Below are 57,671 nucleotides of genomic sequence, written 5' to 3' on the forward strand. Positions count from 1 at the left end.
TCTGATTCTAAATAGTAACGATTATCATTTTTCACAACATGTAGCTCCCGTGGAAAGGTAGCAGCCCCCGACCATGTTTTTGTTATGCTATTTTGCACCTGACCTGCATATTGGTGTGATTGCATCCAAGCTATAAAAATTCGCCTGCCGCCTGGTTCATTATTAAAAGTATTTCCTGCGTAGCAATCTTTTCCGTGGTCGACCCATAGTGTATCTTTTTGATTGCTGGAAAATTTTTCTCCGTCAAAATCGCCAATAAAATATTGTGTTGCGGTAGCTAACCTGTCGGCACCATTGCTCAGATTCACAACGCTTACCAGCAAAACCCATTTGGTTTCGTTGGTTCCTTTGACTTTAATCGGAAAAAAATCAGGGCACTCCCAGGGTCCAGCGTGATTGCCTTTGCCTGTGCCAAATTCACTCATAAATGTCCAGTTTAAGCAATCTGAAGAAGAATAAAACTTGATAACCTGACCTGCCGCTAGCGCCATGAGCCAGTGTTTCGAGGTCTCATCCCACATCACTTTAGGATCACGAAAATCAGGCAATCCAGGATTTTTTATGATTGGATTTGCTGCATATTTTCTCCATGACCGACCTTTGTCTGTACTGTAAGCCAGCGCCTGTGTTTCCTGGAACTTCTCCGCTTTAGGATTATGGTAAGTAAAAATCGCCAGCATGGGCGGATTCTGCTTAGTGCCAAGACGAGATGTGTTGTTTATATCAACTACGCAACTGCCAGAAAAAATTTGCCCCAAACTATCCGGAGCAAGAGCTATGGGCAAATGCTGCCAATGGAGCAGATTGCTACTTACCGCGTGCCCCCAATGCGATCCTGGCAGACCACTCTTAACAAGATGCTGATAAAAAAGGTGGTATTCGCCCTTATAATAAACTAAACCGTTTGGGTCGCTCATCCAATCCTGGGTTGGAGAAAAGTGAATCAATGGTCTGTAAGGTTCCGGTACAGGATTTGACCCATTGTTACCTTGCGCAAATATTGTTACCGCAGATAACAAAAAAAGGACTATAAGGATTGTTTTACGCAAATTTAGCATTGTCGTTCTTTGAAGATATATATCGTTATTTAACTATGAACTCCTCTGAAAAAGCGGACTCATAATCTGTCATTTCTTTAAGTGGCGTACATGAAAAGACGGGAACTATGCTGAGCTTTCTTCCATCCCCATATGGTTTGATCATCTGGGCATACAAAAGCGATCTCTTCAAACTCTTTTTGCAAATAGACATGTACGGCGACGACGCTTACATATAAAAATTGCCCAGCAAATCCTTGAGGGAAGACCTCTTTATTTTTATCTTAGTCAGCTATTTAAAGATCTACAATTTCATAGTTCAGGTTATTTATTATCCAGAAACACTTTTTTAACCGCGTCAAGATATCCATAACCATGTATGTTGTCAGGTTGAAGATAGCTGGTTTCGGTCCATTCGTTCCAGCTATTTATAGTAATCAGAGGCGCCTGCTTTGGATGTGCATCTATATAATCTTTCGCCATCTGGAGTCCTTTGGCAAAGTTTGCAGGCGTGTTATTACGCATAACCGGGCTTTGTCCCATGCGCGGACTGTTATCCCAACCTATGCTGACATGGGGATAATATTTAAATTCGAATGAGGTATCAATACGCGCCCATTCTTTTTTTACACGATCCAGAATATTTAAGTAATCGTCGTCAGGATTCGTAAAGTGGACAAATTGGTAATGCGTAGCACTTGTAAAGCCCAGCTTTTTCACAAATGCGTTCTCAACATTTTTGGTTTTGCCGCTATCGAAGCCGCTATAATTTGTGTTTATAGCCCACATGGTTAACTGTAATTCCAAACCGGGAAAACCCGCGCGTTTCGTTTCATCCTTAAACCATTGCAGCGCTGCGGCTGTTTGCTCTATTCCACCCAGCCCGGCAATTAATTGCGGTATATCGTAGATCATAAATACCGGCTTGCCGTCTATCTTATAATATTGAGGCAGTTTAAAATATTTTTCAATATTACGTTTACATATCTTTTCAAATTCAGCCCTGCTTACTTTGCCGGTCCAGATAACATTGTCCTCATGGTATTTATTTAAACGGGTGTCCCAGGCGTTCAGCACATCATGATTAGCCCACATCAGATAAAATTTCATTTTATTAACATTGTCAGATTTAAGGAAACCGCTGTCAAGAGTAGTCTCCATAAACGGCCGGCCATCGTACCAATACCAGTCGAAAATAAAAATATTGACGCCATGTTTCGTCGCCTGGTTAATTTCCATATCCATTACTGCCGGATCAGCCTCATTAATCGGGCCCCAAAGCGGTTTACGGTTCCAGTAATGACCAGGGTTACGCTGCTGCATGGTAGTAACTGTTTCCCATTCGCCATTACCTTCCGGCCAGAATGGGCGTAATCGCGGGTCGCCACTGGCGTATGCCGGATAAAGAAACGCAGCAACATCATACTTTTTGGGAGCCACTTGCTTGTTTTGGGCAGCCGAGGATCCAGCAAATAAAAGCAGCATACTGATTCCCAACACCATAATGTTTTTGATGCTGTCATACGGTTTGGGAATTAATAAGATTGGAATTTTACAGTACTTCATGGGGATGATCTTTATATATTATTAAATATTGTGGTTTGTAATGTGGTAAAAGTAAATATATGCCCGGGCGCCATCGGCAGCCCAGGGCATTATTAACCAACCAGCAACTAATTGCAATTTTATGTACTCATTCTTTGGAGATGATAGGATTGCACTACGCTGAGTGTGTATCCTTTAGTAATGGCTAATCTTAATAACCAGGGTTTTCGACCAAATTTTTATTGTTGGATGTTCGTCCTACGGTTAACGGCAGATAATAATTTTCTGCCCTGAATTGCGGGATGTTTGATGTCCCATCCACGTTATTGATAATTTGTATTTGATACTTTCCTGTTGCACCGTCAAGAATATAACGGATGCCAGACCAACGGATCGAAAGGTCATGAACAGCTGTGCGCCATCTCCGAACATCCCAGTATCGCTGCCCTTCAAATGCAAGTTCTACTTTACGTTCATGACGAATTTGATCGCGATTTACACTACCCAGAACGGCTATACCTGCGCGGCTCCTGATTTGATTAATGGAACTGAGAGCATCTGCCGTATTTCCTAATTCGAACGCAGCTTCGGCATTGTTTAACAGGATTTCGGCATACCTGAAAATCAGCCAATCCTGGGCCGAGGTTGCCCAGGCACTGTTGGCACCGGCCATATTGTCGTGGCTTTCATCTAAGTATTTCAAAACACCTAAACCTGTTCCCTGGTAGTCCTGGTCACCGGTAGCAGCAATCCCATTATAGGCTCCGCTGGTTATTATTGATCCATCAGGGCGCCTGATACCAGCATGAAAATCAAGTGTAGTTCCTTTCCATGGCGTATTTTGGGTGAAAAAGGTTGCGAAAAAGCGAGGATCCTTATTTCCCCATAGCTCTTCCGTAGTCATTATTTTATTCTGAACCGTGTTACGGTCCAGTGTTCCTGGAGTTCCATCAACATGTTCGAAAGATTCGGCTAATTCAAGATACGCTTGGTCGTATAAACCGCGTCCCCACGCTTGTGGTCTTGGACAGTTGAAGAAATCGACGCCCCAGCCGTTCCCACCGGTAGCCTGATTAACATTGTCGTGGCGCTTGGCGAAAATTACTTCGCTGTTGTTTTTTACCAAAAAAATATTTCTGAAATTGGTTGACTTATTAGCATCTAGATTATACAAAGCGTACTTCCCGCTTTTTATAATTTCCTGGGATGCATCATATGATTTCTGGTAATAGGTCTTAGCTGCAGATGCAGGTATTCCTACTACGCCATTTAATTGAACTGTACCAAACTGGGCTATGCTTCCTGCGTATAATGCTGCGCGGCTTTTTAAAGCAATTGCAGCGTATTTTGACGGCCTTCCTAGATTATCGGTCGTAACAACATCAGGTAGATCATTCGCACACGCGTCAATTTCGGAAATGATAAAGTCGTAAATTTTTTGTTCAGTCTCTCTTGCCGGGAAAAGTGCAGACTCAGGTTCGCTTATATCCTGAACTTTGGTGATCAATGGAATTCCACCATACCGCTTAACCATTGAAAAATAACAAAACGCCCTTAAAAACTTAGCTTCGGCTAACTTAGCTTTTATCTGATCCGCGGGAAGTGGGGAAGTGGGTAATTTTTCAAGAAATTGGTTGATCTCACGCACTGTGTTATATCCCCACCAATCGAGTAACCCTCCGTTGATGTTTAAATTACCGTATTTATAAGTGAACGCATTACTTGGATTCCAGTCTCTGAATTGAGGAAAACTTTCGTCAGAAACATCATTGATATCAAAAGCGTGCCAGCTACCATCGCCGTCAAAGGATCCACTGGCGTTACAATCATTTCCTAAAACAGGCATGTCATAATAAATTTGAGTAAGGTAGGCGTTTATCAATGCAGGATCTTTGAAGACGTCAGCATCTGAAATTATATTAAGTGGCTTTTTATTTAGGACTTCCTTATTACAGGAAAAGCAAGCTGTTAAGCAGATCAACATGATCAGCGATATAATTTTTTTCATAATGTTTTTAATTATAATGTAATGTTTAATCCTAACGAAATAGTTCTTTGTTGCGGATAGTAATACCCCGCCTGGCCGTCAGGGGCTTCAGGATCAATTTCATACTTTTTAAGTGAACTAAAGGTCAATAAATTGGTGCCTGCGGCATAAACCCTGGCATTTCGGATACCTGCTTTTGCCAACATGTTTTTCGGCAGATTATAGCCTATGGCAAGGCTTTTCAATCGCAAATAGTTCGCCTTTTTAAAGTATAGGTTGTTAAACAAGCCGTTTGTACTGGCACCGGAGATCCGGGGGGCCGCGTCGGCCGAATTATTTTGTTCAGTCCACATATTCTTATAAAAAGCATCGGAATAATTTAAACCGCCGTGATATAGATAAACGGAGGTATAATAATTAAAGGCACCTTGGAAAAGAGATTGCAGATCGAAGTTTTTGAACTTAAGGTTGAAGGTAGCCCCGGTCGCCCATTCCGGTGTGGTACCGGTGCCTATTTGCTTTTGATCTTTGTAATCTAATTTGCCATCACCATTCACGTCAATAAATTCAATGTCACCCGGCCTCAAGGCAGCATTGCCGCCTGGATAAGTGAACTTCAAGTTATCAATTTGTTGCTGGCTGGTAAACAGTCCGGTAGCGACATAGCCAAAAGTCCGGTCAGTCCATTGTCCCGAGAGTTGATATAGTCTTTTTTGATCAGGATCTGTAAAATCCTGTTGCTCGTAGTGTTTCCATTTTGCACGCGTCCAGGAAATATTGGCACTTATCTGATAGCCTAACTCACCTATACTTCCGCTGGTACCCAAACTGAAATCGAATCCACGATTATTTTGACTGTTTAAGTTTTCCGCCGGTAGCCCCGCACCAAAGGTATTAGGAAGCGACAGTACCCTCGTGGCAGGGATTCCGGACAGGGTACGGTAAAATACCTCTGCAGTACCGAACAATTTCCGGTTAAAGAGTGAAAAGTCTGTGGCGACGTTGTAAATATTGATTCGCTCCCAAGTCAGATTTGGGTTAGCCAAACCTGTCGAGGCAATCCCGGGTTGGGTATTGTTACCAATTAACCATTGTCCGCTAAGTTGATACCCCGTTAAATATTGAAAATTACCTACATTGTCGATGCCTGAGCTTCCGTAACTTGCCCGAAGCTTCAACTCGTCTATACTTTTAATGTTTTTAATAAAATTTTCCTGATCCAGCCTCCAGCCTAATGAAACACTTGGAAAATATCCCCAACGCTTATTTGACTGAAACTTCGCAGACGCATCTGCCCTGATGGTCGATTCGAGCAAATATTTGTCCTTATAGGAATAATTAAAACGCCCAACATAGCTTGCACGCCCCATTTCAGATGCCGAACTGTTAGCCACAGCGGTAGTTACAGAACCCGCGTATAATTCTTCTATAGCAGGAGTTAAAAAATTATCCCTTCCGGCAAGTAAATAATTAGTATTGTAATCGATAACCTCATAAAGCGCAAGTGCAGATATATGATGGTCGCTGTGAAATACGTGGTCGTAATTCAATGAGAATTGCCCGGTTACATTTCTGGATTGCGTTTGCTGATAGGTAAGTTTGGCTTGTGACCCAAGTGCGCCGGCTAAAGTGTAGGCGTTGGTTGAATAGTCATAAGTATAAAAACTGTACGGTTTGGAAAAGTTTTTATCCGTAGAGTAAGTTTTGTCATAATTTACGAAAGCTTTGGCATTCAGTCCACTAATACCAGGTATTTTATAAACGGCGATGAAAGTTCCTTTCACGTTCTGAGTGTTAACCCTGTCGTAACCGGCTATATCCTCGTTAGATATGAGCGCAATGCTGCCCACTCCCTGACCGTTGGCATAAGAATACTTGGTTGGATCTGGCAAGGTTTCAGGATAGATGGGAAGTGAGTTCCACAAATCCTGCCATAACGTGTTAACGCCAATACCCTGGCTGCGTGCCGGCTGCGAATTCGATTCGTTAACAGCTGAAAGCAGCAACTGGACGGATAAATTATTATTGATCTTCGCATCTAAATTGGATTGGAGATTGTACCTGTTATAACCGCCACCATTTTTTTTCCACATGGGATCCTGATTCAGATAGCCGAAAAATCCGAAATATTTAATTTGGTCACTTCCGCCTCGAACGGACAAGTTCTGCTGTGTTTGCGGAGCCCAGGTACGAGCGGCAACTTTTTGCCAATCTGTGTTTGGATAAGCAGGATCACCACCTGTTTTGTATTTCTGTATTTGATCTGCCGTATAAGGTGCCGGCTTCCCCTGGCTGGTATAAAAAAGGTTTGTTATTTCTGCATACTGAGCCGAGTTAACCGGCTTTGCCATCAGGGTATTACCCTGTAAGGTGTAGGATGAATTGAATGTGATGTCAGGTTTACCATCTTTTCCATGCTTTGTAGTCACCAATATAACCCCATTACCTGCACGAGCACCATATATAGAGGCCGCGCCGTCCTTAAGAATGCTCAGGGATTCAATTTGATTCGGATCAATATTGTTGAAATTTGATTCAACGCCGTCCACAATCCAGAGGGCTTGTCCAAAACCACGAATGCTGATAGCGGCCTGATCTGCACCTGGCTGCCCGGTTGACTGCAATGATACCAAGCCTGGCAACCTTCCTGCCAGTGTATTAATCGTACTTGCAACAGGGGCCTGGGTTAGCTCCTCTCCTTTAACAGCCGATACGGACCCCGTAAGTGTTGCTTTCTTTTGCGTACCATAGCCTACTACCACAACATCATTAAGCGTTCCAGACTGGATGGACAATGCCACATTTATGGAGGTTTGCCCGGCAACCGCTATTTCCTTACTTGAATAGCCGACGAAGCTAAATACCAACACCGCATCGGTATCTACCCCCGAAATAGTGTATTTCCCATCTGTTCCTGTCACTGTCCCCAAGGTTGTGCCTTTCACCCTAACGCTCACACCTGGTAACGGCAAGCCTTTTTCATCATCAACCCGGCCCGTGACGGTAATAAGAATTGGGGCTTTTGCAGGTTTGTAAGTTTCTTGTGGTTTTGCTGTTATGATTATATTGCCGTTCTTGACAACATAGTTAAAAGGCTGCCCCGCAAAACACTCAATCAGCACTTTATCCAATGATTTGTTTTTGACGTCGATAGTTACCGGGTTGGCCTGGCTTATCAATTGCTCATCATAAAGAAAATGGTAGCCAGTCTGGCGGCCTAAGTTTTCAAGCAATTGCTCGAATGATACGTTCTTAACTTTCAACGTAATATTTTGCCCGTAAGTAGCTGCTGTAGCATGCAATAATGCACACATACAAAAAACAAACGTCAGTTTCATTCTTAGGATTATATTAGGTTTAATGCAGGAAATGGCCCTACAAAAAGAATTTGTAAAATTTTTATACATTTGAATGTTAGGTTTATTGGTAATTGATTGTTCAAAGCCATCGTTCAATTTATCTGACACAGCTCTCATTGCTGTTAAACCAGGAGCGGTGAGACGTTCCTGGTTTTATCAGATATCATGAGGTAAGTTTATTTACATATTACGATTATCCTCCTTCCTTCAATTTTAAATTTTGCGATTCCTGTTAATTCTATATAATTCAATAGTTCAGTTATATTTTCCAGCCGCGACACGGTGCCTCCCAAAAACTTATTATTTACGTTTCCATTATATTCCACATCCACATTATACCATCTTGCTATCTTGTTCATAGCCGCCCTGATATTCTGTTTTCTGAAAGAGAAGTAGCCGTTTTTCCAGGCCACAGCATCCTCGACGTTAACCTCGCGAAGTATAATATTCTCCGAATTGAATTCCGCTATTGCCTGTTGGCCAGGAACCAGTAACGCATGAGCATTTTTAGCAGATAAAGAAACAGAACCCTCCAATAGGGTAGTGGCCACAGCGGGTTCATTTTTATAAGCCATCACGTTAAAATGCGTACCCAGGACTTTAATGTTTGTGTTTTCTGCTGTAACTGTGAAGGGTGAATTTTTATTTTTGAAAATCTCGAAATACGCTTCTCCATGCAACTCAACATGCCTTTCTTTACCTTCAAACCTACTTGGATATCTTAAGGAAGATGCCGCGTTTAGCCATACGTTGCTACCATCGGGCAAGGTAACCATGAATTGACCTCCCGCCGGTGTTGTGATGGTATTATACGTTATAGGTCCGTTGGTATCCCCGGTTCTGTTTTGGTAGACGATCCGGCCTGCTGCATTTTTCGTTATTACCATACTTCCCTGCACTGCCAATTTTCCTTTGGTCGAACTATCTAAATCAATTCTATCGCCGTTACCGAGTGTTAATACAGCAGTATACTTACCGGGAACAATTGTTTGCTTGAAACTGCTTTGTTTGGCAATCTTCTGATCAATGGAAACCGGTTTTTTGAAAATGAAAATTGCCAGCCCAATCGCTATTACTGCAGCCGATGAAGCTATCCACCTCATTCTCGCGAAAAATGCCTTTTTCTCTTTATGATGAATTTCATTTTTCAGGCGCGTTAGTATCCGTTCGCGGGTACGTTCCTGGTCATCGGGATACATTGCCGACTTTGAGCTGATGGATTGGTACAGATCCAGCAGATCCTGCTTTTCACTTTCGACAATCGTATCGGCTAAATACTTATGCAAAAGTCGGTTTATCTCTTTCTTCCTCACTACATAATTGGTTTATACCTACATGTTACCCCGAATTGCAAATAACCCTATATGTCCTGTAAAGTATTTTTAAAGAAATAAATTGGGTTATAAATACGATAAGCCGGAGAAGTAGCATAACCGCTTCAAAGCAATCCCTTTAAAAATCAGCAAATTAGTAGTTAGAGCAGCGAAAATAATATTCACCCTTTCAAAATTTTCGTTATAATCTCGCAGGGAATGATTGCGAGCAAGCCTGTGATCTCCAGATTATGCCGGATAATTTTAAGGGCGCGGGTCAGGTTTGCCTCTACTCCTTTTTCGGATATATTCATTTCAGAAGCTATTTCGGCATTCTTCAGACCAAATTCGCGACTATATATGAAAACAAGCTTACATTTTTGGGGTAAATTCGCGACTATACCATCGATATATTCCTTCAGAAAGAGCGCGTCTAACTTCTTCTCATCCCAACATAGATCATTAAATTCGATGTGCAATTCCGCCAGTCTGTTCCGTCTTTGTTCTTTCCGATAATATTTGAATACGGCAAATTTGATTTTAGTTGCTAAAAAACCCTGAACGTTTAGGATCTGAATATTTATTTTTTTAGTCCATAGTACCATGAATACCTCATGGACAATATCTTCAGCGACTATTTTATCTTTTGTATGGTTCCAGGCAATCAGCAGGAGTTTTTCCCAATACCTGTTGTATAGCGCTGTAAAAGCGGCGTGATCGCCCCGCTGTAATAGCGCAAGCAACTCTTGATCGGAAATTCCGTTCTCAGGTTTCATTACTAGGTTACCTCAAAGCCCCCCTGGATGGAGGATTTCTTTAACAGGATTTTTAATTGGTTATTGCAATGTATAAATCATTTTACGTTCGTTAAAAATTCAATTTTTAATAAACGGGAATTCTTTTCATCAAAGCAGTACTAAGGTAATTTGAATATTTGGCCAAACCATCCTTTACTGTTTGGCCAGGCCGTCAACGACGCCTAGATAACCTGCGCCGGAACCGGAAACTTAAACAAAATAACAATATTATAGCAATTTGGCAATCGAACCCTGTATTGAAATAAGCCTGGAAGAATGCGTAGCAACCCCGTTTTTAGTCTAAAATCCTATTGATTAAACCTCTTAGTCTGGAACATTGCGAAGTGCCAAATTCTTTTTTAAAATGTAATAGTGAGGCTTGATTTGACCGGTCTGGCGTTAAGAATTGTCATTAAATGGGACTTGGTCTTCCATCGAGTTGTAAACTGTAGCCTGTTAATACCAATGTCTATCCCAGGAAAGACCAAATTAGCAGGACCCGACAGACATAGTGATAATAAGCGATAATATGACTCGTCGACAAGGAATTGCTCCAGTTATTTAGATTGTAAACATTAAAATGTTCAACAATCAATATAAACACGGCAATGGAAATATTTACGACTAAGATGAGCCTTGCAGAGTATAAAGGTTATCGCCAAATGTGCACCTCAAATAGAATACTTAGCTTCTCTGTGAAGTTAACAAACTTCGTTCGCTGCCGCTTAGGGGAGCTACGTGTCTTCTCTTCACACAGCTCCGGTTTAAATTACCGCTGAAAATGATAAAGTCCACCTTCTACCGAAACCTTTTTATAGGATTTCCCCTGTGCGTTAGGTATAAATATATCCGCTGTAGTATTTGGGGGAATCGTTACGGTCATATCAAGTTTATTGCCGCTTATCTTCCACTTACTTTCAATACGACCGTACGGACAATCGTAAGCGCCCTCGGCCCAGCTAAGCCCGCCGCCTAAAACCGGCTTTATTATTATTTTCTTATATCCCGGTTCGGCGGCTTGTATGCCGGTTATATTTTGATACATCCAATCGCCAATGGCCCCGTAAGCATAGTGATTGTAAGAGTTCATAGACGATTCCTCGAAGCTCCCATCAGTCCTGATGCCATCCCATCTTTCCCAAATAGTTGTAGCACCCGCCTTTATGGGGTATAACCACGAAGGGTAAGTATCCTGCAATAATAATTTATAAGCTACATCGGCATAACCAAATTTGCTCAAGGCGTCGCAAAGATAGGGGGTGCCCAAAAAACCAGTTGTAAGGTGATAATTGTATTGCGCTATATTCTTAACTAGCCTGTCCGCAGCCTGCTTCCTTAAATTCAACGGTAGCATATCAAATTCAAGTGCCAGCACATAAGCCGTTTGTGTGTCAGAAGAAATCAGCCCATTAGTAGTAACATATTCCTTTACAAATGCCCGCTTTATCCGTTGTAGTAGCTGCGTATAATATTTTACGTCCGCATTTTTGTGAAGGATTTTAGCACTGTTGAGCAATATTTGTGTTGAATGGGCATAAAAACACTGGGCTATTAAATACTTATTGGTAATGGCAGATGTTCCGTCCCGATCGTTATTCACACTATAAAAAAGCCAATCACCGAAGTGGTCGCCCGTAACCCACAAATTTTTCCGGGTTTGTTTCTCGATATACTTGACCCAGGCTTTCATACTGCCATATTGATTTTCCAGTACCTGCTTGTCGCCGTAAGCCGTGTACACTGTCCACGGAACTATAGTAGAGACATCGCCCCAACCAGAACTGCCGCCAACCTCGTTATGATGATCGGTAAACACATCAGGAATAATGTGAGGGATACTGCCGCTGGCATACTGATCTGCAGCTACATCTTTAAGCCATTTGATGAAAAAATTGTGAACATTCATATTGAATGATGCTGTGCGCGAAAAAACCTGAGCGTCGCCCGTCCATCCCAGCCGCTCATCTCGCTGCGGGCAATCGGTCGGGACATCTAAAAAGTTACCCTTTTGCCCCCACTGAATGTTATGTTGTAATTGATTTAATAAGGGATTAGAGCAGGCAAAACTTCCGGTTACCTTCATGTCAGAGTATATGGCAACCCCGGTAAAATCAGCCGGATTTAATTCACCTTTAACGCCCTCAACCTTAGCATACCTGAAACCTTGCCAGGTAAACTTCGGTTCAAAAGTTTGTTTATCCTCATCTTTTAAAATGTAAATATTTTGAGCTTTCGCGGCACGCAGGTTTTCGGTGTAAAAATTACCTGCTTTATCCAGCACCTCGGCATGCGATATTTTTATCGAATCACCGGCATGGCCTTTAACGGTAACCTGTACCCAGCCAACTAAATTCTGTCCAAAGTCAATCACTTTTTCGCCGCGAGGGGTTGTAAATATTCTAACCGGTTTAAATGTTTCATGCTGCCTAACCGGTTCATTAGTGGTTGCAACCAGATTGTATTTATCGAAATCCAACACTTTTACTCGCTGCCAGTTCCTGTCGTCAAAACCTGTAGACGACCAACCTTGCTGCGCAAGCCGGCTATCAATAACAGATCCGTCATAAATTTCTGCAAACCGCAATGCCCCGGTTGATGACTTCCAGCTTTCGTCAGATACGATCATCTGTTGGGAACCATCGGAATAAACTATCTTTATTTGTAGTAAAAGTCCAAGGTTTTTACCGTAAAAGTCGGGTCTCGGGTTGTAAGGCCCCAAAGGGCTGCGGTACCAGCCGCTACCAAGCATTACACCTATTGCGTTCTCTCCGGATTTTAAGAGTTCTTTAACGTTATAGGCCTGGTATTGTAATCTTTTGTTATAACTCGTCCATCCTGGTGTAAGGTAAGCGTCACCCACCTTACGGCCATTTATTTGCGCTTCGTAAAAACCATGAGATGTGATAAAGGCAGTTGCTTCCCGGATCTCTTTATGGAGCAAAAAGTGAGTACGCAATAACGGCGCAGGGCCGTTAACCGCGTCAGGAGTTGATGGCCCTATCCATTTTGCTTGCCAGTCGCCAGGTGATAAAAGCCCCATAGTCCACTTAGCGCGCGCGCTCCAGGATGACTGGTTACCCCCGGTGTCCCAAATTTTAACCCTCCAGGAATATGATTGTCCGGTTTTTAATGCTTTGCCCCTGTAAGGCACATATAATGACTGGCTTGATAATACTTTACCGCTCGACCAGAAATTACCGGACTTGCCACTTTTCGCGTCTATCGTATCAACCTCAAGTTGATAAGCTGCCTGCATATTTACCTTATTGATATCTGACGCAGCCTGCCAGCTGAAACGCGGCGCGGGGGCATCAATGCTGAGCGGATTTATTTGCCCTTCGGTTAAAAGATTGGTAATGCTTAACTGCGCCGCACTAATTTTGCAAACAAATAAAAAGCACGTAGTAATAAGGCGTATTCTCATGTTGATATCTAGGTATTTGATTGAAATGTTAAAGCAAGCATAGATTATTCGTTTCAATTTCGATATGGGTTTCGAACAATCCATGCTTACTAATAGAAAAGTAACATATTTTCGCTGTTCTATTTGAATCTTGTCCCAAACTCCAATCAGCCAGCATTAATAAAAATCATTACTTTCAGTGTTTTAACTTACTGTGGATTTTGGGTTAAACCGTCAAGTGTCACCTCCCGCTGCGGTATCGGTAACAGCAATTTATTGGCTGTAACTTTATAAGAACCCGCGGGTATGGTTGAAAACTCGGCTATTTGCCTGCCCCCGTGGGCATTCATAATGTCAACAGCTTTGCCCGTGCGTAAAAGATCATACCAGCGATGATTTTCGAAGGCAAACTCAACTCTTCGTTCCTGGAAGATAGCGTCCCTGAATTCTGCCTGTGTGTTAACACTAAGCGCAGGATCGGCATTTCCGGCCGTCTTGGCAGGCAGGTGGGCACGTGAACGCACCTGGTTTAACAGGTTGAAGGCCTCTCCTCCGGCAGCAAAGCCCTGTTCATTCAGGCTTTCAGCGATCATCAGAAGTACATCGGGATACCGGAGTATTGGGAAATCATCGTTGGTTTTACCCCTGTCGACAAATCCATGGTTGAACTTTATCACGTAGGGAACGATCTTATGGGATGTCGGATCCGTAAAGTTCAGGGATAAAGAGGCATCTTTGCGTACATCACCAGGCTCATAAGCATTGATCATGTCCTGGGTGGGTATATTGTACCCGTTCCCGCTTCCCAGGTTGGTGCCCGGGTCGCCTGTCACGGTGCTGCCGGAGGTCCAGGGCGCAAACTGATACAAAAAGTTACTGGACAGTCCGTTTTGTGACCCAAGGTATTGGATTTCAAAGATGGATTCTGAATTGTTCTTATTGGACGGGTCAAAAACGTTTTTATAGTCGCCAAGCATGGCATAGCCTAAAGTGGTCACTTTACGGAGCGCGGTTAATGCTTCTGCATAATTTTTCTGGGTAAGATATACCTTGCCTAAAAGTGTCAGCGCGGTGCCCTGTGTTACGCGACCAATATTATTACCGGTATATTTGGCAGGCAATTTCGTAGAAGCATCTGTAAGGTCGTCAATAATTTGTTTATACACTTCAGCTTCAGAAGCCCGGCCCTTCGAACGCGCGTCGGAAGGAGACTGCGTAGCGGTAATACGTAAAGGCACCCCGCCGAATTGCCTCACCAGGTTAAAATAATGAAATGCCCGCAATACTTTGACTTCGCCCGTGTATTGATTTTTGGCAGCATCGGTCATTGTGATATTGCCTACGTGATTCAGCACATCATTACAATGGGCAATAGCCGTATAGCTTTCCTGCCAGAACTGCTGTATAGGCGGAGCGGTAGCACTCGATAAAAATTCATCTACAAATTCGCGTTGCTCCAGCCCGCGGTCGGTTCCATTGTATTGATAGGTGGTATTGTCCGAGCGCATTTCACCAAAAAGCCAGTAACTGGTCAATCCCATTCCAATGAGTGAACTGTAAGCGCCGTTGACGGCTTGTTTGATGTCCGTTTCTGTTTTGAAAAAATTAGTGCCTACTATAGTAGCCTCTGGTGACTGATCCAGAAAGGACTTTTTGCAACCCGCCGTGATACTGATGGCCAGGGTTGATAATAATATATATTTGATTTTCATTATTTGTCTTTTAAGGTTTATAAGCAACTAAAAAGTTAAATTTAGCCCAACGATCAGGGTGCGGGCCAGTGGATAATTGGTAAAATCTTCGCCGGGCGTAAGGGCACTGGCTCCGGCAGTATTGGCCTCTGGATTACCGTTATATTTGGTAAAGGTCACCAGGTTTTGTCCGCTAACATACAACCGGGCCCCTTTAACTACCTTTGAATGTGCCAGTAAAGAAGAATTGAAATTATAACCCAGCGTAACATTCTGCAGTCTCAGGAAACTGGCATCCTCAACCCATGAGGAATTTACGTCACGGTAGATCACCCTTGAACCGTTGGTCGTTGGCGTTACGCCATCTCCGGGATCCTGCGGTGAACGCCACCTGTTCAGGACTTTGCGGTCGACGTTAAACACCCCGTCGATGTTCAGTAAATACTGATTTGCTGTTCTTAATTCATGTCCGCCCTGCGAGCCCACGAAAATCACGTTCATATCAAAACGCTTGTAGCTGAAGCTATTGGTAAACCCATAGGTAAAGCTGGGTTGTGCATGCCCTATAACCGCGAAATCCTTTACCGCTTCTATAATTCCGTTGCCATCCACGTCTTTATATTTAATGGAGCCAACCACCGAGGTGGCGTGTTTCGGAGAATTATCCAGATCATTTTGATCTTTGTATATACCTTCAATCACATAACCGTAAAATTGACCTATTGGTTGACCGACTTCTGTTTTATGCGTGTAGGAGCCTTCGCCGCTCAGCCCGCTGTAAATGGGATCATTGTTAGCGTTTAACGCCAATACTTTGTTGCGGTTAAACGATATGTTGAAATTCGTTCTCCATTTAAATTCGCCTTCCAGGTTACGCGTGGCCAAACCAAATTCGAAACCCCTGTTTCGTATTTTGCCTGAATTTATAGTAGCATTTGAATAACCAGATGATTGAGGAATTTCACTGTTAAAAAGCATTCCGGTAGTTAAACGGTTGTAATAGTCCGCGGTAAGGTATATCCTGTCCTTAAATAAGCCCAGGTCAACACCACCATCGAATTCCTTTGAGTTTTCCCAGGTCAGGTCGGGGTTATTCAATGAAGTGTTAACCCGGCCGTTGGCCAGATTGCCGTTAAAAGAATAATTGGCCGTCCCGATGTTGGACGTATACGTGTAATTGCCAATATTAAAATTACCGGCTTTCCCTAATGAAGCGCGAAATTTCAGGTCACTTAACCACGATACATTTTTAAGGAAATCTTCCTGGGAAGCGCGCCATCCCAAGGCGGCTGACGGGAAGGTACCATAACGTTTGTTCTCGCCAAACCGGGATGAACCGTCTGTTCGTACGGTGGCAGTAAGCAGGTACTTATCTTTATAAGTATAATTTACTCTTGCCAGATACGATATCAGTGACCACTTCTGGACATCCTCGCCATAGCTTCTGATAATTGATGCCGCATTGATTGTTTTAACCAGGTCGTCCGGATAATTATCAGCAAAAAGCGATATGGAATTAGAGCGTTCTTTTTGAGCGGTGTAACCCAATACGGCGCTGATCCGATGATCCCTGCCAATTTGTTTATCGTAATTTACGAGCAACTCAGACAACCAGTTAAAGGTTGTATTTTTATAGGTGTTGGAGTTCGGAACCACCGGTGCAGGGTTGCTTTCTCCGCCTACTGTCGAAGGGTTGAAATTGAATGAGTTTTCGCTGGTGTAGTCAGCGTTATAGCTGTATTTTACTTTTAGTCCGTCGATCACTTCCAGCTCTGCATACGCGCCGCCCAGGCCACGGAAATATTTATCCTTTGTCCCGGCAAATTCCAGTGAATTAAGCGGGTTCGGCGCACCGATACCTCCCGGTGAGTTTATATAAGAAGTTCGGTTCCCATTGGCATCAGTTACCGGCACGATCGGGCTAAGCCACAGCGCCCTCGTTAAAATGTCGCGGCCGCCCGAATCAAAGCCGTTCCGGTCCTGAACGCTGTTTGTAGGTGCCAGGTTCAGTCCTACCTTTAACCTTTTACTTATATTCGTCTCAATATTCGAACGGATGGCATACCGCTGAAAATTAGTGTAGCGTATGACACCTTCCTGGTTGATCCGGTTCACCGAAAAATTATAGTGCGTATTTTCTGTACCGCCACTGACACCCAAATCGATATTATTTTGCAATGCGGTCCTCAATATCTCGTTATACCAGTTTGTACCGGCACCATATTGCGCGGGGTTGCGGAATTCTGCCGGTATATCGGCATCCGTAACCGGCACTCCTCTAAAGGCAAAATCGTCGGTGATAATATCTTTTCGAAATTGTGCATATTCGGTGCCGTTAAGCATTTGCGGCCGTCCCTTTTGCGGAACAGTCTGCGTTCCCACATAGGAATTCAGCGTGATTACCGGGGCACCGGTTTTGCCTTTCTTGGTCGTGATCACCACCACGCCGTTGGAGCCTCTTGATCCATATATCGCCGTCGATGAGGCATCTTTCAGCACCGTTACGGATTCTATGTCGTCGGGATTAATAACATTGAGGGGGTTATAGATAGGACCCGCCGTATTGGATATCGGATACCCGTCCACAACAAATAAGGGATTATCACCCGCGCCAATAGATCCTGATCCCCTGATTTTAATGGTTGACCCGCCGCCCGGCAATCCGGTTGTTGTGCTTATCTGCACCCCCGGAATTTGACCAACCAACTTTTGATCAACTGATAATACCGGCAAATCCTTAATTTGAGCATTCGACAGCGTCGCTACTGCACCTGTAAGGTCCTTTTTTTGTTGCCTGCCATATCCGATAACGACTACCTCATTTAATGAGCCGCTTTTGGGACTCAGTTTTACGTTAACTATAGCGTTGTCCGTCACAGTTATTTCTTTGTTTTCATACCCGATAAAAGAAAAAACCAGTGTGCTGTTTTTGGACGCAGTAAGTGAAAACGTGCCGTCAACGGCGGTGGCCACGCCCTGATTGCCCGCTTTAACACGAACAGAAACACCTGGTAGTGGAGAGCCGTCATCAGCGCTGGTTACCTTCCCACTGATCTTCATATCCTGTGCCAATGCAGCGGTGCTATATAACACAAGCCACAGAAAAAGATGGAACCTTTTAACAAGGAATTTTTTTAGTAAAAACCTTTTACTCATAATGATTTTATTAAAATTGGTTATTAATTGGTTAAACAGACTGCAAGTGACAGCCATGGGTAATTGTCTTCTAATTTCAATAGAATAGAAATAAAACACATCCTGCTTTATGCTGATGATTATCCTGTGCCGTCATGTAAAAATCAATTTAATTGACTCAATATCAGATAATTATAACATGTATTTATTTGATTTTTAGTTCATGATTCAAGCCTTGCAAAGGTTCACGCCCGAAACATTCCACAGGCGAATGAGAAATATAAAGCTCGCTTTGATATGATAATTCTTATCAAAGAGCGCCGGAAGTTTCCGGCTCAATAAGTGCTTTGACTAAGCGGAGTGAATCAATCTTTGGGGGCAGATAAGGTTAAGAAGCTTTTTCTTTATGCTGTAGATTTTCGCTATCCTTCATACAAAACCAATTTATAGTTAGATGGAGTAAATGTAAACGGTTTGAAACTTACGGTAAAAATACAGGTAAGTCAGGTAGTATGTTTAGCCTAACACACAATTCGCAGAAGTTCAAGAAAGAATGAATAGCAGAGCAGGAAAAGAGAATATCTGATCTGGTTTGGCAAATACGGCAAATTTGATTGTTCAGTGAACAATCACTAATTATTCTAAAATGTCCACGAAAAGCGCTGGGGATGTAAAGATTTACAAAGAAGATCTTTTGGTATAGTAAAATGGAATTTCAACATGACGTTTGCTGTTGTCCAGAATTAGATTTGCAGCTACGGTACCCATGTAGGAAAAATCGGTTGAAATGGTGCTTATGCCATTAAGTATTAGTTTTTTTAATGGTGTTTCGTTATATGATATAATACCCACTTGCGCGCCTATCACCAGTTGCTTTGATAATATTCGTTCAATTAGTGCCACCAGATCATCCTCCATTAAATTGATAAACACTTCGCCTTCATTAATCGGCTCAAGTAAAACATCGCTGACAACCTTATACGCAAATGCATATTGCTGGCAGAAACGGATAAATCCAGTCACAATTTCCGCTGGGTAGTAACTGTTTTCCGGAAATATAATTTTAATGGTATGGTATTTACTCAACTGCTCCCTAGCGTCAACTAATGCGCAATAAATATCTTTTTCAAAATTTTCGTAGGCGGCCGCATATTTTCCGTCAATCCCCGCAATTTTTTTATCAAGCAGCACCAGTTTTTCTTTAGGAATGTTGTTGATTTCATCCTTTGCAAACTCCTCTCCCTCAATGAAATGTGGGATAATAACAAAGTGCGAATAAGAATCAAGTTTGTTGTTCAAGAACTTTTTAAAGAGCTTTAGATCACTATTGTAAATATAAAAGTCGACTGTCACATCATCACCCAAGGCCCTGATAAACGAATCATAGATGATTTTCTTATGCGCACTTAATTTATTGAACATCAAAAATATCCGAAGTTCCCGTTGGACTTCTGTATGCGCAATGAAATACCCCTTATTAGGGACAGAATTTAGCAAGCCAATCTTTTTTAAATGCTTATACCCTTTTTCAGCAGTGTCTCTCGATATTTCAAGTTTGTAACTTAATTCATTGATCGACGGCAACATGTCATCCTTTTTTAATTTTCCTTTTTCAATAGCTTTAACAATGGCGCTAGAAAGTTGAAGATACTTAGGAGTTGCAGAATAAATATCGATATGAATAAAATCAAAAAAAGGAATTGGTTTCATGAAAACTTTCTAAGTGACGTTCCTGGTTTACTTTTGTCTCTGTATAACAACTTTTCCAGAGCGCGCTGTAACACTTGAACTTGCGTATATATTGGCAACCTTATTAGGTGTGGAATCAAATAATCAGTACAACGCAGGTAGGCCCAACCTCTCGAATAAGAACGCGCCGCGCTATTTCTTTCTATTAGCATAAAAGGCTGCGAAATGAAAACAATAAAAGCTGACAATGCGATCATAGCGGATTTGGGGGCAGATATCATTGCAAATTTTGTTATAACAGTGGTTTGTCGTCTTAGTGTTAAAATCCTTACAAAAAATTAAAGATTTAATGGACAATAGCTAAGTCAAAAGCAGTGAAGAACGGTAAAATACTATTTTAATCGGTAACAGGCGCCGTTCCCTCTGAAAAAATTGAGACAGGTAATACCTATCGCACAAGCCCCTCAGGACCGCGCAAAAGATTCACATAAGCAAACTGGCCCACATACGAACAGCACTAAAACCCATCTACAAACTTAACGGTGCGTTGCCGTTCACGTGTAACGGACAGCTGGGTAATGTCGGGCCTTGAGTAATGTCCTGACGGATCAAAATTCTGGCGTTCTTCCATCAATCGCGCCTGATCGATGGTTGCGATGATTAGCTTTTCTTCGTTACAAAGCGGGGCGACTACCCACTTCCCGTCAGGGCCTGCAATGCAGGATCCGCCGTTCCCAAGCCAGGGCTCACTATTCCCGCTTATCAATGCGGATGATGGGATGCCAGCACCAATATCCTGCTTTCTTAAAATACCCGAAACAGACACCACAAAAGACCGCGACTCCTGAGCGATGAACCGGGTAATATCTTCCGTATTACGGCTACTACCCGGCCATAAGGCGATATGCAGGTCTTCGCCCTGCGCGTAAAGGGAAGAACGGACAAGCGGCATCCAGTTTTCCCAGCAGTTTAAAGCGCCGACAGTAAATGCACCAAGTTTGCTTACCTGCAAGCCATGTCCATCGCCAATGGCCCAAACCAGTCGTTCTTCATAAGTCGGCATTACCTTGCGATGAATGTACCGGATCGATCCGTCCGAATCAATATTGGCCAGCGAGCAATATAAGCTGTGACCGCCCCGGTCTTCTGCCCGCTCAATAAATCCAAGGATAATCACAATATTTTTTTCTTTTGCCAACTTACAAAAGCTGTCTAAACCGCCCGAAGTCAGGGACACTGCCTGGTGCGAATAGTAAGCGTAAAGCTCCTTTTGAATCGGAGAATTAAACAATGCGCCGTTCGTCAGTTCTACCCAGAATGGGTAACCGGGTAAAAGGGCTTCCCCAAAAACGACCAGACGGCATCCCTGATTTGCAGCATCGGCGATATAGGCTAACATCTTTTTGACCGTCTCTTCCCTGTTAAGCCATACAGGGGCGATCTGGGCGATACCAATTGTTAAAGTAGATTCCATCTAATTGATTTTTATTGACCCGCCTAAGGTAAGAAACAGGCCGCTTATCAAGGAATACGTCGAAAATACCCCAGTGAAATGCCTTTACATTGCCGGACGTTATTCCGCGGTTATTTTATCAAAGTAAGTCGCGGCGGACTAATGCGCAAATAGCAAAAAAATATTGTAAGGAATGCTGTGCCCCGGCGACTAAAGGGCAAACCGATAAAGGTTTGCTATCAATAAATGTGTCCTATGATAAAGATTGCCTCACGAATATTCGTTTTTTTTGCTGCCATTGGCTTATGTTGGCTGGTTTCCTGTAAAACTACTTACAAACCTATCCTAAGTTCACAGGATGGTATAAACTTTAAAGTCTCAACGCTGGCGGACGCGAAGGCAGACGCGAAAAGCCAAAATAAACCGCTTTTCATTTTTGCCCATGCCTCCTGGTGCCCTACCTGTAAAAAAATGGAGCAGGAAGTTTTAGTTCAAAAAATATTGGGTACCACCTATAACCAGACCTTTGTGAATGTTGCCATTGATATTGACAGCCCTGCCGGAAAAGAACTTCAAAAGGCCTATCCGATCAGAGCTACGCCCACCTTATTTTTCTTTAAAGCAGACGGAAGTTTGGCCAAAAAAACAGATGGGTTCGCGGATGTTGAAGATATGCAGTCTGCTGCAAACGAATTAACAAATTAGTAGAATAAGGGTCTGAAACAGGAAGAATCACGTAAGCCCAAAAGGCATCTGTAATGTGCTGGGCAAACCATGTCATTCAAAACCTGGCTGGTTGGTCCGTCACCATTGTCCTGGTATACAAAGCTAAAGTAATGGGGTTCTTTACCAGATCCAGCCGCTTAAATATCTGTACAACATATTTTCGACCCTGGCAAAAGGACAACCGGAGCCGGTCCATTATATCTTCAAAAAAATCATGGTTATTAACCGTGCTATTTTAAAACAAGTGTCATGAAAAATATACTTTTTTATCTATTAGGATTATCCCTCTCATGTGGTTGTTCCGATACAAACACTAGTACCGAGATAAACAGTACCGAGGAGGGGATATTTGCAAAACTTCCTCTGCCGGCAAAGGGAGAAAGAGTAGCCACCTTTGCCGGAGGTTGTTTTTGGAGTCTTTCTGAAGCCCTAAGCGAATTAAAAGGGGTAAATAAGGTCGTAGCAGGATACGCCGGGGGAACTGCAAATAACCCAACTTATGAAGATGTTAGCACGAAACTAACTGGCCATGCCGAGTCTGTACAAGTCTATTACGACCCATCCTTAATAAGCTACCGCGACCTGGTGAAAGCATTTTTCTTTGCACACGACCCTACAACACCCGATCGGCAAGGGCCCGACGAAGGTCCCAACTACAGGTCGATCGCTTTTTATCGCGACATCGAAGAGAAACGAATCCTGGATAGTATGATTAATCAAATCAATAACATTCACCAGTATAGCGATACCGTCGTAACGCAACTGCTACGATTCAAAACGTTTTATCCTGCTGAAAACGATCATCAAGGCTATTATAGGTCCCATCCTGAAAGCACCTATATTCTCGAAGTTTCACAACCTAAGGTATTCAAATTCCGGAAAGCCATGTACAAACAATTAAAGCAGGAATTCCAATCAACCAATGATCGAAAGTTATAACCTTTTAATAATGAAACTGGCGGCTGAAATAAGCAAATTGAATTATCGCTCTGTAATCGAGGCATTCAGTTATCAGGGATGCAGCAGCGTATTTCCCGCTGAATTGCTCTCCTATATGAGCAGACAAGATTTACAATTACGTAGTTAAAGAAGTATGTACAAAGGAATTTATTTTTTTTGTTTCCTGTTTGCTTTTTACACAGCTAAAGCTTCGGACCTGGTCAATACCGACAGCCTGACAAATATATTACAGGTTAGGGACCCTAACCTAAAGATAAGGCTGGTGGTAAAATTCGTTGATGAGAGCTTTAATACCAACGCTGTTCGGGACGCTTCTACTATAAAATCGGATATCAATAGGTTATTTAATAAGTTGGATCCGGCAAATCGGCTTGCGTACAGCGACTTCACTGAAAGTGTATTTCAGCAAAAACTATCACATCAAAGGGAGTCGGAAGATGCTATAGTTAAAGCGATTCAGACCGCAAACAAAAACAATGACTGGCTTTTATCTTACGTATTTCTAAATCACCTGGCCCGCTCACAGACAGACGCCGGTAATGTTATCGGGGCTGTTTCAAGTTTTGGGATGGCTGCAAATATTGCTGTGAAGTTAAATGACCCTAATTTACAGCTTGAAACCGACCTGAACATTTCAAATGCATTTCAAACCTATGGCTTTTACAGCCAATCATTATTTTATCTCACTCAGGCGCAAACAATGATCTCCAGGTTTAAACCTGCCGACCAGCGGATAAAAGACATCATATACTATAGCAACGCTGAGATATTTTTCAATTTAAATAATAAGGACTCACTATCATTTTATATTGAAAAATTAAATAATTCGAGTGCCAAAACAATGAATCTGTTTACTTACAAGAACAGGGCGGGTTACTATTTGTGTATGCTGCAAGGGAATTACCGAAAGGCTATTAATATCATCAACGCTATGAGAACAAAGATGCTCTATTTGTTCGATGACGGGGATCTACGGCATCTCGCCGATGCGCTGTATAAAGACGGACAGCTCGACTCTGCTAAGCTTATAATAAATGAGTTACTAGCCAAGCCAACCGAAAAGGTACATCCGGAAACCAAATATCATCTTTACGAGATGCTTGGAGAAATCGCGGACCAGCAGAATGACTATAAATCAGCGTCTAATTATTTGAAATTATCGATCCGCGAACTTCAAAACAATTTAACAAGACTGACACAGGTTGATAATATTGCTGCTCTTATAAAAGTTGACGAGGTTCAAGAGTACTATACACAAAAGAGCGTGATTTATAAACAGCAACGTATGTGGCTGACCTTTGCGGTCATTGTTACCTTGCTTGTTATCCTCGTCATCGCCATATCCTACCGGTCATTAAAACAAAAGAGGTATTATGAGAATCTTTTGTTTACGGCAAAGAAACAGGAGCTTGCATTTATTAATTCTCATGATGTTCGAAGGCATCTTGCCAACATATTAGGCCTTATCGAATTGATAAAAAACAGTGAGAACAGGGCCGAAGAGTATTTTCAAACCGAAAATTACTTGCTGTCTGCGACTCAAGCCCTGGACGATATGGTAAAGAGACTTTCTGAAAAACTGGAAGGCTAAATGCAATTACTTGAACGATTAGAGCTTAAGCTTCCCAAAAAAGAATGTACTAACAGTTTACCATGAATGAATAAAATAAAAATATTGGCATACCAAAACGCCATATTCAGCAAATTAATCTTGCCGGATATGGTTGTTTTCATTTGCTACCTTAGAAATTACTTATGCTATGAAAAACATCCTGCTGGTTGAAGATGACCCCGAGATCGCGCAATTGCTGCACCTGCATTATAAAGAACCTAATTATCGGTTAACCCATACTTATAGCGGCAAAGAAGGGTTGGAAAAGGCGTTAGCCGGTAATTTTGACCTCATCATTCTTGACCTGACCTTACCGGATATGGACGGTATGGAAGTTTGCAAAGGCATCCGTGACCATAAAGTTTCGGCAGCGATCCTGATGCTGACTTCAAAGTCCGAAGAGATCGATAAAGTGCTTGCGCTCGAGCTGGGTGCAGATGATTATGTCACCAAGCCGTTCGGGATCAGGGAACTGATGGCCCGTTCCAAGGCATTGATCCGGCGTTCTGAGCAACTGCCACAACAAACTACCGAGCAGGCAAAAGAGATCGTCGTCAAAGAACTGGTTATTGACCAAAACCTGCGCAAAGCTTCCCTGAAGGGAGCCCGCCTGGAGCTCACCCCGAAAGAATTTGACCTTTTAGTATTGCTCGCCTCCAATCCCGGCAAAGCCTTTACGCGGCAGGAACTGCTGGAACAGGTTTGGGGCTATACTTTTTCGGGTTATGAACATACCGTCACTGCGCATATCAACCGGTTACGCATAAAGATCGAGGCTGATCTGGATCAACCTGAATATATATTAACCAGCTGGGGCATCGGCTACAGATTTATCGGATGAAAACAAGACCAACAGGTATCTTTTCCCGTATCGGGATCTTTGTGTTTCTGGTCATTACGGCATTGGGCATTTTATTTGTCGTAGTTACCTATAATGCAACCAGCGACTATTTCCAGGCCAGCACCCAACTGCTCAACAAAGATGTCGCGTCGAATATAGCGCGGTTATCGGAACCTTTTTCGAAGGAGGGGATCGACCACAAAAAAGCCGATTCTGTCTTTAACAATACCATGATCATCAGCCCGAATACGGAAGTCTATTTTTTAGATACCCTGGGGAACGTAAAATATTATTACGCGCCGGACTCTCTCATCAAACAAAGGAAAGTGCCCGTCGCTCAAATCGAAACCTATTTAAGTGACCATATCCACCTGATCAAAAATACCGACCCGAGGGATCCTGGAAACCCCAAAATATTCTCAGCAGCCGCAGTAAGGTTCAAAGATCAAAAAATCGGTTATATCTATGTGATTCTGGCAGGCATGGAATACCGGAGCGTTGCCGAATTCGTGTTTAAATCTCAGGTGGGCGGCTGGGCAACCAAAGTATTTTTTATCATAATCCTGACGACCGTCGTTTTCAGCCTGCTCTACACCACACGCCTTCAAAAAAGATTTAACCACGTGATTTATGTTTTGGATCAGTTTAAAGAAGGTAACCTGAATGTCCGGTTCAAGATTGAACAAAAGGATGAATTTTTCCCCATTGCCGATGCATTTAATAAAATGGTGGCGATGCTCGATGAGAATTTCACCCGGTTAAAGCTGCTGGAAAGCGAGCGTAAAAACTTCCTTGCGAATATATCGCATGACCTGCGCACACCTTTGGCGGTAGCGAGGGGCTATACGGAAACGTTACTGATAGAAACTACTGTCAGCCGCAAAGAACAGGAAAGTCACCTGGAAATGATCCTGAATAAGGTCATGCAGGTCGAGAAACTGGTGCTGCAACTTTTTGAGCTTTCTAAAATGGAATCGGTCAACTTTACGCCGAACAAAGAGCCATTTGTGTTTTCAGAGGTCCTGCAGGAGATCATTAAAGGTGCGGACTTCCAGGCCAGGAAAAAAAACATTATCATTAGCTGCATAAACTGCGAGGACAGCAGCCTGATCGAGGCCGATATCAGTATGATGGAACGGGTAGTGCAGAACCTGCTGGAAAACGCTGTGAAATATACAAGCGAAAATGGGAACATCAGGATAGCCCTATCGCGTGAACCCGGTAAACTCATCCTGCTGTTGGAAAACAGCGGGAAATTGATCGCCGGCGAGCTACTGGACTGGATCAACAACAGTTCTGCAGACGCAGCTGTCCGCAGGCCAAAACAAGCAGGGCTCGGACTGGCATTAGTGAAGCGGATCTTGTACTTACACGGGTTTAGCTTCGTTGCAGATGCTACGGATAATAATTATAACCGCTTTATTATCAGCATTAATAGTTATAAAAAACCAATACAAAAGGTACTATAAACGGAGGATATGTTATACTTCTGTGATAACTTATAGGGGGTGAATGAGCGAATTTTGGAGACATAAAGTTTTCAAAAAAGCTCATGAAAGATCACCTAAATAATCATTTAAAACAACTGCCCTATTTATTATTGGTATTGTTTTGTTTGCTGACTGTAAGCGTACAGGCAGCAAGCCCTCAACAAAAAGCAGACAGTATCAGCACGGCTGATGTGCAGTTTAAACCGCTGACAGCCGACACCAGCGCCTTGGCTGCAAAACCAATTGTACAGGCTACTACCCAAAACCATTCAGCGTCAACAGCTGCAGCAGTAAATCCCGCGGTAAAAAAACCGCTAAGCTTATGGACCATCTTCATTGCCGGTTTTATCGGCGGTCTGGCGGCTTTATTGCTGCCTTGTATATTCCCAATGCTCCCGCTTACCGTTGGCTTTTTTACCAAACGGCACAGCAATCCTAAAAAAGGCATATTGGATGCAGCCATTTATGGCTTGTCTATCATCCTGATCTATGTAGGATTGGGTATGCTGATCACCGTGATCTTTGGTGCTGATGCATTAAACGCCCTTTCCACAAATGGCATCTTCAACTTTGTTTTCTTCCTGCTGCTGGTGGTCTTTGCTGCCTCCTTCTTTGGGGCCTTTGAAATATCCCTGCCCAACAAATGGGCCAATAAAGCAGAAGAAAATACAGAAAGAAAGGGATTTGCCGGCATATTTTTCATGGCAGCCGCGCTTGCTTTGGTTTCTTTCAGCTGTACCGGGCCAATCATCGGCACACTCTTGGTACAGGCAGCAACCTCAGGGGCCCGGCTGGGCCCGGCAGTAGGCATGTTGGGATTTTCGATCGCTTTGTCTTTTCCGTTCGTATTGTTTGCACTGTTCCCATCCTGGTTAAACAACCTCCCAAAATCAGGCGGCTGGTTAAACAGCGTCAAAGTGTTCCTTGGTTTCCTGGAACTGGCGCTATCCTTAAAGTTCCTGAGCAATGTGGACCTGACTTATCACTGGCATTTATTTGACCGGGAAGTGTTCCTGGTGCTATGGATCGTGATCGCAGCACTTACCGGTTTCTATTTGCTGGGCAAGCTGAAATTCGGGCATGACTCGGAAGTTGCTTACATTTCTGTGCCACGATTATTCCTGGCTATCATCGTCCTTTCGTTTTCCGTGTATATGGTACCGGGACTTTGGGGTGCGCCTTTAAAATCTATCGCGGCATTCCTGCCACCGCAGGCCAGCCAGGATTTTGACCTGTATACACCGACATTACCGGGCGGTGCCAGCCATACTGCTAATACCATATCATCTAATGAGGCTCCGCATAAATATGCTAACCTTTTTGACAAACCCTTAAACCTGAATCCGTTTTTTGATTACAAAGAAGGCGTTGCTTATGCGCAAAAAGTGCACAAGCCGGTTATCATTGATTTTACAGGACATGCCTGCGTTAACTGCCGTAAAATGGAAGCAACCGTATGGCCTGATAAAAAGGTGTTGCCCTTACTGAAAGACAGCTACGTGCTCATCCAGCTTTATGTTGATGACAAAACAGAACTGCCTGCAAATGAGCAGTATGTCAGCAGTTTCAGCCACCGGAAGATCACCAGTATAGGCGCGTTGAACAGCGATATCCAGGCAACCCGTTTCAACACCAACTCACAGCCCTATTATGTATTGCTGGACCCGGTAACCGAAACAACACTCGTAGCACCCGAGGGCGCAGATTATGATCCGGCAGCTTATTACAACTATCTGCAATCAGGCCTTAATTTATTCAAATAATAAAACTAAAACGATGAAAAACATAATCATGCTATCCGGTATGCTGGCCTTAAGTGCGTCGCTGTTTTCCTGCAAGGATAACGCCGCATTTACCATCTCCGGGACCATCAAAAATCCGGCTAAGCTCAAAACAGTATACCTATTGGGCGCCGATAGTACGGCCCAGTTCAAAACCATTGACTCAGCTGCTTTAAATCATGATGGCGGTTATACGTTCAGGCATGCTTCAGCTTATGTTAATTTATATAAACTAAAAGCTGACACCACCGAGTTTGACCTCGTGGCGCAAAACGGGGATGCTATTGAATTGAACACCGACCTCGCTGACCGGCAGCATCAATATACCGTCGCCGGTTCCGAAACCTCTGAAAAAATTAAAGCGTTCGATAATTTCACCAAGGCTTTCACGGATAGAAATAACAAGGTGATAGCCGAGTTTAATGCCAAATCGCGGCAGTCAGGGCAGCAAACGGATTCTTTACTGAAAATTTATATGCCCTTGTTCCAAAAGAACCTGGCTGTATACAGCGATGTGGTTCTAAAATTCATCGACGATAACAAAAATTCGTTGGCTGCATTCTATGCATCTACAGCACTGGATGCGACGAAGTTCGAGTCTCAGTTGATTGCTTACGCTGATGATATCAGCAGTAACGGAAATGTAAATAAAAATCCTGCCGTCAGGAATTTCATAGTGGCCATGAATAAACTCAAACCCTTGTCCATCGGCCATAAGGCCCCGGATTTTACCATTGATAACATAGCCGGTAAGCCGGTTAAATTATCGGATTATAAAGGGAAATATGTCATGCTTGATTTCTGGGCCTCCTGGTGCGTACCATGCCGGCAGGAAAATCCAAATGTATTAAAACAGTACAATACCTTTCACTCCAAGGGTTTCAATGTACTTGGCGTATCGCTGGATAAAGATAAGGCAGCATGGCAAAAAGCGGTGAATGACGACAAGCTCGCCTGGACACAAACTTCCGACCTGCAAAGCTTCCAGGGTAAAGCAGAACAGCTTTATCACATCGAAGCCATTCCCTCCAACTTTATAATTGACCCTGAGGGGAATATCGCCGCCAAAAATATCAGGGGAGCTGACCTCGAAGCATTCCTGGACAAAACCATCCATTAAATCATAACCATCCAAAATTAAAAAAAGTGAAAAAGATCATTTGCTATATCCTATTAAGCGTGACAAGCGCCTGCGCGGCATTCGCTCAGTCGCCAAAACAAAAAGGCCAACCCGGCAGCAAGGCGGCACATTTAGACACCACCACACTGGCTACAGGTTGCTTCTGGTGCACAGAAGCTAAATTCAAAGAGCTGCGCGGTGTGGTTAAAGTGACCTCAGGTTTCGCGGGGGGCCACACGGTTAATCCTACCTATGAACAGGTCTGTACCGGAACCACTGGTCACGCCGAAGCGTGTAACATTATATTCGACCCCAAACGGATCAGCTTTGATGAGCTGCTGGAAGTATTCTTTACGGATCATGACCCTACACAATTGAACAGGCAGGGTAATGATGTAGGCACCCAATATCGCTCGGCTGTTTTCTATCATAACAATACTCAAAAACAAAAGGCGCAGTACTATATCAAAAAAATTAACGACGAGAAGGCCTATCCAAACCCGGTTGTTACCCAAGTAGTTCCCTTTACTGTTTTTTATAAAGCGGAAGGCTATCACCAGAACTACTTCAGTAAGAACGGCGATGTTCCTTACTGTAAGCTTGTCATCCAGCCGGAACTGGATAAGTTCAGAAAAGCATTTGCCAACAAATTAAAAACATCCAAGAAATAAAACCATGAGATCATTCATCATTTTATCAGCGTTCATGCTGGTAACCATAACCGGCGCATTTGCGCAGCACCTGAAGTCCGCCAGCGGACATGCCAATAATCCCTATTACTCCAACACGGATACGAAAAAGCTTAATGTATCAGATGCGGAATGGAAAAAGATACTGCCACCTGCATTATATGCTACAGCAAGGGAACAGGCTACCGAGCGGCCCTTTACCGGGCAGTACTGGAATAAGGATGCCAAAGGCACCTACTATTGTGCCGTTTGCGGTAATGAACTTTTTAGATCGGACGCCAAATTTTCCAGTACCTGCGGGTGGCCAAGCTTTTTTGCCCCTACCCGGAAAAACAGCGTGATCTACCGGGACGACCAAAGCCACGGTATGGAACGCACGGAAGTGACCTGCGCCCGTTGCGGTTCTCATTTGGGCCATATTTTCGATGATGGGCCTGCGCCAACCTACAAACGCTACTGCATGAACTCCGTTTCCCTGGATTTTCAGCCGGACCGTTTAGCAAGCAAATAATCACCTGTCAAACTGAATTAGCAAATAAAGAAAATGAAAAAGATACTATTGATCATAGCGATGGCCCTGGTAGGGACAAGCGCGTTCAGCCAGATCGAAAAGCCTGTCAAATGGTCTTTCGCCTTCAAAAAAGAAAGCAAGGATGAAGCTATCGTCTTTTTAAAGGCGGACATCCAAAGCAGTTGGCACATTTATTCCCTGGATCAAAAAGAAGGAGGCCCGATTAAAACGACTTTCACTTTTTTGCCGTCCGTAGATTACTCACTGGTTGGCAAAGTGAGCCAGCCGGCTCCACGCACCAAGTTTGAGAGCGCATTCAACATGAATGTATCCTATTTTGAAAACTCGGTGATCTTCCGGCAAAAGGTCCGGCTCAAGTCAGGCAAAGGCACCCTGCATGGAAAGCTGGAATATATGACCTGCAACAATCAAAAGTGCCTGCCACCCGAAGACCTTGATTTCTCGATAACCCTTTAATCTTAATGAAGATGTCATCATTAACAGAACACGTAAAATGCCTGATCATTGGTTCGGGCCCGGCAGGTTATACTGCCGCCATATATGCTGCACGGGCAGATCTAAAGCCCGTATTATACACCGGCGTGGTTGCCGGCGGACAACTGACGCAAACTACCGAAGTTGAAAATTATCCCGGCTACCCCGATGGGATCCAAGGGACCGAAATGATGGAAAACTTTCGCAAACAGGCAGAGCGGTTAGGCACTGACATCCGGTACGGGTATATCACTTCGGTGGATTTTTCCAGTTTACCGCATACCGTGGTGGTCGATGAAAGTAAGGTGATTAGGGCAGATGCGATGATCATTTCCACCGGTGCTTCCGCAAAATGGCTTGGCCTGGAATCGGAACAAAGATATAACGGCTTTGGCGTTTCAGCCTGCGCCGTTTGCGACGGCTTTTTCTTCAAGGGACAGGATGTGGCTATTGTTGGCGCGGGTGACACCGCCGCCGAAGAGGCGACCTACCTGGCAAAGCTCTGCCGTAAGGTCTACATGCTGGTCAGGCGTGACGAATTCCGCGCCTCAAAAGCGATGGTCAGCCGCGTATTAAATACACCGAATATCGAACTGATCTATGATACCGAAACGCAGGAGATCCTGGGCGATGGATTGAATGTTACCGGGGTCAGGGTGCTTAACAATAAAACCCAGGAAGAAAGAGTACTGGACATCACAGGATTCTTCGTGGCCATAGGGCATCATCCCAATACGGATATTTTCAGGGGCTGGATACATATGGATGAAATCGGCTATATCAAAACTACGCCCGGCTCAAGCACCACCAATATAGAAGGTGTGTTTTGCTGCGGCGACGCCCAGGACCACATCTACCGGCAAGCGGTAACTGCAGCCGGTAGTGGCTGCATGGCAGCCATTGATGCAGAACGTTACTTGGCCGCCAAAGAGCATATGGTATCCGCCTGAAAAATACATTTCTAAGCTAATTTAAAAAAACCAAGATGTCACCAACACAATCAACAGCAAATCCCCAAAATTGGGTCGCCATGCACGCCGATTACCTATATGCTTTCGCAATTACGCGTATCGGGGATGAAGAGCAGGCGCGTGATTTAGTGCAGGACACCTTTTTGTCAGCCCTGGAAGGGCTCGATAAATTTGAGCGTAAAAGTGCCGAACGGACCTGGTTAACTGCCATATTGAAAAATAAAATTATGGATGTTTACCGTAAAAAATCAAAACAACCCATAACTAAAAGTCTCGACGCGCAGGAAGGGGAATCACAATTTTTCGAGCCCGGAATGAATAACTGGAAAAAAGAAGAATGGCCTGCAGCATTCGGCATCGAGGAGGCGGACCCGCTCCAGCATAAAGAACTCCAAAAGATTTTACGGGCCTGCATGCAAAAGCTTCCGCCCTTATGGCTGTCCATATTTTCTATGAAACATGTAGATGATGAATCCACGACGACCATTTGTTCGGAACTAAAAGTGTCCGATGCCAACTTCTGGGTGATCATCCATCGCGCTAAAGTCAATTTGAGGGCCTGTCTTCAAAAAAATTGGTATTGATTAAAATCAGATTTGTTGTAAGGATGACAGTGGATTACCGACCAATCAGCAAGAATCATAAACGTAATCTTTTACCATGAAAAAATTAGAGAACAAAGTGGCGGTTATCACTGGCGCAACATCCGGAATGGCACTGGCCACCGCAAAATTATTTGTTGCTGAAGGTGCCTATGTATTTATTACAGGCCGCCGGCAAAAAGAGCTCGACGAAGCTGTGTCCGATATCGGCAGCAACGTGACCGGTGTACTGGCTGACTCGTCCAACCTTGACGACCTGGACCGCTTAATAGCCACCGTAAAATCTGAAAAGGGCCATATCGACGTGGTTTTTTCCAGCGCGGGCGGAGCAGATTTTATGCCACTTGGAGAGGTAAGTGAAGAAAGCTTCGATAAACAGTTTAACCTCAATGCCAAAGGTACTTTCTTTACCGTGCAAAAGGCACTGCCATTGCTCCGCGACCATGCGTCCATTATTATGACCGGCACGATAGCTACCATTAAAGGGATGCCAAACCTCAGTGTCTATGGTGCAAGCAAGGCTGGTCTCCTGGTGTATGCCAAATCCTGGACTAACGAACTAAAATCAAGAGGCATCCGTGTCAATGTGCTAAGCCCTGGCCCGATAGAAACCGCCGTATTTCAGGGAAACGAAGACATGAAAGCTCATATGGCTTCGCAGGTCCCAATGGGCAGGTTAGGCCAGCCGGAAGAGATCGCTACCACGGCATTGTTCCTGGCATCAGCCGACTCCAGCTTCATTACAGGCAGCGAAATATGTGTCGATGGAGGAATGGCTCAGGTATAATCCACCTGATCGCCTAAGCAAAAATAACGGCATGAAAATTTTTTTAAAATAAATTGTAAGGAATTTAGTCAGTATACGACAAACCAGGAAAACATAAATAAATCAAAAAAGAACAATGAAAACTCAGAATTTAAAATCAGTAGTAACCGGCCTTATGGCTACCGCAATGATGGTTTGCTTAACTATCACTACCCAGGCAAGCCCAATTCACGGGTTCCAGACTGATACCACTAAAATGGCCAAGATGGACAAGATGAAAAAGATGAAAAAGGACAAAATGTCCAAAGACAAAATGAGCAAGAATAAAATGTCTGACGACAAGATGAGTCACGATAAAATGTCCAAAGATAAAATGTCTAACGACAAGATGAGTCACGATAAAATGTCTAAAGATAAAATGTCTAACGACAAGATGAGTCACGATAAAATGTCTAAAGATAAAATGGCCAAAAAAGATACCGCAAGTAAAATGTAAGGTGGGTGTTGTTTTAGTTGCAAAAAGGGCATTTATGCCCTTTTTTTTTGCCAAAGCCTGCCTACCTTCACGCAACCAGACAGGCTTTGGATTGAATCATACTCATTAATTATCAACCTTGGCTATTGAAACCAAAGCGCTGCTCAATAAGATTAATGGTCGCAAAGCATCATAAAAGCGAGGCTATAACTTCACAGGTCATTAAACTTGCCTGTTTTATTTCCATCTCCCGGAAATAATCATTCGTCCGCTATGACCTAAAGCTGATAAACCCACCATCTGATATGGTTTTATATTCAAAATCTGCATACTAATTAATGGCAGATTTAGCTTCAACTTTGAACTGTTTTAAAACATATACATAAGGCAATCAAAGCTCACAGGTTAAGAAATATAAAAACAAAAAAATGGACACACCAACATCAACCGGCGCTGACTTTCATCATGCTAAACTTTTTACTCCGGTAAAATTAGGGAAGCTGGAGCTGGGACACCGGATAATTATGGCACCGCTTACCAGGTTACGAACTAATATGCCAGGAAATATCCCCAATGATATAATGGCAACCTATTACAGTCAAAGAGCGACCGAAGGCGGCTTAATCATTTCAGAAGCGACCGTAGTTTCATCAAACGGGCATGGTTATTTAGGCGCGCCGGGAATACATACAGATGAACAAACTGAAGGTTGGAAAAAGATCACCAGCGCTGTTCATGCAAAGGGCGGAAAGATGTTCTCACAGCTTTGGCACGTAGGCCGTCAATCACATGTGGATCTGCAACCAGATGGCGGATCGCCAGTAGGACCTTCAGAAGTTTATCACGAAAATTTTGCTTTGACGCTTGATGGATGGGTACCTGTATCACAAAACCGTGCCTTAACCATACCGGAAATTCATGCAATCATCGAAGACTTTCGCAAAGGAGCAGAAAATGCAATGAAAGCAGGCTTCGATGGCGTTGAACTCCATGCCGCGAACAGCTACCTGGTGGACCAGTTCTTACAGGATATCTCCAACAAACGTACAGATGAATACGGAGGTACTATCGAGAACCGCGCGCGCTTTTTACTGGAAGTTGTGGAGGCTATTGTATCCGTTTGGGGAGGCGACCGTGTAGGCGTTCGCGTATCACCAAGTGGTACATGGGGAGGTATGGGCGATTCTAATCCAGCTGCATTATTTAGCCACGTCGCTGAACAACTGAACAGGTTTGGCCTGGCTTATCTGCATGTGGTTGATCCCCGAATTGTGAATAACGTAGAAAAAGAAGAGGGATACGTAGCACCGGTTGCTGCAGCACAATTAGGCCAGATTTTTAAAGGGCCTGTTTTGGCTGCAGGGGGATTTACCCGCGAAGACGCCGAAAATACGCTTCAAAAGGGGGATGCTGCTGCTATCGTATTCGGGCGTTTCTTTATTGCTAATCCTGATCTGGTGGAGCGGTTTAAATACGGCTATGAGCTGAATGCATATGATCGTGAAACATTCTACGGCGGAGATGAAAAGGGATATACCGATTATCCGTTATACGATAATCATTAACCGGCCTTCCCGCGATTGAATCCGTATGGTCCAACCGCGTGAGATAATTAAACAACTTACTAAAAAGTACTTATATGAAATCATTAAAAATCAGATCCTGGATCCTGGGTGTTTTTATGTTTATGTTCGGCTCCTTAAAATTGGTAATCCCCACTATTGGTGGCTGGTTTCACACGCAGCTGACAACCAGCGGCATTGGAGACTTTGCGTGGCCCTTTGGCGTTGGCACAGAAATTATTACCGGATTGATCCTGCTTGGTGCATTGATCTTTGAAGGTAAAACGTATGCCCGGCGTTTTTTTTCCTTCATCATTTTCGGGTCAGGCCTAGTGGTGGTAACCATGATCGTGGCTGTTTATGTCCATCTTCAACCCAACGTCCCGGCTAACGTTTTACCGCTTGGGATAAAGCCTCCGGTAATCCCTGTGTCGGTGTTGATTTTAGCCGTAGCAAATATCTTTTATACGTTAAAACTTTTCAAAGTAACCTCAAACTGAAGGATAGCCGATGATGATTTCCTTACTGAACCAGGAAACTCAGCAAGAAATCTGGCTTGACATCAACGATGGTCAACAATACACACAAAATAAATAATGATGGCAACTAAAGTAGAAAATCAAGATAACCTAACACGTCATTCGGATAGCAGCAAATCAACTAAACCCACTATTGTGCTTGTGCACGGGGCGGTCGAAGACTCGTCGCTTTGGACTCATGGAGTAATCCAGGGGCTCCAACGCGAAGGGTTCCCGATCAGGGTCTTTTCTAATCCATTACGTGGTTTGGCACACGACGCGGCCTATCTCAAAAGCCTCCTGGACACGATTGCGGGATCCGTAATACTTGTTTCCCACGCTTATGGTGGGGCTGTTATCAGTCAAGGGGGAGACGATCCAAAGGTCAAAGGGCTTATCTACGCAGGCTCACCGATGCCCGGTGCAGGGGAATCTACAAATGATTGTCTCGATCGTTTTCCTGGGGGGGATTTTGCCTCGTCCGTCGATTTGATCCCATATACTTTACCCGATGGAACCGCCGGGTTGAATGTACTTGTCCAGGCGGACAAGTACAGTTACCTCCTCGCCGCCGACGTGCCGGAGAGTCTGCTTGCCCTGATGATCGCCACACAACGCCCAATTGCTCTGGCCGCGCTACAGGAACCACTAACCTCGGCTGCATGGATGAGTAAGCCGAGCTGGCAAATCAGGCCCCTGCTGGATCCCGTAATCCCACAAGAAGAATTTAAGTTCGAAGCCGAAAGGGCTCACTCTACCGTCATTGAACTGAACTCTTCGCACGCCATCCCGATCACTTTCCCTGAAGTTGTGGTTGATGTAGTCAAACAGGCTGCCCAGGCAATAACTATATAACGGTGGTTTGTTTCCCTATCCTTATATCATAAAATCAATGTTTAAAAGTTAAAAATTAATCTATTATTTAAAGTAAAACAATTTAAAAAATGAAAATTACTAATTATGGCCATTCCAGTTTTTCGGTTACTGCTGGCGGCAAAAAAATTCTTTTTGACCCATTCATTTCCGGCAATGACCTGGCCAAAGACATCAATATCGATGAGATTGAGGCGGATTACATCTTTGTTTCACATGGTCATTTTGACCATATACTTGATGTTGTTGCTATCGCTAAACGTACCGGTGCAACAGTGGTTGCAAGCTTTGAGCTTTATAGCTATTTTTCAAAAGAGGGCATTTCAAACGTTTTCCCTTTAGGCACCGGCGGAAAACATGATTTTGACTTTGGAACGGCAAAAGGTGTCGTAGCCCATCACTCCAGCAGCTTTCCGGATGGCAGCTATGCAGGCGCTGCTGAAGGTTTTGTTTTAAAAACCGCCGACGGAAACTTTTACTACAGCGGGGATACCGCCCTTACTTACGATATGAACTTCATCCCCAAATTTGCAGCACTTGATTTTGCGGTTTTTCCTATCGGAGACACAACAACAATGGGCGTAGAAGACGCGATTGAAGCAGCTGGCCTTGTTAAGGTCAAAAAAGTATTTGGCGTGCACTATGATACTTTACCGTTCCTTAAATTGGATAAAAGCCGGGCTCTTTCAAAGTTTAAAGACGCTGGCATTGAGCTATTCTTACCAGAAATTGGCGAAACTTTTGAAATATAGGCTTTCCATAATCCTGCTGCCAAATCGCTTCCTTATTTTCGACTACGGGAAAATACGTTTGCAGAAGATTTAAAAACCGGGTTAAATAATCCATGAACTACAGCATATGAAAGCATTATGGAACGACAAGGTAATTGCAGAAAGCAATGAGACCATTGTTATTGAGAACAACCACTACTTCCCCAGGGAAAGTGTGAAATCAGAATACCTAAAAGGATCTGATAAAAATACGATCTGTCCGTGGAAGGGAGTCGCTTCTTACTATACGCTGGAAGTTGACGGCAAGCAAAATCCGGATGCAGCCTGGTATTATGCTGAGCCCAAACCGGCTGCGGCAAATATTAAAGATCATTTAGCATTTTGGCAAGGCGTAATCATAACCGATTAATTACCAGTTAAATTGAGGTGAGGCGTTGGTCATAATGGCGACGGCAGACTTATTGCGTCTGTCAGAAATTTAGGCGGAGCGGACAAACAGACATCACTATTGGAAAATTATTTGTCGATGTTACCTGCACCAACGATTCCTGTGGTATTTAATATAAAAAGCCCTCACAGGAATGATGTTTTCATTGGCTGGGGGCTTTTAATGGTTAGGAGAGATGCACGCTCAGCTAATCTTCTATTAAAGCACATCCGATTGTTGAACAAAAGCAATAAATCATTTGCAGCAATGCGCTGCAAAGTATCCAAACGATTCTAATTAAGGAACAGGCCTTACCGGCTCAAGACCGGCAATGCCTGTTCTTAATTCTGAAAGGGTTATTTAACGACCGTAGCTTCGAGTTCCACTTTCGTGGTCTCGTAAAGGCTATTCACTCCCATCACAGTGGTTGCGTGCTTTACCCCGTATTTGGCTAACCAGTCATGCAGAATATTAAAATGCAGCCCAAGTTCTTCCATGGAAGTTGTGTAGATACTTAACCTAACTATACCGTTTGGTTCATAACCGGCATCGCTGATAACCTTTTCCAGGTTTTGCAACGCCAGGGTAAGCTGCGACCCCATGTCTTCGTTACTTGATACGCCTTCAGCATTTATTGCAGTCTGGCCAGAAATATACAATGTACTTTCTACGTGTTTTACTTCAACGGCCTGCACATAGCTGTGCTTATCTTGCCATTGCCAGGGATTGATAATTCTTTTTTCCATTTTATTTGTTTTTTGCGTTTGTGCCCATACTGGGGCGGTGATGATTGAATCGACCACTAAAATCTTGACTGTTTAATTATGAGCATCGTTATCTTCTCATTAAACTTACAAGTGCGGTACATCATACTATTTAATTTGTGTGGGCTACCACCCGAATTTCTATTAATTGCTCAGGGTACCATAAACCCGTCACTCCAATTACAGTCGCGGCTGGCCGGTGTTTCCCCATGTACTCTTGCAGCAGCGGTACCAACGGCGCCGATTGCTCTGGCGGGTTTGTTAAATAAACTGTCATATCAGCGATGTTAGACTTTGTGACATTAAATCCAGCGAGTACGCGGTCGATGTTCTTCAGCGTTTGCCGAACCTGAGCGGCAAAATCGCCTACACCCGTAACTGCATCCGTTGTATCATGGGAGTACTGTCCCGAGATATAAATAGTACCATTGACACTATAGGCCTGGCTGATGAGATTATTGGCGTGTTCCGAAGCGGCACCGAGATTGAAAGTCTTGACCTTAGCGGTCTTAATCCCTTTTTCCATATGTTTTGTTTTTTTAATTTGTGCAAATAAAGGTGTACCGGTTAGTATTGTAAGTGCTAAAATTGGTACAACGCTTCTTATACATACCGTTGCAAAAAGTGCTAAAGCTTGTTGAGTTATTGATTTGAAATTTTGAGTTTGCAAAATGAGATGATGTTTAATACTTCAAAAGTAAAGACAACAACTCATAATGGCTGTTGACCTCCCTCACGATTTTCATGTGAGGCAGGTCACACTAATGTTATAAACGGCTTAAAGTTTCGCGTGAAACGCCCAGGTAGGCAGCGATGAGGCTTTTGGGTACGCGTTGGATAAGAGAAGGGTATTGTTTGAGCAATTGTTCGTAACGCTCCCTGACATTAGAGGTAAGTGAAGAGATGATCCGCCTTTGAGCACTGAGGTAACCAAATTTTGCTTTTTCCAGAAAAAATCGTTCCATTTTCTGTAACTCGTCACAAAGCTTTTTGGAATCTTCCAAGGAAAGGCAAAGAACTTCCGTATCTTCCAGACACTCCAGCGACATCGTTGCGTTGGTCTTCATGTTAAAGGCATAGTAATCGCTTTCCCACCAGTCTTCCATCGCAAATGAAATGATATGCTGTTTTTCAGAATCATCTGTAAAGACCAATTTCAAAAGGCCTTTCAATACGAAGTAGTTATACGGCACTGGATCACCCTGCTGGATCAGGAACTGGTGCTTTTTATAGTTCCCGCCTTTAAAATGGGAAATAACGAACGCATACTCTTCATCGGTGAGCGGTACGATCTTTTCAATATGTTCCCTTAATTGTGCAGACATTGAATTGACGGTTATACGACAGTAAAGTTAAGCAATTCAGTACAGGAATACGAGGGTGCGTCAAACCGGCCGATCATGGATAACTCCAATTGTCTTTGAAGCCGGTTTTAATGAGGTGATAGCTTACGCTAATATGTAATTCTAAATTGCGAGATCGCACAGACACTTAGTCGGACAATCTTCCATAACTTAAAATATATTTGAGCGCTAATATGCTATTCCAAACCTGAAAAGATAATTCCACTTACTTATAAAGCGCAAATGAGGTACGACAACATTTGTTACGACATATCATTAAAGTTGATTTTTTGATCTCCAAAGCATCCGCTTTACTTAAATAGCGATCTTTAATTTGTTATTCAAATTATCCTGATGTTCAAGGTCATTCAACATTGATTTGGCCAGGCTGCCCAATATCGCCAATGAAGACTCGATCTTGGCATTAAACAGAGGGCAACTATTAATCCGGATATAATTACTGAAGCGATCTGATGGAGAAAAAATATGCCCGGGACAGAAGCTGATACCTTTTGCGAGTGCAACCTTCTGCATTTCCGTGATATCCAGTTTTTCCGGAAACTCGATCCAGAAGCTAAATCCTCCTGACGGACATGAGAGATTAATAACATCAGGAAAGTATTTCAAAATGGCTTCTTTATATTTATTGTACTGGATTTTGATGGCAGCCCGAAGTTTTTTCAGATGGGAATTATAGCTGCCGCCTTCCAGATATCTCCCAACGGCATCCTGCAAAAGGCTGTTAGTGGATATATTGTTTGAAAACTTATGCATCTCTATTTCAGCCTGATATTTCCCGGCGGCCACCCAGCCGATGCGCAAGCCCGGGGGCAACGTTTTTGAAAAAGATGAACAATAAAGCACGTTATCGTAGGTATCGTAAGCTTTGGCCGGTAATGGCCGGGTGGAACCAAAATAAAGCTCTCCTAATGCATCGTCCTCAATTAAAGGGATATTACGCTGTCCGAGCAGTTTGACCAAACGCATCTTATTTTCTTCCGGCATAGATGCACCAGTGGGGTTATGGCACGACGGCATAAAAATGCAGGCAGCGACCTTATTGTGTAAGAGTGCAACTTCCAGTTCGTCAAGATTCAGACCGGTTACCGGATCGACACTAATGGATAAAGCTTTCAGGCCCCTGCTCTCAAGGCATTGCAGAATAGCATGATAGCTCGGAGATTCGATGGCTACAACATCCCCGCGCCTGGTTACGGTGTCAAGGCAAAGGCTGATTGCTTCCATGCACCCATTGGTAATGAGAATATCCTCGGGAAGTATTCGTTTATTCCATTCAAAAGAATGAAGGGCTACCTGGCTCAGCAACCGCGGGTGGCCCTCCAGAAACGGATACTGGTAGTTATCAACGGCCACCTCTCTAACGGATGCCTGCATCGCTTTATTGATTTTGCCTATCGGCAATAACTCGTTAACGGGAGCCAGAATTGAAAAATTTATAACGCCATATTTCCGTGTATTTTTTATCATGATACGCTCCATGGCATAAATATTAACAAATTCAGGTAAGGGAATGATGTCTTTAGCAGAACCTGCCGTACTGGTACGTTTACCACTTACTATAAACCCTGATCTTGGACGTGGGGTAATCAATCCCCGGTCCTCCATGATCGAATAGGCCTGAAATACCGTTGTTGTACTGACATTAAGCGTGCTGCTGATTTTACGCACAGATGGAATTTTGTCTCCAGGTTTAAGCTGAAGAATTTGTATTGTTTCTTCAATCTTTTGAATGACCTGTTCGTAGCGGTATTGTCGGTTTTCTATCATGATTTATCTAAATCTATAGATACTGCTCTTACACAGTATGTTTTTCATTTAAAAATAGTGTAATTGCAGCATATTACGAATTTTGATTGCTTTGTCGGCATGCTATGAGCCATTCGGAATAAACTACGGTAGCTATAACACTTTACTTGTAACTAACCGTTAGAAATATAGTTACTTTAGGCAGTTACTATATGTTCCTGAGCCGCCAGGTAACGTTCTGCATCAATGGCTGCCATACAGCCGCTACCGGCTGCAGTTATCGCTTGCCGGTAGATGTGGTCCTGGGCATCTCCGCAGCAAAACACGCCTTCAATATTGGTCGTGGTTGAGCCCGGCGTAGTTTTGATATAGCCGATTTCATCCATATGTATCCAGCCTCTGAAAATATCCGTATTGGGATGATGCCCTATGGCCACGAAGAATCCTGTGATGTCCAGTACTCTTTCTTCCTGGGTTTTATTGTTAAGCACCCTGACCCCGGTAACATTCAGTCCATCTCCCATGATCTCCTGTGTTTCCGTATCATAGATCAGTTCGATATTCGGTGTATTTAATACGCGGCTGACCATCGCTTTTGAGGCGCGGAATTCGTCACGCCTGACCAGCATGTAGACCTTGCGGCAGAGTTTTGCCAGGTAGGTCGCCTCTTCAGCGGCAGTATCACCCGCACCTACAATGGCTACATCCTGGCCTTTAAAGAAAAATCCGTCACAGACCGCGCAGGCTGAAACGCCAAAGCCGTTATATTTTTGTTCAGACTCCAGGCCAAGCCATTTTGCCGACGCACCCGTGGATATAATTACCGCATCGGCCGTGATGGTTTTGGTTTCGTCGACCACCACTTTATGCGGGAGGCTCAAAAAGTCAACCGAGGTGACATACCCAAAACGGATATCAGTGCCCAGCCGCTCTGCCTGTTTGCGAAAGTTTTCCATCATTTCGGGACCCTGGATCCCATCGGGGTAGCCGGGATAATTTTCAACTTCGGTAGTTTGGGTCAGTTGTCCGCCGGCAACGACTCCGGTATATAGTACAGGCTTCAAATCTGCGCGAGCTGCATATATTGCGGCAGTATAGCCTGCAGGACCTGAACCGATGATCAGGCATTTTACGTGTTCTGTTAATGGTGACATTTTAATTGATGTTAAAATTTTGTTGAACTGCGTTTTAATAAATTAAGCCCTTTTACAAGTTTGCAAAAGGGCTTAATAGATAGTTTATCTTCTGCTCAATTCCTGTAAAGCATTGAGGATTTCTTCAGCTTCAACCCTGTTACGATAATCTCCGCCTTCTGACTTTGCAAAAATCACCTTCCCGGTTTGGTCGATAATAAATACTCCCGGAACTGGTAATTCTACGTTTTCAGCATCATTAAATTCGCGAAGGTCAATACCTGCATTTAATAACTCATTAGTCGAGGCTGCTGAGTTCTCAAAAATTTGTACATATTGTTTTGCCACATGATTACCGATATCGCTCAAAACTTCAAACTTCAATTCATTCTTTTCTTTAATAGTTAAAGAATTATCAGGCGTTTGTGGAGAAATAGCAATTAAGTTGGCTCCCAAATTCTTAATTTCAGGAAGCACCCTTTGGTAACCATTTAAAACAAGGTTACAAAAGGGACACCAGGAACCACGATAAAATGTAATCACAACTGCTCCTTTATTCAGGTAGTCCTGTAATGAAATTTGCTCGCCTGTGGCATTCGGTAAGCTGAACAGGGGAGCATTGTCGCCTACAGCAAGTTTTAAAGGATTTGTAAAGGCTTCGCCCATTCTTTCTGCATCGGCGTAAAATACATCGAGCGGATCCTGACCGAAAGCCGCAGGGAGCTGCTCCTTCAAAACTTCAAGTTCTTCCTTGTAAACCGGTGTATTTTTAGCTAATTCATTATTTATATTTGACATTTTTAATGTTTTTATATTGTTTATTGTAAGACAATTTCAGATAGCAGCAACTTTAGGAAGATCAACAGGCACGTACTTATACTCTGGAAACAGGTGCCGATAATTTGCCTTGATACGCAGAACGAACAAACAGCTGCTGGAACTTTATTCGTTTCGGTAGTTAACTCATTTCTGCGGGCGGCCCCCTTATTTCGGCAACTTTTTGAGGTAGTTTTTTCATTTTTTTTAGTTAATAGTTAATTTATGATTTGAAGTATGGGTCCAATACTATATTGATCGCTTTAAAAAACTGACCGGTCAGTTTTTTAAAGCGAAAAAAAAATCAGAGCAATTTTAGGGCACTTTTATGTGCTTCAATCGCAGGCCAGGAACTGCCAAAAATTTTGCAGGCCATGGTAGCACCATCAAACAATAAATAGATGCTATCGGCTAAACTTTCAGTGCGCTGTATTTCATCTTCTCCCGGTGAGTCGGATTTTAATATTTCTCTGAATAATGCGCGGGTCTCATTTTTTTGCTGCCGTATAACATCATAGACACCGTTATTTTCTACAGGAATTTCACCGGCAATATTTAAGAACTGACAGCCATTAAACTCTTTAGAATTAGCATATTCAGCTAAATACTCAAAAACGGCAGAAATTTTTTCTTTTGCCCCTGATTTCTTCGATGCCGCGAACCTAAAATTGTATATCGTTTGGTTAAAAGCAGCTTCCAAATATTTTATGAGCAAATCTTCTTTGGACTTGAAGTGCTGGTAAAGACTAGGTTTAGATACTCCTGCCTCATCAATGATTTGATTGATTCCGGTGGCGTTATACCCTTGGTGATAAAACAACTTAAAGGCAGAATCCAATATATTTTTCTTTGTATCCATATTCGCTAATTCTAAGCAAAGGTAGTGTTTAATTTAAAAAAAACTAACCAGTCAGTAATATTTTTTATTTTTATTTATTTAGTCGTTTTGCATACACTCAGGTGCGGAGAATTACTTCAAAATAACTGACACATAACTAATTTATAAAACGGTGAATTGCTTCATCAGCGTTATCCTGAAATGCATTGTTTTTCAAATCGACAAAAAAAGTACCCTGATCAACTACTTCCCCGGTCATCTTTCCTTCTTTACTGGCGTAAAAAATGCCGCTTTTAAAGCGATCATCCGAAATACCATCTACTAAACGTTTTGTGCCATCTTCTATCTTATTCACCATTCCTAACAATGGCAGAACAATAGGCATCATGATATACTTGAGCATAAATTTCATTACCGGCGAGAAATTATCCGGAGCCATAGTACCATCGGTATTTCCGGGACTGACAGCGACAAATTTGAGGGCAGGATATTTTCTTGCCATTGCTAAAGTCCACATCGTTGCTGCATATTTAACGTAGCCATAGGCTTGCACATTATCGAATTTTTTTCCAAAATAGGATCCATCAAGAACGGCAGCAAACTCTTCTACAGAGGAAGTTTTCATTAAAGCAGGTTTCATTCCCATTTGCTTAACTCCTCTTACAGCTTCCGAACTTACATACAGTACCGCTTTTTTTAATTGATCTCGTTTTATTAATTCTTCTACTAAAATTATATGGCCTAAAACATTGGTAGCAGCTATTTCATTCATACCGGAAGGCGTAATGTTCCCTGCAGTTTTCCCAACTATTCCGCCTGCATTTAACAATATTGCATCAATAGGTTCTTTAATTTTTTCTATCGCTTTTTTTACGGAATGTTCATCCGAAACATCCCCAATAATAATTTCAAAGATCTTTCTTCCCGTTTTCTCCTCAAGGTCTTTTTTTGCCGCCTCGGCTTTTGCTTGATTCCTGCAAAAAAGAATGATCTTTTTTGTTCCGTCTTTCAATGCTAACTGTCGGGCGGCCTCTTTGCCGAGTCCACCATTTGCTCCGGTTATCAATATGCTTTCGTTCATTTTTTTATTATTTAATTCCTTAAAGATTTTATTTGTTTTGTGAATTTTTAGCTGTAACTGATTATAAAGTATAATCAGTTACAGCTATATTCAAACTACACCTCAGAGTCGAGACCATCCTCCGTCTTCAGGAAACTCTGCCTCTGTCGTGAAATGTTATGAAATGCCGCGAACTCGGCGGACGAAGTCGGCCAATGCCGGAGCGACGGTTTCTGGATCGTCTTCAGGGATATAATGGGCCCCCTGTACTTGAATTTCTTCCTGATTAGCAAAGGTCCGGCAAAACGCGACCTGGTTCGGATTTTGGTCAATGATCCCCGGTGTCGCGTGGAAGTAGAGCTTTGGCACTTGGGTCGTCGCTAACCACTGCGAGTATGCACTGACAGCTTCGACCACGTCAGCAGGTTCACCCGCGATGGGAAGTTGGCGCGGCCAGGTTAGGGTAGGCCGACGATCTTCGCCCGGGTTAAGGAAAGGACGGCGATATTCCGTCTTCACGGCATCGGACAGTGTCCGACCCATTCCCAAAAGCAACTGCTCGACAAACATATTGTCTTGCAGGACCATCTTGTCGCCAGCAGGTGAACGCAATGCCTGGAACGCGGGACGGACGGCTTCGCCGAAGTCACTCCATTCGAGCGGCATCACTATCGATTCCATGTAGGCAATACCCTGGATGCGATCAGAGTGTTTGCTTGCGTAGTCGAAGGCGAGTGCAGAACCCCAGTCGTGGATAACGAATATGATATTGTCGCCCAGATCCAGCTTATCCCACAACGCATGCATATAGCTGCGCTGTTCAGCATAGCCGTAACTATCCGGTCCGGATTGCGGCAGCTTATCAGAGTCCCCCTGGCCAACCAGATCGCAGGCAATCAGCCTTCCCATACCTTGGACTGCCGGCATGATGTTGCGCCAGAGAAAGGATGAGGTTGGATTGCCGTGCGAGAAGACAATGGCATCCCCTTCGCCCTCGTCGATATAGGCCATGCGTTGACCATTAACGGTCATAAATTTCTTCTCGGCGAAAGGTGCGTCAGTCAGTTTCGTGGTTCCACCTGCGATGCCTGTGACCTTGTTTTTTATATTCTCCATTTTTTTAATAATTTATTATTGTTTTAAGGCAGTACGAATCCTCGTACATTAATTCCACACCTTAAAGTTGAGACCATCCTCCATCTACAGGAAGCTCAACACCGGTCATGAAGGTTGCGTCGAACGCAAGGAAGAGGACGGCCTTGGCGAGTTCCTCGGGCGTGCCGAGGCGCTTCATCGGAATGTCCGCGATCATCTGCGCGATGAGATGGGCTTGCATGTCTTTGTCGGGGATCGACTTGTCGACGATCGGAGTTTCGGTGGGACCTGGCGAAACCGCGTTGACGCGAATCCCGCGGGGAAGCAGCTCAGCTGCAAACATCCTGGCGAAGTTTCGCAGCGCAGCCTTGGCCCCGCCATATGCGGCCAGCATGGGCATACCCTTGACGTTTGCCGTCGAGGTTGTGAGGACGATGGAACCGCCGCTATTGATCAGCGGCGAAAGTTTCTGCACCGCGAAAAACGGTCCCTTAGCGTTCAGGTTGAACATCTCATCGAAGGTCGCCTCGGTCGTTTGTTCGAGGGGTGCGAATAGGCTGAACCCGGCATTGATGAACAGGAAATCCAGGGTGCCAAACTCAGTCTTAGCCCGAGCGGCAAGGGCGTCGAGGTCTGTTAACGAACGTGCGTCGCTCGAAACCACGATCGCGTTCTCGCCAATTTCCTTCTGAGCCAAATCAAGGCCGGCCTGCGACCGCCCAGTCACCAGAACACGCGCACCACCATCGAGGAGCATCTTAGCTGTCGAGAGTCCGATACCACTGGTGCCACCAATGATCACAACCTTTTTGTTTTCAAATTTTCTCATGATGTTAGTTTTGTAACGTATGCTACAAAAGTATTATTTGTAACGAACGCTACAAATAAAGAAACATCATTTTTTTGTCAGGTTTTGAATGGTCAAATCAATGACCGATAGCAATTCCTTTGGATCTTTCGCCAACATACCGGAGACTTTCAACCCGGTCATAACCGTTTGCAAGTAAATGGCCAATTGAGTTGGATCGTTCACGGCAGGGATCTCATTTTGCTGCTGTGCCTTTTGGACAAGTTCTTTTAATATGGTGATCGTCCCCATCCGTGCAGTGGTGGCGACCTCATTCAGCCGGGGGTTATGGTTAGCAAGCTCAGTGATGGAATTAACCACGAAGCAGCCACTTACCGCCATATCTGCCCCACCATCTTCCTGCAGCACGCACTCAAACAGTGCCCTGAGCGCTTTGAGAGCGGACGGTGAATTTTTTATATTTTGGCCGAGTTTAAATTGTTCAGCTTCCATGTAATATTGGAGCGTTTCAAAGAATAATGCCTCTTTACCGCCAAATGAATTATAGATACTCGATGTCCCCAGCCCGGTAGCCTTTTCCAGGTCGCGGGTGGAGGTACCGTTAAACCCTTTTTTCCAGAATAACTCCATTGCATTTTTTAATGCTTTTTCCTTGTCAAATAATTGAACACGTGGCATAGACTTGATTTAATGTAACAATCGCTACAAATATAAAAAACAAAATTTAGATATTGGAGATACGAATGATCCGCGATAGCATCAACAATTGTCCAGGTTTTCACTAATCACACCTGTTGATTACACTTAAAATAAAAACACACGTTATAATTTCAGCCGAATGATTGAATTATAACGTGTGTTTAAGTTAAGCCCGGACTAGTTTAAGCGTTGTTAACTGAAGTTTATTGACATGCCGCCGTCAATGAGATAATCACCTCCGGTGATAAAAGAGGCATCTTCGGACGAGAGAAAAGAAACCAGTTTTCCAACTTCACCAGGTTCCCCGTACCTTTTTAATAGTACTTTTTGGGAAATGGTATCCGCAAACTTGGCTAATACTTCAGCCGGCGCTCCGCTTTTTTCAAATATCGGTGTGCTAAACGGCCCCGGCGAAATGGCGTTCACCCGGATGCCCTTAGGAGCTAATTCAATGGCTGCAACCCTGGCTAATGATTTCAGCGCCGCTTTGCTGGCGCTGTATACCGACCTGTTTGGCGTTCCCTGTGTAGCGCTGAGCGCTAAAATAAAGATCACGGAAGAACCGCTTTCCAATAGGGGTAAAAATTTCTGCAAAGTAAAAAAAGCACCCTTAAAATTGATATCCATTATTTCATCGAATTGCTCTTCACTTACCGATTCGATTAGCGCCATATGCATGACGCCTGCATTAACTACGAGGATATCAACGTGCCCAAATTGATTTTTTACGTTATCAGCCAATTCGCTTAAGTCTGTGAGGCTTGACTGATTTGCAACCATTCCTGTAGCGTTAGGCCCCAACGTTTTTTCAGCCTCCTCAACAGCATTTTGACTTCTGCCGGTGATCACCACCTTAGCCCCCTCGGCAAGTAATTCACCGGCTATTCCATAACCGATACCACTATTTCCCCCTGTAATGACGGCAACTTTATTTTCATGTTTTTTCATGTTTTTTGCTTTATATTAATTTTAATAGCCATTTGTTGCTTAGCGCTCGCCGCTACCGTTCTGGCTATGTCAAGGGCCGGCTGTCCAACCCTGGCACCGAGGCTGTAGGCCGTTTCGTTTACCGCCGAGATAATGCCCTCTTTCAGCGTTGACTCGCCGTCCCCGATACGCGCCGAGTCTGCTGCTACGGTGGCTGCGGCAATACCATCAGCATCAAGAAGGGGGAGGCAGGCAGCGCCCGCGTGATCGGCACCGAAGCCGGCGTCGTTGAAGAAAACAAGGCGTGGCTTGAAGTCCCGCGAAAATGGAGCAGCGCTTCTGCCGCCATGACTACCGCTTGCCACCACGAGGCCTGTATCTTCCGGAGTAGCAAACGAGATGGAGCCTATGCAGAGGATGCCGTCAACAAAGACACGTTCCTCTACCGGTGCCTCCACGTCTGCGTGGGGCCAGGGGGCAGACTTCAATAGCTCCACTGCCTGTGCGACGGTTTGCCCCGTCTCTACGCCACACTCGGCGGCAAGTTTGTTGACGCGACTGATGATTCCCCGGTGGAACATGTCTTCGGCGTCGCCGGCCCGGGCGCTGTCCGTCGCTACGGCCGCCATAGCCATGCCATGCTGGTCCGCCCAGGGCAGGCCGCTAACCCCCGCCTCATCCCGGCCGATGCCACAGTCATGATGTATGGTAGCGCGGACGCCGGCTCTGGCCGCATAGTATGCCGCGAAAGCCGTAGCATTCGAACCGCCAACAACGACCGCTCCGTTAGCTTCCGGAGGAAGCACAACCACGCCGTCCTTCACAATAACAGGAACGTTCAAGCTGCTGGTGCCTCCCGTATTTGCGGCCGCTTTGTTTTCATCTTTTTTCATTTTTTTTGAATAAATACTAGTTAGAATTCTATTACTGTTTATAGTCGCTAACCCCTTACCTGATTGAAAAAATTCTGAATGAAGTAAGGGGCTCCTGATTAAAACCTATGTGCTGAGTTTATCAAGACGCCTTGCGTTCAGCGCCGAGAACGACAAAGAGAATGGTACAATCCTTGTCCGAACGGTTGTGCCAGCTATGGAAGGTTCCGTTGGTTACGATCAGGTCCCCGGCCTTCATTGCCACTTCATGTACCTGGCCATCTTCGCCTGGATATCCGGAGTTTACTTCGCCATCAAGCACGATGGCCAGATCGATGCTGTCGGTGCGGTGCATGCCGTCACCTTCTTTGCCGGGAACCATGTTTGGGGTACCCATGTCGACTGCGGCAGCACGTTCAAGCGCTGCTGGTCCCTCTGCCTTCTCTGGAGCCAGCGTAAAGAGATCCACCCTGACACCGCCCAGCGGGCCAAATATCCCCATCTTTTGGTATTCACCCAGCACTTGCTCCGGGCTTAACGGCAGGTTAGGGATCTGGTCGAATCCCCAAATATTGGTGAGGAAGTCAATTGTCGATGTGTCGAAGGTATCTGTTCTGGTGGCTACGCCATTTTTACCTTCTGCTGTAATGATTCTTTTAATTTTCATGGTTTTTGTTCTTTTTGTTAAAGTTTTTAAAGAAGATTTTATTTATTACCCGTTCCATTCAGCGCCGGAACAAAGCGCCAGGTATCACCATCCGTGGTAATATAGCCTCCGCTTGGTGTAGTGAAGTGTGTTCCTAATACCAGGATATCCTGATCCGTATGGTCATGAATGAAATGCTGACGGGTCTTTTTTGCTAAGGCTTTGTCGAAGTCAAAGTTGCTGCCAATTTCAGGATCGGCTAATTGAATGGGATTTAATATGGCATCACCTGTGATGGTCGCTTTTTTTCCATTGGAAGTAATGGCCACACTCACATGACCTGGTGAATGACCCGGTGTGGCAAAAAGTGAAACTTCATCAGTTAACTGATGATCGGTTTCAATAAATTCATGCAGCCCGGCATTTACGATAGGAGATACGGAATCTTGGATAGCCGCATCCAAGCTGGCCAACTCCGCAATAAAGGATGGCATATCACCGATACTAAAGTCTTTCTTGCTCCAATGCGCCCATTCGGCACGTCCAAATAGATATCGGGCGTTAGGAAATGTTGGTATCCACTTTTCGCCATCCCAGCGGGTATTCCAACCGATGTGATCCATGTGTAAGTGGGTGCACAAAACGAAATCTATCGTGTCCGCTGGAAATCCGGCATCAGACAAGCTTTCCAGGAAAGGAAGGTTCAAATGGTTCCACCCCTCATAGCCTCGGGGCTTGTCGTTACCTACACAAGTATCAACAATGATCCGTTGTCCCTGAGATTCGATAACATAACTATGAACCGAATATCGAATCGTTCCATCGAGGTCCGCATAATGCGGATGGAGCCAGTCAATTGATTTAACCCGTTCTTCCGTCAATCCGTCAAACATAAAGCCCGGCGGAAAACCTCCGCTCTCAAATTCAATGATGCGGGTAATTTGAACATCGCCTATTTTCCAGCGATTAACTTCTTTTGTCATAATTTATTTTTTGTATGATAAACAACCATCTTTATTTCCATATTGGAATATTCCCACAATGGAATTAAATATGTAAAAAAACACGCCTCGTGGGGTGATGTATTTATTTCCATCTGGCAATATTACGAACTTCGTAATAAATAAGCAAAAAAAATCTCCTATTTCTTATTTAAAGAAGATGCCAAAGCGTGCATATGCTTAATAACAAAATCTTGTGTGTGTTCATCAAACTGTGATAAGACCCTTTCAGATATATTTTTTTTCTGGTTAAGCATAGTTTTATAGGCCTTTACCCCAGCGGCGTCTAACAATACATTGATAACACGTCTATCTTCGGTCGAGTGTTCTCTTGACAGAATTTTTTTCTCAACGAGTTTGTCTACAATGTTTGTAAGTGTACTCATCGGCGCATCAATATTTGCAGCGATCTCACTCATTTTTATATTTTGCTTTTGACCTACTAAATACACAACGACCAACTCTTTTTCATTAAGGCCGCCGCAGGCTTTTCCACAGTTTTCTGATTCTCTTTTAATTGCCTGCGTCAAACTGAACAGGGCAACTATAAATTTGTCGTTATTTTCGTCTCTAACGTTCATCAAAAAAATTTAAATTAGATGGTAAGTTTTTTTTGCGAATTTAAGCTATTTTAATAAGTCTTCTTTGCTATAACACCGAATACTTCTTCTTCCCTTAAATTTTTATGAAGGGTCAATCAGAGATACCGGTATTTTCCTATAAGTGTCTTTTTAATCATAAATCATGTAGCGATTGAAACGCTATCTTATTGAAATCATCTCCTTAAATAAATACGTAAGCATCTGCCTTTTCGCCAACTTCCGCTTTCAGTGCACCAGGTAAATACAAAAGCCTTTCCAAGCATTTTAGATGTCCTTTAAAGACACTCATAGCCCTTTATATTATATGCTCCCGGTTCTGTACAGCGAACCAAAAGCATGATAGCCCCGCCCAGCGATACCAAATTTTTTATGAAGTTAGTAAATTGCTTTGATGCATAACCGGATCACTAACGCTCCAGAACCGATGCATAAAAACGGTGACCGGTACTAGGAAACCGATAATCAGCAGCGCACCTATTCTTCCCGGATAGTCGACGATAATGCCTATCGCGCCAACGATGGCAATAATTCCGAGTAAGAGGACGGCAACAGCTGCTGAGATCCTGGCAGAAGAGCTGGTAATTTAGACGTTCTATGATACCTTCAATAGCCATAACAACAAGGTCATCCTCACTGGTGAAGTAGGTATAAACTGTTTTTTTTGAAATTCCGGCACTTCCGGCTATATCTTCCATTGTGACAACACTGACGCCATTGGTAACAAAAAGATCTTCGCAAAGCGCGATCAACGCATCATATTTCTCGTTGGATGACATTAGTAGCGAATCTATATGGGTCCTTACTTTAGTACGAAATTGAAATATTAAAATTAACGAACTAAACAAAAAAAACTACAGCTGCATTGAAGTCACAAGCTGAGCGAGATTGGCAATAAGTGTTTCCTGCTCCGATTCGCTCAAATGGCCTAATACTTTTTTTGCCATGATTTCTTTTCGGTCTTTGAATTCCTTAAAAGAAGTTTTTCCTTTCCGGTCAAGTTCAACTTTTACGACACGCCGGTCGTCATTAGAATTGTACCTTACCAAGAATTTATTGGTAACAAGCTTATCAACGATGGTGGTTAATGTACTCAATGGAGCTTGTAGAAAATCAGCTATATCACTCATTTTGACACTCCTTTTTTCTCCGATAAAAGAGATAATGAATAATTCTTTTTCATTGAGATCACCGCAGATCTTGCAACAATGCTCACCCTCACTTTTCATCGCATTACTCAAGTTGAACATGACGGATACGAATTTTTCGCCATTTTCGAATTCTACTAACATTTTGATCCTTTTTAACCAGTTTAAATTTTAAGGATATAAACTACTACCCAATCCTATAATAAAGCCGCTTTTCAATACTATGACTTTTCTGTAGCCTCATATTTGAAGTACTTTTCAAGCCTATTTGACGAAACGGTGAATTGCTTCATAGGCGTTATCCTGATAGGTAGTATTTTTCAAATCAGTGTAGAAAGTGCTCTGGTCAACGACATTGCCCGATAACTTACCTTCTCTACTTGCATAGAAAACGCCGCTTTTATATCGATCTTCCGAAACGCCATCGACAAAGCGTTTTACACCTACTTCTAAACTATGCACCATATCTCCTAATAACGGAAATATAATAGGCATCATAATATATTTCAACATAATGCGCATTGGCGCGGGCAAACTATCCGGTGCACCAGTTCCCTTCGTGTTCCCGGGACTCATCACAACAAATTTGAGGTCAGGATATTTTCTGGCCATTGCTAACGTCCACATCGTTCCTGCATATTTCACGTATCCGTATGCTTGAGTTACATCGAACTTATTGCCAAAATAGGTTCCATTAAGAACCCCGGCAAACTCATCTACAGAAGAAGTCCCCATGGTAACCGGTTTCATTCCGAGACTCTTTACTCCGGGAACAGCTTCCGCACTTACGAATAGCACTGTTTTTTTTAACAAATCTCGTTTGAGTAATTCCTCTACTAAAACGACATTACCTAAGATATTAGTAGCGGCTAATTGATTCATACCGGAACGCGTCATGTTCTCTGCAGTTTTCCCAACCATTCCACCTGCATTTAAAATTACGGCATCAATAGGTTCTTTTATTTTTTCTACCGCATTTCTTACCGAATTGGCGTCTGAAACATCGCCAATTACAATTTCAAAAATCCTTTTTCCCGTTTGGGCCTCAAGATCCTTTTTTGCTGCCTCGGCTTTCGCTTGGTTCCTGCAAAAAAGAATTACCTTTTTTGTTTCTTTTTTCAATGCTAACTGACGGGCGGCTTCTTTCCCAAGCCCAGCATTTGCTCCGGTTATTAATATACTTTCGTTCATTTTTTCTATCCTTTTTTAATTACTAATTGTTGTCCTTTATAAGTATTTATTTCCGCCTTTTATTGGCTTAGAGTGCCTGAATTACTTGTGGCAAATTGCTTAAAGCCCAAGTGTCTGTTATTTTGCCATCTTTTAAAATGTCAGTCTCAACTATATTTATTACCACTTTTTTTCCCGTCGCTGCTTTTCCCATAAACTCACCCGTGTGAGTTGCAGTTATTGTTTTTAGCAAAGACACTTTATCGCCTTCGCCTAATACTTCGTGAAATTCAATGTTAACATTTGAAAAGGCTTTTTTAAAGCTTGTCATGAATTCAACAATCAGAATCGTATCAATTGGTGGCGAATTGCCATCGTGTGGTGAAAAATGATCTACATAATAATCTGGGAAGAATTCTTTGACGATTGCTACATTTCCAGATTCCCAATACGCTTTGTTGAATCTTATTACAACATCTTTGTTATTTTCAATCGCCGATTTGTTTACTGCGGTTTTTGATTGAAGTCCTTGTGCACATACTAAGTTAGTTGCTGCAGTTAACAAGACAAACAATGTAATTTTTAGTGTTTTCATTTTTTGTTGTTTTGGTTTACATTAAATATCCTTTTGCTCATTTTTTATCTTTTTTACTTTGTTGACAATTTGTGTTGTCTTGTAGATCATGCCGATGCTTGTGCTTATGCAAAAAAGTACACTACGCATAGTAAGGCACCAAACAGTGCATATTGCCCAACGAGATATGCCGTTTCCAGGAAAAAGAACCCTATCGTTCGAGCATGGACATTGCTCGCCATCGAAGGAACTACAACCCTGCTCCAAAAGAAAACGCCCATAACTGAGACGAAGGTAAAGATGTGTACAACTGAAGTATGTTCTATTGGTAAGAGTGCATACGCCACTGAGAGAATGAGACCCTGAATGACCATCGCGCTAAATGCAAGCGGAACACTTGGGGCAGTGCCAAAAAACTGCCATTTTTCATAACTTTTTTTGAACATACTCAGATGCCAGAAATAACCCCATGGCATAGACGGGATTATGTACGCAAGCGCGCCTAAGATAATTTTAGTCAGCATAGATTTGGGAAATTATAAACCTTGAAAAACCTGTGGAAAATCGGTGCTGTTCCAGCGCTCAGTTATTTTTCCATCTTTTAATACCTCTATATCAAAAATAGTCGTAACTAACTTTTTGCCCGTGGCCGGTTTTCCCATGAACTCACCTGAATGGGTTGCGGTTAATGTTTTTCGCACACATACCCTATCGTCTTCACCGAAAATATCTTGGATTTGTACTGAAATATCAGAGAACCCGCTATAAAAACCAGTTACAAATTTTACCATTGGACTCGCATCGGTAGGTGCGTTGGGCGGTGCTGAATGATTGTAAAAGTTTTCTGCCAACAGCTCTTTTGTAATGTCTGTATTTCCTTTCCCAAAAAACTCTTCATTGAATCTAATCACAACTTGCTTGTTCTTTTCGATTGCTGATTTTTCTTCTATTGTGCTCATAGCCTTGATTTGTGGTTATTGTTATCGCGTTTTTAATAAGTAGTTTTTTGCCCGTATTAGTTTATAGCGCTTGAATTAATTGTGAAAAATTGCTTAAAGTTCGGGTCTCCGATATTTGGCAACTTTTCACAATATTCATTTTCAACGGTATTTATTACGTCTTTTTTTCCAGTTGCTGATTGTCCCATAAAACAGTTCACTTGCTGCCGTTAAAAAGGCCGTCCAAGTACTTTTTAATGTTTCCATTTCATGGGGTTTAAGTTTTAAATCAATCCGCGTTGTTTTTTACCTTTGTGGATTTACAGAGCTTGCATTACCTGTTGAAAATTGCTCATAGACCAGGCATCTGTGATTTTTCCATTTTTCAATACATCTGTTTCGACGATATTGATCGTTATTTTTTTCCCTGTTGCTGCTTTTCCCATAAATTCACCTGTGTGAGTTGCAGTAATTGTTTTTACCGTCGACACGATATCTCCTTCACCGATTACTTCAGTAAATTCAACACTCACATTTGAAAAACCTTTTTTAAAACCAGTCATAAGTCCAACCATTAGCGTGCGGCCATTCGGCCCGTTAGGTGGGGCAAAATGGTTCACATAGTTATCAGCTAACAATTCCTTGGTGATCTCTATATTTCCGGAGGCCCAATACTCCTCGTTGAATTTGATCACGGCCTCTTTGTTTTTTTGAACTTCGGAATCTTTTTCCGCCATTTTTCCCTGTGCACTCACTAAGGAAGTTGCTGCCATTAAAAAGGCAAATAAGGTAATTTTTAGTGTTTTCATTTTTTTGTTTTTTCAGGTTACTAATTGATATAAGAGCTATTTTAGTTCGGCAGTGCAATAGTACGTATATCGAAACAATAAATCAAAGTAAATCGTCATTTTAAA

The 57,671-nt window shown here is 43.3% G+C and carries 53 protein-coding genes (1 of these 53 cut by a window edge); 19 read left to right on the top strand and 34 right to left on the bottom strand.

What is annotated here, in order from left to right:
* The 11 genes from WC615_RS00510 to WC615_RS00560 all read right to left on the bottom strand — a co-directional run.
* Nucleotides 1–1,058, bottom strand: the 5' portion of a protein-coding gene (locus tag WC615_RS00510) for a glycoside hydrolase family 32 protein (protein ID WP_372976183.1). The gene continues 496 nt to the left of window position 1, outside the view; only the first 1,058 of its 1,554 coding nucleotides appear in the window; it begins with the start codon at nucleotides 1,056–1,058; its stop codon lies beyond the left edge, outside the window.
* Nucleotides 1,059–1,361: 303 nt separating this feature from the next.
* On the bottom strand, nucleotides 1,362–2,603 hold the full coding sequence (locus WC615_RS00515) for a glycoside hydrolase family 99-like domain-containing protein (protein ID WP_372976184.1): 1,242 nt from the start codon (nucleotides 2,601–2,603) through the stop codon (nucleotides 1,362–1,364).
* Between the two features lie 190 nt (nucleotides 2,604–2,793).
* Complete coding sequence (locus WC615_RS00520) at nucleotides 2,794–4,590, bottom strand: RagB/SusD family nutrient uptake outer membrane protein (RefSeq protein ID WP_372976185.1); 1,797 nt, start codon at nucleotides 4,588–4,590, stop codon at nucleotides 2,794–2,796.
* 11 nt (nucleotides 4,591–4,601) lie between these two features.
* The gene (locus WC615_RS00525; RefSeq protein WP_372976186.1) at nucleotides 4,602–8,036 is read right to left on the bottom strand and encodes a TonB-dependent receptor; all 3,435 of its coding nucleotides are present in this window, start codon (nucleotides 8,034–8,036) and stop codon (nucleotides 4,602–4,604) included.
* A gap of 68 nt (nucleotides 8,037–8,104) precedes the next feature.
* Nucleotides 8,105–9,241: a FecR family protein gene (locus WC615_RS00530; protein WP_372976187.1), complete on the bottom strand. Its 1,137-nt coding sequence runs from the start codon at nucleotides 9,239–9,241 to the stop codon at nucleotides 8,105–8,107.
* Between the two features lie 182 nt (nucleotides 9,242–9,423).
* Nucleotides 9,424–10,017 (bottom strand): sigma-70 family RNA polymerase sigma factor, encoded by a 594-nt coding sequence (locus tag WC615_RS00535; RefSeq protein WP_372976188.1) that lies wholly within the window; start codon nucleotides 10,015–10,017, stop codon nucleotides 9,424–9,426.
* Nucleotides 10,018–10,807: 790 nt separating this feature from the next.
* On the bottom strand, nucleotides 10,808–13,462 hold the full coding sequence (locus WC615_RS00540) for a family 78 glycoside hydrolase catalytic domain (protein WP_372976189.1): 2,655 nt from the start codon (nucleotides 13,460–13,462) through the stop codon (nucleotides 10,808–10,810).
* A 188-nt stretch (nucleotides 13,463–13,650) separates the two neighbouring features.
* On the bottom strand, nucleotides 13,651–15,153 hold the full coding sequence (locus tag WC615_RS00545; RefSeq protein WP_372976190.1) for a RagB/SusD family nutrient uptake outer membrane protein: 1,503 nt from the start codon (nucleotides 15,151–15,153) through the stop codon (nucleotides 13,651–13,653).
* Nucleotides 15,154–15,180: 27 nt separating this feature from the next.
* Nucleotides 15,181–18,288 (bottom strand): SusC/RagA family TonB-linked outer membrane protein, encoded by a 3,108-nt coding sequence (locus WC615_RS00550; RefSeq protein ID WP_372976191.1) that lies wholly within the window; start codon nucleotides 18,286–18,288, stop codon nucleotides 15,181–15,183.
* Nucleotides 18,289–18,945: 657 nt separating this feature from the next.
* The gene (locus tag WC615_RS00555; RefSeq protein WP_372976192.1) at nucleotides 18,946–19,977 is read right to left on the bottom strand and encodes a GntR family transcriptional regulator; all 1,032 of its coding nucleotides are present in this window, start codon (nucleotides 19,975–19,977) and stop codon (nucleotides 18,946–18,948) included.
* Nucleotides 19,978–20,473: 496 nt separating this feature from the next.
* Nucleotides 20,474–21,430: a carbon-nitrogen hydrolase family protein gene (locus WC615_RS00560; RefSeq protein ID WP_372976193.1), complete on the bottom strand. Its 957-nt coding sequence runs from the start codon at nucleotides 21,428–21,430 to the stop codon at nucleotides 20,474–20,476.
* 234 nt (nucleotides 21,431–21,664) lie between these two features.
* On the opposite strand from WC615_RS00560, the gene WC615_RS00565 reads away from it, so the two are divergent.
* The 19 genes from WC615_RS00565 to WC615_RS00655 all read left to right on the top strand — a co-directional run bounded on the left by WC615_RS00565 (nucleotide 21,665) and on the right by WC615_RS00655 (nucleotide 38,541).
* The gene (locus tag WC615_RS00565; RefSeq protein ID WP_372976194.1) at nucleotides 21,665–22,114 is read left to right on the top strand and encodes a thioredoxin family protein; all 450 of its coding nucleotides are present in this window, start codon (nucleotides 21,665–21,667) and stop codon (nucleotides 22,112–22,114) included.
* 270 nt (nucleotides 22,115–22,384) lie between these two features.
* Entirely contained in the window at nucleotides 22,385–23,074 is a 690-nt protein-coding gene (msrA, locus tag WC615_RS00570; protein WP_372976195.1) for a peptide-methionine (S)-S-oxide reductase MsrA, read from the top strand.
* Between the two features lie 154 nt (nucleotides 23,075–23,228).
* Entirely contained in the window at nucleotides 23,229–24,686 is a 1,458-nt protein-coding gene (locus WC615_RS00575; RefSeq protein WP_372976196.1) for a hypothetical protein, read from the top strand.
* Between the two features lie 169 nt (nucleotides 24,687–24,855).
* Nucleotides 24,856–25,548 carry a response regulator transcription factor gene (locus tag WC615_RS00580; RefSeq protein WP_372976197.1) on the top strand — a complete coding sequence of 231 codons (693 nt, stop codon included), beginning with the start codon at nucleotides 24,856–24,858 and terminating at the stop codon, nucleotides 25,546–25,548.
* Entirely contained in the window at nucleotides 25,545–27,017 is a 1,473-nt protein-coding gene (locus WC615_RS00585) for a histidine kinase dimerization/phospho-acceptor domain-containing protein (RefSeq protein ID WP_372976198.1), read from the top strand. The genes WC615_RS00580 and WC615_RS00585 overlap by 4 nt, the downstream gene beginning before the upstream one ends.
* A gap of 83 nt (nucleotides 27,018–27,100) precedes the next feature.
* The gene (locus tag WC615_RS00590; RefSeq protein ID WP_372976199.1) at nucleotides 27,101–28,801 is read left to right on the top strand and encodes a protein-disulfide reductase DsbD family protein; all 1,701 of its coding nucleotides are present in this window, start codon (nucleotides 27,101–27,103) and stop codon (nucleotides 28,799–28,801) included.
* Between the two features lie 13 nt (nucleotides 28,802–28,814).
* Nucleotides 28,815–29,939 (top strand): redoxin domain-containing protein, encoded by a 1,125-nt coding sequence (locus WC615_RS00595; RefSeq protein WP_372976200.1) that lies wholly within the window; start codon nucleotides 28,815–28,817, stop codon nucleotides 29,937–29,939.
* Between the two features lie 26 nt (nucleotides 29,940–29,965).
* Entirely contained in the window at nucleotides 29,966–30,610 is a 645-nt protein-coding gene (msrA, locus tag WC615_RS00600; RefSeq protein WP_372976201.1) for a peptide-methionine (S)-S-oxide reductase MsrA, read from the top strand.
* 4 nt (nucleotides 30,611–30,614) lie between these two features.
* The gene (gene msrB, locus WC615_RS00605) at nucleotides 30,615–31,139 is read left to right on the top strand and encodes a peptide-methionine (R)-S-oxide reductase MsrB (protein ID WP_372976202.1); all 525 of its coding nucleotides are present in this window, start codon (nucleotides 30,615–30,617) and stop codon (nucleotides 31,137–31,139) included.
* A gap of 33 nt (nucleotides 31,140–31,172) precedes the next feature.
* A complete protein-coding gene (locus WC615_RS00610; protein WP_372976203.1) occupies nucleotides 31,173–31,616 on the top strand; it encodes a protein-disulfide reductase DsbD domain-containing protein in 444 nt (147 codons plus the stop codon).
* 11 nt (nucleotides 31,617–31,627) lie between these two features.
* Nucleotides 31,628–32,584, top strand: a complete 957-nt coding sequence (gene trxB, locus WC615_RS00615) for a thioredoxin-disulfide reductase (protein WP_372976204.1) — start codon at nucleotides 31,628–31,630, stop codon at nucleotides 32,582–32,584.
* Nucleotides 32,585–32,619: 35 nt separating this feature from the next.
* Complete coding sequence (locus WC615_RS00620) at nucleotides 32,620–33,189, top strand: sigma-70 family RNA polymerase sigma factor (RefSeq protein ID WP_372976205.1); 570 nt, start codon at nucleotides 32,620–32,622, stop codon at nucleotides 33,187–33,189.
* A gap of 76 nt (nucleotides 33,190–33,265) precedes the next feature.
* On the top strand, nucleotides 33,266–33,994 hold the full coding sequence (locus WC615_RS00625; RefSeq protein WP_372976206.1) for an SDR family oxidoreductase: 729 nt from the start codon (nucleotides 33,266–33,268) through the stop codon (nucleotides 33,992–33,994).
* 115 nt (nucleotides 33,995–34,109) lie between these two features.
* The gene (locus WC615_RS00630) at nucleotides 34,110–34,469 is read left to right on the top strand and encodes a hypothetical protein (protein ID WP_372976207.1); all 360 of its coding nucleotides are present in this window, start codon (nucleotides 34,110–34,112) and stop codon (nucleotides 34,467–34,469) included.
* A 407-nt stretch (nucleotides 34,470–34,876) separates the two neighbouring features.
* On the top strand, nucleotides 34,877–36,013 hold the full coding sequence (locus tag WC615_RS00635) for an alkene reductase (protein ID WP_372976208.1): 1,137 nt from the start codon (nucleotides 34,877–34,879) through the stop codon (nucleotides 36,011–36,013).
* Between the two features lie 74 nt (nucleotides 36,014–36,087).
* On the top strand, nucleotides 36,088–36,510 hold the full coding sequence (locus tag WC615_RS00640) for a hypothetical protein (RefSeq protein WP_372976209.1): 423 nt from the start codon (nucleotides 36,088–36,090) through the stop codon (nucleotides 36,508–36,510).
* A gap of 96 nt (nucleotides 36,511–36,606) precedes the next feature.
* Entirely contained in the window at nucleotides 36,607–37,383 is a 777-nt protein-coding gene (locus tag WC615_RS00645; protein ID WP_372976210.1) for an esterase/lipase family protein, read from the top strand.
* Between the two features lie 89 nt (nucleotides 37,384–37,472).
* Nucleotides 37,473–38,153 (top strand): metal-dependent hydrolase, encoded by a 681-nt coding sequence (locus WC615_RS00650; RefSeq protein WP_372976211.1) that lies wholly within the window; start codon nucleotides 37,473–37,475, stop codon nucleotides 38,151–38,153.
* Nucleotides 38,154–38,259: 106 nt separating this feature from the next.
* Entirely contained in the window at nucleotides 38,260–38,541 is a 282-nt protein-coding gene (locus WC615_RS00655; RefSeq protein WP_372976212.1) for a DUF427 domain-containing protein, read from the top strand.
* Between the two features lie 374 nt (nucleotides 38,542–38,915).
* Here the strand turns inward: WC615_RS00655 and WC615_RS00660 are convergent, their stop codons facing one another.
* The 23 genes from WC615_RS00660 to WC615_RS00770 form a co-directional block, all read right to left on the bottom strand.
* Nucleotides 38,916–39,305: a RidA family protein gene (locus WC615_RS00660; RefSeq protein WP_372976213.1), complete on the bottom strand. Its 390-nt coding sequence runs from the start codon at nucleotides 39,303–39,305 to the stop codon at nucleotides 38,916–38,918.
* A gap of 130 nt (nucleotides 39,306–39,435) precedes the next feature.
* Entirely contained in the window at nucleotides 39,436–39,993 is a 558-nt protein-coding gene (locus tag WC615_RS00665) for a RidA family protein (protein WP_372976214.1), read from the bottom strand.
* Between the two features lie 97 nt (nucleotides 39,994–40,090).
* On the bottom strand, nucleotides 40,091–40,648 hold the full coding sequence (locus WC615_RS00670; protein WP_372976215.1) for a Crp/Fnr family transcriptional regulator: 558 nt from the start codon (nucleotides 40,646–40,648) through the stop codon (nucleotides 40,091–40,093).
* Nucleotides 40,649–40,981: 333 nt separating this feature from the next.
* The gene (locus WC615_RS00675) at nucleotides 40,982–42,454 is read right to left on the bottom strand and encodes a PLP-dependent aminotransferase family protein (protein WP_372976216.1); all 1,473 of its coding nucleotides are present in this window, start codon (nucleotides 42,452–42,454) and stop codon (nucleotides 40,982–40,984) included.
* Nucleotides 42,455–42,630: 176 nt separating this feature from the next.
* On the bottom strand, nucleotides 42,631–43,587 hold the full coding sequence (gene trxB / locus WC615_RS00680; RefSeq protein ID WP_372976217.1) for a thioredoxin-disulfide reductase: 957 nt from the start codon (nucleotides 43,585–43,587) through the stop codon (nucleotides 42,631–42,633).
* Nucleotides 43,588–43,671: 84 nt separating this feature from the next.
* Entirely contained in the window at nucleotides 43,672–44,364 is a 693-nt protein-coding gene (locus WC615_RS00685) for a peroxiredoxin-like family protein (RefSeq protein ID WP_372976218.1), read from the bottom strand.
* 322 nt (nucleotides 44,365–44,686) lie between these two features.
* A complete protein-coding gene (locus tag WC615_RS00690; RefSeq protein WP_372976219.1) occupies nucleotides 44,687–45,241 on the bottom strand; it encodes a TetR/AcrR family transcriptional regulator in 555 nt (184 codons plus the stop codon).
* Nucleotides 45,242–45,377: 136 nt separating this feature from the next.
* Complete coding sequence (locus WC615_RS00695) at nucleotides 45,378–46,301, bottom strand: SDR family NAD(P)-dependent oxidoreductase (protein ID WP_372976220.1); 924 nt, start codon at nucleotides 46,299–46,301, stop codon at nucleotides 45,378–45,380.
* A 156-nt stretch (nucleotides 46,302–46,457) separates the two neighbouring features.
* Complete coding sequence (locus tag WC615_RS00700) at nucleotides 46,458–47,396, bottom strand: haloalkane dehalogenase (RefSeq protein WP_372976221.1); 939 nt, start codon at nucleotides 47,394–47,396, stop codon at nucleotides 46,458–46,460.
* 61 nt (nucleotides 47,397–47,457) lie between these two features.
* Nucleotides 47,458–48,204: an SDR family oxidoreductase gene (locus WC615_RS00705; protein ID WP_372976222.1), complete on the bottom strand. Its 747-nt coding sequence runs from the start codon at nucleotides 48,202–48,204 to the stop codon at nucleotides 47,458–47,460.
* Between the two features lie 66 nt (nucleotides 48,205–48,270).
* A complete protein-coding gene (locus tag WC615_RS00710; RefSeq protein WP_372976223.1) occupies nucleotides 48,271–48,861 on the bottom strand; it encodes a TetR/AcrR family transcriptional regulator in 591 nt (196 codons plus the stop codon).
* Between the two features lie 213 nt (nucleotides 48,862–49,074).
* Nucleotides 49,075–49,830, bottom strand: coding sequence for an SDR family oxidoreductase (locus WC615_RS00715; protein WP_372976224.1), 756 nt, complete (start codon nucleotides 49,828–49,830; stop codon nucleotides 49,075–49,077).
* Nucleotides 49,827–50,702, bottom strand: a complete 876-nt coding sequence (locus tag WC615_RS00720; protein WP_372976225.1) for a hypothetical protein — start codon at nucleotides 50,700–50,702, stop codon at nucleotides 49,827–49,829. Before WC615_RS00720 ends, WC615_RS00715 begins: the two co-directional genes overlap by 4 nt.
* A gap of 121 nt (nucleotides 50,703–50,823) precedes the next feature.
* Entirely contained in the window at nucleotides 50,824–51,348 is a 525-nt protein-coding gene (locus WC615_RS00725) for a cupin domain-containing protein (RefSeq protein WP_372976226.1), read from the bottom strand.
* A 38-nt stretch (nucleotides 51,349–51,386) separates the two neighbouring features.
* Nucleotides 51,387–52,310: an MBL fold metallo-hydrolase gene (locus tag WC615_RS00730; protein WP_372976227.1), complete on the bottom strand. Its 924-nt coding sequence runs from the start codon at nucleotides 52,308–52,310 to the stop codon at nucleotides 51,387–51,389.
* Between the two features lie 158 nt (nucleotides 52,311–52,468).
* The gene (locus WC615_RS00735; RefSeq protein ID WP_372976228.1) at nucleotides 52,469–52,909 is read right to left on the bottom strand and encodes a MarR family winged helix-turn-helix transcriptional regulator; all 441 of its coding nucleotides are present in this window, start codon (nucleotides 52,907–52,909) and stop codon (nucleotides 52,469–52,471) included.
* 428 nt (nucleotides 52,910–53,337) lie between these two features.
* Nucleotides 53,338–53,706 carry a TetR/AcrR family transcriptional regulator gene (locus tag WC615_RS00740; protein ID WP_372976229.1) on the bottom strand — a complete coding sequence of 123 codons (369 nt, stop codon included), beginning with the start codon at nucleotides 53,704–53,706 and terminating at the stop codon, nucleotides 53,338–53,340.
* Nucleotides 53,707–53,781: 75 nt separating this feature from the next.
* Complete coding sequence (locus WC615_RS00745) at nucleotides 53,782–54,219, bottom strand: MarR family winged helix-turn-helix transcriptional regulator (protein ID WP_372976230.1); 438 nt, start codon at nucleotides 54,217–54,219, stop codon at nucleotides 53,782–53,784.
* A 120-nt stretch (nucleotides 54,220–54,339) separates the two neighbouring features.
* On the bottom strand, nucleotides 54,340–55,266 hold the full coding sequence (locus WC615_RS00750) for an SDR family NAD(P)-dependent oxidoreductase (RefSeq protein WP_372976231.1): 927 nt from the start codon (nucleotides 55,264–55,266) through the stop codon (nucleotides 54,340–54,342).
* A gap of 67 nt (nucleotides 55,267–55,333) precedes the next feature.
* Nucleotides 55,334–55,840, bottom strand: coding sequence for an ester cyclase (locus tag WC615_RS00755; protein WP_372976232.1), 507 nt, complete (start codon nucleotides 55,838–55,840; stop codon nucleotides 55,334–55,336).
* A gap of 104 nt (nucleotides 55,841–55,944) precedes the next feature.
* Complete coding sequence (locus tag WC615_RS00760) at nucleotides 55,945–56,343, bottom strand: hypothetical protein (RefSeq protein WP_372976233.1); 399 nt, start codon at nucleotides 56,341–56,343, stop codon at nucleotides 55,945–55,947.
* Between the two features lie 12 nt (nucleotides 56,344–56,355).
* A complete protein-coding gene (locus tag WC615_RS00765; RefSeq protein WP_372976234.1) occupies nucleotides 56,356–56,778 on the bottom strand; it encodes an ester cyclase in 423 nt (140 codons plus the stop codon).
* A 299-nt stretch (nucleotides 56,779–57,077) separates the two neighbouring features.
* The gene (locus WC615_RS00770) at nucleotides 57,078–57,566 is read right to left on the bottom strand and encodes an ester cyclase (RefSeq protein ID WP_372976235.1); all 489 of its coding nucleotides are present in this window, start codon (nucleotides 57,564–57,566) and stop codon (nucleotides 57,078–57,080) included.
* Between the last annotated feature and the right edge of the window lie 105 nt (nucleotides 57,567–57,671).

The sequence above is a fragment of the Mucilaginibacter sp. genome (assembly GCF_041663085.1).
Taxonomy (GTDB): Bacteria; Bacteroidota; Bacteroidia; order Sphingobacteriales; family Sphingobacteriaceae; genus Mucilaginibacter.

Bases quoted from the DNA above. Each gene is read 5' to 3' on its own strand.
- WC615_RS00560 (WP_372976193.1), bottom strand. From the start codon at position 21,430: ATGGAATCTACTTTAACAATTGGTATCGCCCAGATCGCCCCTGTATGG.
- WC615_RS00545 (WP_372976190.1), bottom strand. From the start codon at position 15,153: ATGAAAATCAAATATATATTATTATCAACCCTGGCCATCAGTATCACG.
- WC615_RS00540 (WP_372976189.1), bottom strand. From the start codon at position 13,462: ATGAGAATACGCCTTATTACTACGTGCTTTTTATTTGTTTGCAAAATT.
- WC615_RS00770 (WP_372976235.1), bottom strand. From the start codon at position 57,566: ATGAAAACACTAAAAATTACCTTATTTGCCTTTTTAATGGCAGCAACT.
- WC615_RS00710 (WP_372976223.1), bottom strand. From the start codon at position 48,861: ATGCCACGTGTTCAATTATTTGACAAGGAAAAAGCATTAAAAAATGCA.
- WC615_RS00565 (WP_372976194.1), top strand. From the start codon at position 21,665: ATGATAAAGATTGCCTCACGAATATTCGTTTTTTTTGCTGCCATTGGC.
- WC615_RS00645 (WP_372976210.1), top strand. From the start codon at position 36,607: ATGATGGCAACTAAAGTAGAAAATCAAGATAACCTAACACGTCATTCG.
- WC615_RS00660 (WP_372976213.1), bottom strand. From the start codon at position 39,305: ATGGAAAAAAGAATTATCAATCCCTGGCAATGGCAAGATAAGCACAGC.
- WC615_RS00700 (WP_372976221.1), bottom strand. From the start codon at position 47,396: ATGGAGAATATAAAAAACAAGGTCACAGGCATCGCAGGTGGAACCACG.
- WC615_RS00640 (WP_372976209.1), top strand. From the start codon at position 36,088: ATGAAATCATTAAAAATCAGATCCTGGATCCTGGGTGTTTTTATGTTT.
- WC615_RS00580 (WP_372976197.1), top strand. From the start codon at position 24,856: ATGAAAAACATCCTGCTGGTTGAAGATGACCCCGAGATCGCGCAATTG.
- WC615_RS00655 (WP_372976212.1), top strand. From the start codon at position 38,260: ATGAAAGCATTATGGAACGACAAGGTAATTGCAGAAAGCAATGAGACC.
- trxB (WP_372976217.1), bottom strand. From the start codon at position 43,587: ATGTCACCATTAACAGAACACGTAAAATGCCTGATCATCGGTTCAGGT.
- WC615_RS00670 (WP_372976215.1), bottom strand. From the start codon at position 40,648: ATGTCTGCACAATTAAGGGAACATATTGAAAAGATCGTACCGCTCACC.
- WC615_RS00630 (WP_372976207.1), top strand. From the start codon at position 34,110: ATGAAAACTCAGAATTTAAAATCAGTAGTAACCGGCCTTATGGCTACC.
- WC615_RS00750 (WP_372976231.1), bottom strand. From the start codon at position 55,266: ATGAACGAAAGTATATTAATAACCGGAGCAAATGCTGGGCTTGGGAAA.
- WC615_RS00635 (WP_372976208.1), top strand. From the start codon at position 34,877: ATGGACACACCAACATCAACCGGCGCTGACTTTCATCATGCTAAACTT.
- WC615_RS00555 (WP_372976192.1), bottom strand. From the start codon at position 19,977: ATGAAACCAATTCCTTTTTTTGATTTTATTCATATCGATATTTATTCT.
- WC615_RS00575 (WP_372976196.1), top strand. From the start codon at position 23,229: ATGTACAAAGGAATTTATTTTTTTTGTTTCCTGTTTGCTTTTTACACA.
- msrA (WP_372976195.1), top strand. From the start codon at position 22,385: ATGAAAAATATACTTTTTTATCTATTAGGATTATCCCTCTCATGTGGT.
- WC615_RS00730 (WP_372976227.1), bottom strand. From the start codon at position 52,310: ATGACAAAAGAAGTTAATCGCTGGAAAATAGGCGATGTTCAAATTACC.
- WC615_RS00675 (WP_372976216.1), bottom strand. From the start codon at position 42,454: ATGATAGAAAACCGACAATACCGCTACGAACAGGTCATTCAAAAGATT.
- WC615_RS00625 (WP_372976206.1), top strand. From the start codon at position 33,266: ATGAAAAAATTAGAGAACAAAGTGGCGGTTATCACTGGCGCAACATCC.
- WC615_RS00610 (WP_372976203.1), top strand. From the start codon at position 31,173: ATGAAAAAGATACTATTGATCATAGCGATGGCCCTGGTAGGGACAAGC.
- WC615_RS00690 (WP_372976219.1), bottom strand. From the start codon at position 45,241: ATGGATACAAAGAAAAATATATTGGATTCTGCCTTTAAGTTGTTTTAT.
- WC615_RS00590 (WP_372976199.1), top strand. From the start codon at position 27,101: ATGAAAGATCACCTAAATAATCATTTAAAACAACTGCCCTATTTATTA.
- WC615_RS00765 (WP_372976234.1), bottom strand. From the start codon at position 56,778: ATGAGCACAATAGAAGAAAAATCAGCAATCGAAAAGAACAAGCAAGTT.
- WC615_RS00515 (WP_372976184.1), bottom strand. From the start codon at position 2,603: ATGAAGTACTGTAAAATTCCAATCTTATTAATTCCCAAACCGTATGAC.
- WC615_RS00520 (WP_372976185.1), bottom strand. From the start codon at position 4,590: ATGAAAAAAATTATATCGCTGATCATGTTGATCTGCTTAACAGCTTGC.
- WC615_RS00705 (WP_372976222.1), bottom strand. From the start codon at position 48,204: ATGAGAAAATTTGAAAACAAAAAGGTTGTGATCATTGGTGGCACCAGT.
- WC615_RS00685 (WP_372976218.1), bottom strand. From the start codon at position 44,364: ATGTCAAATATAAATAATGAATTAGCTAAAAATACACCGGTTTACAAG.
- WC615_RS00760 (WP_372976233.1), bottom strand. From the start codon at position 56,343: ATGCTGACTAAAATTATCTTAGGCGCGCTTGCGTACATAATCCCGTCT.
- WC615_RS00650 (WP_372976211.1), top strand. From the start codon at position 37,473: ATGAAAATTACTAATTATGGCCATTCCAGTTTTTCGGTTACTGCTGGC.
- WC615_RS00695 (WP_372976220.1), bottom strand. From the start codon at position 46,301: ATGAACGAAAGCATATTGATAACCGGAGCAAATGGTGGACTCGGCAAA.
- WC615_RS00735 (WP_372976228.1), bottom strand. From the start codon at position 52,909: ATGAACGTTAGAGACGAAAATAACGACAAATTTATAGTTGCCCTGTTC.
- WC615_RS00620 (WP_372976205.1), top strand. From the start codon at position 32,620: ATGTCACCAACACAATCAACAGCAAATCCCCAAAATTGGGTCGCCATG.
- WC615_RS00595 (WP_372976200.1), top strand. From the start codon at position 28,815: ATGAAAAACATAATCATGCTATCCGGTATGCTGGCCTTAAGTGCGTCG.
- WC615_RS00715 (WP_372976224.1), bottom strand. From the start codon at position 49,830: ATGAAAAAACATGAAAATAAAGTTGCCGTCATTACAGGGGGAAATAGT.
- WC615_RS00725 (WP_372976226.1), bottom strand. From the start codon at position 51,348: ATGAAAATTAAAAGAATCATTACAGCAGAAGGTAAAAATGGCGTAGCC.
- WC615_RS00740 (WP_372976229.1), bottom strand. From the start codon at position 53,706: ATGTCATCCAACGAGAAATATGATGCGTTGATCGCGCTTTGCGAAGAT.
- WC615_RS00585 (WP_372976198.1), top strand. From the start codon at position 25,545: ATGAAAACAAGACCAACAGGTATCTTTTCCCGTATCGGGATCTTTGTG.
- WC615_RS00720 (WP_372976225.1), bottom strand. From the start codon at position 50,702: ATGAAAAAAGATGAAAACAAAGCGGCCGCAAATACGGGAGGCACCAGC.
- trxB (WP_372976204.1), top strand. From the start codon at position 31,628: ATGTCATCATTAACAGAACACGTAAAATGCCTGATCATTGGTTCGGGC.
- msrB (WP_372976202.1), top strand. From the start codon at position 30,615: ATGAGATCATTCATCATTTTATCAGCGTTCATGCTGGTAACCATAACC.
- WC615_RS00550 (WP_372976191.1), bottom strand. From the start codon at position 18,288: ATGAGTAAAAGGTTTTTACTAAAAAAATTCCTTGTTAAAAGGTTCCAT.
- WC615_RS00745 (WP_372976230.1), bottom strand. From the start codon at position 54,219: ATGTTAGTAGAATTCGAAAATGGCGAAAAATTCGTATCCGTCATGTTC.
- WC615_RS00755 (WP_372976232.1), bottom strand. From the start codon at position 55,840: ATGAAAACACTAAAAATTACATTGTTTGTCTTGTTAACTGCAGCAACT.
- WC615_RS00535 (WP_372976188.1), bottom strand. From the start codon at position 10,017: ATGAAACCTGAGAACGGAATTTCCGATCAAGAGTTGCTTGCGCTATTA.